Source organism: Longivirga aurantiaca, assembly GCF_042660085.1.
Taxonomy (GTDB): domain Bacteria; phylum Actinomycetota; class Actinomycetes; order S36-B12; family CAIYMF01; genus Longivirga; species Longivirga aurantiaca.
The window spans coordinates 336,703-392,852 of the sequence record NZ_JBHSTI010000002.1; the positions used below are offsets into that span (position 1 = coordinate 336,703).

Below are 56,150 nucleotides of genomic sequence, written 5' to 3' on the forward strand. Positions count from 1 at the left end.
TACAGCGTCGTCCCCTGGAAGCAGCGCCGGGGCTACGCGACCGAGGCGCTGCGCCAGATGCTCGACATCGTCCGGACGGAGGGGCTCCCGTACGTCGAGATCACGACCCAGCCGGACAACATCGGCTCGCAGCGGGTGATCGAGGCCAACGGCGGAGTGTCGCTCGGGGAGTTCGTCGAGCCCGAGCAGTACGGCGGGCACCTGGGCGTGAAGTACCGCATCGACCTCGCCTGACTCACCCGCCGTCCGGCGCCCAGCCCTTCGGCTCGGCGGGGTCGGACGGCGGGTCGGCCAGGGTCCGCTGGAACCAGGCGACGCTGCGCCAGGCGCCGAGCTTGAAGCCGACGTCGCGATAGACGCCGAACTGCGCGAACCCGTGCGCACGGTGCAGCGCGACGCTCGCGTCGTTCGGCAGCGCGATCCCAGCGAAGCACTGCACGTAGCCGAGCCGCTCGACCGTCGGGAGCAGCTCGGCATACAGCGCCGTGCCGATCCCGCGGCCCGTGGCGCCGGCGTCCAGGTAGACCGACACGTCGCACGCCCAGCGGTAGGCCCGGCGCACGCGGTGGTGGGCTGCGTAGGCGAACCCGAGCACGCGCTCCTCCGCGTCCTCCGCGACCAGCCATGGCAGGAGCGGGGCGGCTGCCATACGCGCGGCCATCTCCCGGGCGTCCGGCGCGACCTCTTCGAACGACGCGTACGACGCCTCCACGTGCGGTGCGTAGACCGCGGCGATCCGTTCGGCGTCGCGCGGGGACGCTGCACGGACACGGATGTCGGCCATGGCGCGACCCTAGCCACGGCAGTCGGTCGCGCGACGTGTGCCGCGCGCTCGTCCGTGGTGGGATGAGGTCCCACCCGTGGCCCGTGGCCCGTCGCACCAGGAGCACCCATGCCCGCCAGCCGTGATCTCACCGGGACCGTCGTCGTCATCACCGGGGCCACCGCCGGCATCGGCCGGGAGACGGCGCGCCAGCTCGTGGCCAAGGGGGCCAAGGTCGCGCTCGGCGGTCGTCGCCAGGAGAGGCTCGACGAGCTCGTCGCCGAGCTGGGCGCCGACAACGCCGTCGGCGTCGTCATGGACGTGCGCTCGCCGGAGGACAACGCGCGCCTGGTGGCTGCCGCCGTCGACCGCTGGGGCCGGCTCGACTCGGTGGTGCCGAACGCCGGCGTCGGCATGTACGGCGGGATCCTCGACCAGACCGACGAGGACCTCGCGTTCATGATGGACACGAACTACGCCGGGACCGTGTGGTCCGTGCGTGCAGCCCTCCCGGCGATCCTCGCCACCGGCGACGGCGGCGACGTCGTGATCGTCTCCAGCGTCGCCGGCTTCCGCGGCGGTCCGGACGAGGCGGTGTACGCCGGGACGAAGCACGCGCAGGTGGGTCTCGCCGGATCGCTCGACCGCGAGCTGCGCGAGCGGGGCGTGCGCGTCACCCTCATCTGCCCCGCCGGCACGGCGACCGAGTTCGCCGTCGGAGCGGGTCGCACCGAGGACGACCCGCGGTTCGCCGAATGGCTCACCGCCGAGGACGTCGCATCGGCCGTCGTGCACACGCTCGAGCAGCCCCGCTCCCTGCGCACCGCGATCTGGACCCTGTGGTCGATGGGCCAGGGCAGCTAGCCCCACCCGGGGATTTGCCCCCGATGTCGTTGCTTCCCCACACGTTCGGTCGTGACTTCACGACCGAACCGGGGGCAGATCCGCGGGCTGTCCTTCGCCCACGGCTGATTCCGGCGTGCACCGGGGCGTACGACGTCTACCGTCCCTCTCGTGAGCGAGCAGCCGGTGGTGGTCGAGCGGCGGGTGACCCCGCTCGAGCTCTTCTTCGACCTGGTCTTCGTCTTCTCCCTCACCCAGGTGACGGCGCTGATGGCGGCCGATCCCACCTGGCTGGGGCTCCTGCGCGGGATGGCCGTGCTCACGGTGCTGTGGTGGGCGTGGGTCGCGTACGTCTGGATCGGCACCACGACCGATGCCGAGGACGGCGTCGCGCGCATCGTGATGCTCGCCGCGATGGGCGCGATGTTCCTGACCGCGCTCGCGGCCCCCGGAGCGTTCGGCCAGCTCGGCGACGTCGCCGGGGGCTCGCGCGACCAGGCGCTGCTGTTCGGCGTCACGTACTTCGCCGTGCGCCTCGCCCACGTGGTGCTCTTCCGCGTGATCGGTCGGGACAAGCCCGACGTCGGTGCCGCCGTGGCCCGGCTCGCGCCGGGTCTGCTCCTCGGATCCGCGCTGATCCTCGTCGCGGCCTTCCTCCCGCCCGGGTGGCCGCGCGGCCTGCTCTGGGCGGTCGCGATCGCGGTCGACGTCGGGGCCCCGCTCGTCGCGGGCACGAAGGGGTGGGAGCTCAGCCCCCACCACTTCGCCGAGCGGCACGGCCTCGTGATCATCATCGCGCTGGGCGAGTCGCTGGTGGCCCTCGGCGTCGGCGTCAGCGACCAGCTGTACGACGTGCGCACGATGATCGCGGTGCTCGTGGGGTTCGCCTCGGTGGCGTGCCTCTGGTGGCTCTACTTCGACGTCGTCGCCATCGCGGCCGAGCGCCGGCTCGCGAGCGTCGACGTCGAGCAGCGCAACAGGCTCGCGCGCGACTCGTTCAACTACTTCCACCTGCCGATGGTGGCCGGGATCGTGCTGCTCGCCCTGGGCCTCAAGAAGTCGTTCGTCGACATCGACTCCGAGCTCAAGCTCGTGGCGTCGTTCGCGCTCTTCGGCGGCGTCGCGCTCTACCTGCTCGGCCACCTGCTCTTCCGCAAGCGCAACATGGGCTCCTGGAACCTCCAGCGCACGGTGATCATGCTGCTGCTGCTCGCCTGCGTGCCGCTCGGTGTGGCCGTTCCCGCGTGGGTGAGCCTCGTGACGCTGATGTCGGTGCTGCTGGCGCTCGTCACCTACGAGACGCTGGCCTTCGCTCCGTGGCGCCGGCACCTCCGCGCCGCCCACGAGGACCACCACGCGGGGGAGCACTGACCACAGTCGCGTGTCAGACCGCGTCGGGCTCGATGCTGCCGTGCAGGACGTCGTCGGCGTCGACGATGCGGTAGGCGTAGCCCTGCTCGGCGAGGAACCGCTGGCGGTGCGCGGCGAAGTCGGCGTCAACGGTGTCGCGCGCCACGACGGCGTAGAAGCGCGCGGTGCGGCCGTCGGCCTTCGGGCGCAGCACGCGGCCGAGGCGCTGGGCCTCCTCCTGCCGCGAGCCGAACGAGCCGGAGATCTGGATGGCGACGCCGGCCTCGGGCAGGTCGACCGAGAAGTTGGCGACCTTGGAGACGACGAGCACGCGGACCTCTCCGGAGCGGAAGGCGTCGAAGAGGCGCTCGCGCTCCTTGACCGGCGTCTCGCCCGTGATGACGGGAGCATCGAGCCGCTCGCCCATCTCGTGCAGCTGGTCGAGGTATTGGCCGATCACGAGGACGTGCTCCTCGGCGTGCTTCTCGACCAGCGCCTGGACGATGCGGAACTTGCGGTCGGTCGAGGCCGCGAGGCGGTAGCGCTCCTCGGGCTCGGCGGTCGCGTAGACGAGGCGCTCGCGCTCGTCGAGCGTCACGCGCACCTCGACGCAGTCGGCGGGAGCGATGTAGCCCTGCGCCTCGATGTCCTTCCAGGGCGCGTCGTACCGCTTGGGCCCGATGAGCGAGAAGACGTCGCCCTCTCGGCCGTCCTCGCGCACGAGGGTGGCCGTGAGGCCGAGCCGGCGGCGGGCCTGGATGTCGGCGGTGAACCGGAAGATCGGTGCCGGCAGCAGGTGCACCTCGTCGTACAGGATGAGGCCCCAGTCGCGGGCGTCGAAGAGCTCGAGGTGCTGGTAGACGCCCTTCCGCCGGGTCGTCATCACCTGGTACGTCGCGATGGTCACGGGCCGGATGTCCTTGACCGTGCCGGAGTACTCGCCGATCTCGGACTCGGTGAGGGTCGTGCGCTTGAGCAGCTCGGACTTCCACTGGCGGGCCGAGACGGTGTTGGTGACGAGGATCAGGGTGGTGGCGCCGGCCATCGCCATCGCGGCCGCGCCGACGATCGTCTTGCCCGCGCCGCAGGGGAGCACGACCACGCCCGAGCCGCCGTGCAGGAAGTTCTCGGCGGCCTCGCGCTGGTAGCCGCGCAGGGTCCAGCCGTCCTCGGTGAGCGACATCGGGTGCGCCTCGCCGTCGACGTACCCGGCCAGGTCCTCCGCCGGCCAGCCGAGCTTGAGCAGCACCTGCTTGAGCGACCCGCGCTCGGACGGGTGCACGACGACGGTGTCGGGGTCGATGCGCGCCCCGACGAGCGGCTCGACCTTCTTGCTGCGCAGCACCTCCTCGAGCACGGCCCGGTCGTTCGAGTGCAGCACCAGGCCGTGGGCGGGGTCGTTCTGCAGCTGGAGGCGGCCGTAGCGGCCCATGGTGTCGGCGACGTCGACGAGCAGGGAGTGCGGCACGGGGTAGCGCGAGTAGCGCAGCAGGATGTCGACGACGCCCTCGGCGTCGTGACCGGCCGCGCGCGCGTTCCAGAGGCCGAGCGGCGTGAGGCGGTAGGTGTGCACGTGCTCGGGGGCGCGCTCGAGCTCGGCGAACGGCGCGATCGCGTGACGGCACTCGGCCGACAGCGCATGGTCGATCTCGAGGAGCAGCGTCTTGTCGCTCTGCACGATCAGCGGGCCGTCGGTCATCCGTCGATTCTCCCACCCCGGCCGAGACGCGCAGACCACAGCGTGACGCCCGGAGCGAACACCCCTCGCTGAGCCTGCTCGATCCGTTGCTCCCGGGCCCGGGAAGCAGCGGATTGATCAGTGTCAGCGGGTGGGTGCGGCTAGGTTGCGGGGATGCGGATCTCCACCTTCCTCATGTTCCAGGGCGACGCCGAGGCCTGGCTCGACCTCGCGGTCGGGGCAATCCCCGGGTCGAGCGTCACGACGATCACGCGCTACGGCGCGGAGGGCCCGGGCGTCGAGGGATCCGTCGCCGCCTCGGAGGCGCTGATCGGCGGTCACGCCGTGCGCTGCTACGACAGCTTCGTCGTCCACGACTTCACCTTCACGCCGTCCATCTCGCTGTTCGTCGACCTCGACTCCGAGGAGCAGCACGCGGCCGCCCACGACCTCCTGGTGGACGGCGGCAGCATGCTCATGCCGCCGGGCGACTATGGCTTCAGCCGCTGGTTCTCCTGGATCCAGGACCGCTACGGCGTCTCCTGGCAGCTGAACGTGCCGTGAGCGGGATCGTCAGCGGCGAGCGGCTGGGCGCGGCCTGGGAGGACGCGCGCCTGGCCGCGTCGCGCGGCCGGGTGCAGGTGCGCGCGCTCCGCACCGTGGCCGAGCTGAACGAGGCCCGCGGGGTGTGGGACGCCGTGTGGCCCACGGTCCCCGGCGCCACCGAGATCACCGGCAACCTCATCCGCGCGATCGAGCACGCCGGCGGGTACGTGTCGGGTGCCTACGCAGACGGTGTCATGGTGGGGTCCTGCCTCGCCTTCCTCGGCCGCACCCGTGAGGACGCCGGCTGGCACACCCACCTGCACTCGCACATCGCCGCAGCCACGCCCGGCAACGCCGACCGTGGGGTCGGCACCGCGCTCAAGCTGCACCAGCGGGCATGGGCGCTCGAGCACGACATCGACCGCGTGGTCTGGACCTTCGACCCGCTGGTACGCCGCAACGCGCGGCTCAACCTGGTGAAGCTCGGCGCTGTCGCGGTGGACTACCTCGTGGACTTCTACGGGCGGATGGACGACGCGCTCAACGCCGGCGAGCCCAGCGACCGGCTCCTCGCCCAGTGGGACGTCGCGTCCGACCGCGTGGCCGAGGCTCTCTCAGGAGCCGTAGCGGCCTGGACGCGCGCCGACCTCCTCGCGGCGGGCGCGGCCGAGGCGCTCGTGGTCGGTGACGACGGCGAGCCGCGCGTCATCCCGGCGTCCGTGCGGACCACCCTCGTGGCGCTACCCGGTGACATCGTGGACATCCGCCGCCGCGACGGCGGCCTCGCCCGCGCGTGGCGCCTCGCTGTCCGCGAGGCCCTGGCTCCCGTGGGCGCGGGTGCGGCGTACGTCGTGGGTCTCACGACGGACGGCTTCTACGTGGTGGAGGAACGGGCATGAGGATCGAGAGGGTGGTGGTCCACCGGGCCGCGCTGCCGCTGGTGCGGCCGTTCCGCACGTCGTTCATGGTCGAACTCCACAAGGACGTCGTCCTCGTCGAGCTCACCACGGACGACGGCGTCACCGGCTGGGGCGAGTGCGTGGCGATGACCGCCCCGCTGTACAGCCACGAGTACAACGACGGCGCGATCGAGGTCATGCGCGAGTTCCTGCTCCCGCGGCTCCTCGGCGTCGACCTCGAGCTCGAGGACGTGCCCGCGCTGCTCGGCCCGGTGCGCGGCCACCCGATGGCCAAGGGCGCGCTCGAGCTGGCGGTGGCCGACGCCGCGCTGCGCATGCGGGGCCAGTCGTTCGCGTCGTACCTCGGGAGCGTCCGCGACCAGGTCGACTGCGGCGTCTCGGTAGGCATCCCGGCGGACGACTCCATCGACACGCTCGTGGCCGAGGTCGACGGCTACGTGGCCGAGGGCTACCAGCGCATCAAGCTGAAGATCCAGCCCGGCTGGGACGTCGTCCCCACGCGGGTGATCCGTGAGCGCTACCCGGACGTCCCGCTGCAGGTCGACGCCAACCAGGCATACGGCCGCGCCGACATCGAGCACCTGGCAGGGCTCGACGAGTTCGGGCTGCTCCTGATCGAGCAGCCGCTGCACGAGGACGACGTGCTGGGGCACAAGCTCATGGCCGAGCGCATGCAGACCCCCATGTGCCTGGACGAGTCGGTGCTCTCTGCGGAGAACGCCGAGTTCCTCATCGACTACGGCGCGTGCGAGGTCGTGAACATCAAGGCGGGCCGCGTCGGCGGGTATCTCTCGGCCAAGGCGATCCACGACCTCGCGCTCGCGCGCAGCGTCCCGGTGTGGTGCGGCGGGATGGTGGAGACGGGCATCGGCCGCGCAGCCAACATCGCCCTCGCGTCCCTCCCGGGCTTCACCCTGCCGGGCGACACGAGCGGCAGCGACCGCTTCTTCACGCGCGACGTCACGGAGCCGTTCGTGCTCGTGGACGGCCGGATCGACGTGCCGACAGGCCCCGGGCTCGGAGTCGCGCCGTTGCCCGAGGTGCTCGAGGAGCTGACCGTCGCTCGGCACGTGCTCGCCTGAGATCCCCCGTCCCCCAGCGATTTTGGCTCCTCACCCGTTCGTCCGATAGACGATGCACGACCTGCATCCGTGTATGCGCGAGGCGTAGCCTGGAGCCATTCCAGGAGGTACACGATGCGCCAGGACCAGAGGACCAGGAACGCCGACCGGACCCCCGGGGCGGCGGAGCGGGCGAAGGTGCGCCGGCTCACCGCTGAAGGGCAGCGGCTCCGTGCCTGCGACGCCGCGCGCGACCATCTCGCGCAGCCCGGCGCGGAGCAGGCCACCACGGTCGCCCGGCGTACCGCCTCGACCTGGCGCTGAGCGTCAGGGCGCCTTGTCCGCGACCGCAGCCACGCCGGTGATGCGCGCGACCGTGAACGTGCGCACCTCCGCCGTGCGCAGGTCGTACGCCGTGAGGAAGCCGCCGTCGAGCCGCAACGGCTCGACCACGCGCTCGGTCGCGGTGCCCGTGGAGTCGGCGTACCCGATCCAGATCGCCTTCTGACGGTCGAGGGCACCCCGAAGCTCGGCCATCGTCTCGCTCGTCGTCGACCGAGGGAGCCGTCCGCTGCCGCCGGACTCGGGCATGGCCGGCGGGCGGTGCGCGGCCGCGGTCTCGCCGGCGCGCAGTGCGCGGACGGCGGCTGACAGCAGGGCCTCGGTCGGGGCCGGAGGCTCGCCCGAGAGCCGCGGCGGCCTCGGCCGCGTGGGGGTGCGGCGCGAGTCACGACGGCGTACGACGACGGCGCCCTCCGCGTTCTCGGCGCTCGGTGCGTAGCCGGCCTCGCGCAGACGCTCGAGGACGAGGTCGATGGGGGACGCCGACACGATGACGGTGTCCGCGACGCGCGTGAGGCGCAGCGCGGCGAGCTTGCGGTCGGCGAGTGCTGCGGTGACGGTGGCCGGGTCGTCGCACCGGAGGTACGCCGTGGCCACGCCGACGCGCAGGGCGCCGTGGCGCCGCGCAGCGTCGTTGACGAGGTACTCGAGCGGCTGCGGCACGGGCGTGCGCGATCGCGCCGAGAGCATCGCGAGGATGTCGGTGGCGCTGCGCCCGGCGTCGAGGGCGCGACGGATGGTGGCCTCGGTGAACCGGTAGACGGTGGCTCCGCCGGTCGACTCGACGTCGGCCATCAGCGCGATCTCGCGCGCCAGGGCGCCCTCGAGCGGTCCGGGAGCGACCGCGGTGAGGTCGGCCTGCAGCAGCACGTGGTCGAGGGGCTCGGGCAGCACGGCGTCGACGGCGGCCGCGACCTCCGCGGGCACCGACGCGCGACCCGGCATCCGTGCCGCGGCGCGCGCCTCGTTCGACGCCTCGTCCGGAAGGGTGGACGTGAGCAGCATCCGACCGTGCGTCGACAGCGACCCGAGGCCCGTGATGCCGAGGCGCTCGGCCTCCTCGGGAACCGCCTCGACCACCGCCTGCCACAGGGGCGACGTACGGCGAGGGCGGCGCCAGCGCAGGCGCTCGAGCAGTGCGTGGTGCGACGGCGACTGCCCCGGCTCGAGGGCGACGAGCTCGTCGAGGACGGCGCGGCGGGCCTCGGGCGTGAGCGCGCGGTCGAGGTCGCGCGCCAGGGCGTTGACCCTCCCGCCGCCGTCGTCGCGCCCGGCCACGAGGACCGGTGTGCGGGTCATCAGCAGCCAGGTCTGGGCGAGCAGCGTCCAGCGCTCCGCTGTCGAGCGGGTCAGCCAGGAGTCGTAGGCGGGCGTGGGGCACCACACCTCGTCGAGCTCGCCGTCCGCCGCGAGAAGCCCTGCGGCGTAAGCGGTCTCGATGACGAGCGCGGCGCCTTCCTCGTCGACGTCGAGGCCGAGGGCGGTGCGCGTGAGGTCGCGGACGGCGAGGCCGCCGCTGCGCAGGACGGCGGGGGGCGCCGTGGACCACGCCTCGAGGAGGTCCTCGACCAGGCGCACGAACGAGAACGCCTGCTGGCCGGCCGTGCGGTCGACGAGGTTCGGCGTGCGGTCCGTGTGGTCGACCGACGGCGGGTGCGGCACGAGGTCAGGCACGAGCACGCCGCCGCGCAGGGGCAGTGCCACCTCGCGCGGCACGATCACGGTGTCGGCCGCGATCGGCTCGAGCAGGTGCCGAGCGAGGAGCCACTCGACGGGAGTGCGGGCCGACTCGACCGACACGGGTCGGTCCGCGCCCTCGACGCGGCCGACCGGCGAGGTCCAGAGCAGGCGCTCGAGCGCCTCGCGCGCGCCGTCCGGCGCCTCCGTGAGCGTGCGCTCGACCAGAGCCGGGTCGTCGGCGTACGGCGCGACACCGCGGCGTCCCTCGGCCATCGCGGGTCCGAGGCCGGCGGGGTAGGTGCCGAGCGCCTCGCGGACGGGTCGGACGAGGTGCAGATCGTGGTCGCGCCCCCAGAGCAGTGCGAGGACGCGCAGCCGGTCGACCACTCCGGCGACGAGCGCGGGGTCGACGTCGGGCAGGCCCTCCTGTAGCTGGCGGAGGTCGGCGGGCTCGCCGAGCGCGGCGAGCGCGGTGGTGACCTGCAGCGCGAAGACATCGAGGCGGTCGAGCGCGCGGGCGGCGGACGGGCCCGTCGTCGCGCGGGTCGCCAGCGCGCCGAGATCGGCCGGGACGGGGTGCACGAGGTCGGGGCGGGCGGCCAGCAGCGCGGCGATGGAGTCGTCGCTGCGCTGACGGAGGTCCTCGGCGAGCGAGCGCGGTGCCGGAGCGGCGGCGTCCGGGGCGGCGCCGGCGGCTGTCGGGCGCGCGGAGGCAGAGGCGCTGCGCCGACGCGGCGTCGCACCTCCCGCAGCGTCCGGCCGTCGAGTGGTCATCCGCCCAAACCTACGCGTGTCCCGGTCGAACCAGCGAACCGGCGAAATCGGCGCCATCCGGATCGGGCGATGAAGGGTGACTTCGTTGCGCTCTGAGCAACGAAGGGCCCCTTCATCGCAAACGGGGGAGGCGGGGGCGCATAGGGTCACGGGGTGCGCGTGATCGGGTTCGACCTCGACATGACGATCGTGGACTCGTCCGAGGCGATCGTCGACAGCGTCGCGGCCGTCGGCAGGCGCTGGGACGTGCCCATCGACGAGGGATGGCTGCGCGCGACCCTCGGCCTCCCGCTCGACCTCGTCTTCCCGCAGCTCGTCCCCGAGATCCCGTACGCCGAGGCCCTCGAGGTCTACCGCGCGCGCTACCTGAGCCACGGCCTCGCCATGCACGACGTCCTCCCGGGGGCGCGCGAGTCGCTCGAGACGGTCGTGGCCGACGGGTTCTCGATCCTCGTCGTCAGCGCGAAGAAGGACACGCATGTCCGGGCGGTGCTGCAGTCGGTCGATCTCGACCACCTCGTCGCCGAGGTCGTCGGCGAGCGCTTCGCCGAAGGCAAGTCCGAGTCGCTGCGCGAGTTCGCGGCCGAGGCCTACGTCGGCGACCACCCCGGTGACGTCCGCGGCGCCCTCGGGGCCGGAGCGGTCGCGATCGCGGTCGCGACGGGCCCCACGTCGGCGTCCGAGCTCGCAGCCGCGGGTGCGGACGTCGTGCTCGACGACCTGACCACCTTCGTGCCCTGGTGGCGCGCCTGGCTCGACGGCGCCGATGCGCCTGCGGAGGAGACGGCATGAGGCTGCTCGTGATCGGCGGCACCCGGTTCGTCGGCAGGCACGTCGTCGAGGCGGCGCTGCGGCGCGGCCACGAGGTCACGCTCGTCCACCGCACCGCCACCGATCTGTTCCCCGGTGCCGAGCACGTCCTCGCCGACCGCGACGGCGACCTCGGCGCGCTCGACGGCCGCACGTTCGACGCGACGGCCGACATCTGCGCCTACTTCCCGCGCCAGGTGCGCCACGTCGTCGACACCCTCGGCGAGCGCGCCGGGCGCTACCTGCTCATCTCCTCGACCTCGGTGTACGCCGAGCCCGCGGGCCCGGCGTTCGACGAGTCGTCGCCCACCGTCCTCGCCGCGGGAGACGACGTCGACGTCGTGACCGACTCGACGTACGGGCCGCTCAAGGTGGCCTGCGAGGAGGTGGCGCGCGAGCTGCTCGGCGACCGCGCCACCGTCGTGCGTCCGACGTACGTCGTCGGGCCGTGGGACCACACGCAGCGCTTCACGCACTGGGTGCGCCGGCTGTCCGAGGGCGGCGAGGTGCTCGGGCCGGGCAACCCCGGCGACCCGCTGCAGGTGGTCGACGCGCGCGACCTCGGGCGGTTCGTGGTCGACCTCCTCGAGAAGGACGTCGCCGGCACGTTCCACGCGGTGACGCCGCAGCCGCCGTACACGTTCGGCGACATGCTGGCCGACGTGCTCGCCGTGGTCGCGCCGTCGGGCACCACCATCACGTGGGTCGACCAGGCCTGGCTGCTCGAGCAGGGCGAGTCCGACGCCACGATCCCGCTCTGGGGCGGCGGCGACCCGTGGATCCTCGCGAACGCCGCGAGCCCGGCCGCCTCGGTCGCCGCGGGCATGAAGAACCGGTCGGTGCGCCAGAGCGCCGTCGAGGTGCTCGACCACCTGCGCGCAGGGCCCACGACCGGATCGGACCCCGGCATGACCCGTGAGCGCGAGGCCGAGCTGCTGGCCGCCTGGCACGCCCGCTGACCCGCCGTACCGCCCGCAGCCCGGTTCTCGGTTGGGGTGGTGGCGGGCTGGCCGATAGCCTGAGCGGACGCCATCGAGGCCCGGGGGGCCTCCTGACGACAGACGGGACGTGAGTGCGGTGCCGACCGGCAAGGTCAAGTGGTACGACAGTGAGAAGGGCTTCGGCTTCCTCGCCACCGAGGAGGGCGACGAGGTCTTCGTGCACGCCTCGGCGCTGCCCGCCGGTCTCGAGGCGCTCAAGCCGGGGTCGCGGGTCGAGTTCGGCATCGCCGACGGCAAGCGCGGCCCGCAGGCCCTGTCGATCCGGCTCCTCGACGCCCCGCCCAGCGTGGCCAAGGCTGCTCGCAAGCCCGCCGAGGACATGGCCGTGATCCTCGAGGACCTCATCAAGCTCCTCGACGGCACCTCGAACTCGCTGCGCCGTGGCCGCTACCCCGACGACAAGCACTCGCGGCAGATCGCGATGATGCTGCGCAAGGTCGCCGACGACATCGACGCGTAGCCGTACGCCCCGGAGCGAGACGAGGCCGCCGTCACCCGCGAGGGACGGCGGCCTCGCTGCGGGCGGGCGGGGCCGCCGGAGAGGGCCGCGTGGCACTCGGAGGGCCCCGTGGGCGAGGATGGCCCCGTGACCTCCCTGGATCTTGGCAACGCAGCCGCCGTGCTCGGCAACGCAGCCGCCGTCGACCTCGCCCGCGCAGCGGCGCTCGAGGTCGCCCCGGCCGCGCAGGTCGGCGAGCACGTGGGCGTCGTCGCAGATGCCGACCCCGACATCGCCACCCACCGGTTCGCCTGCCTCAACACCGCCTACGCCGGCTGGCACTGGTCGGTCACCGTCGTGCGCGTGCCCGGCGCGGAGACCGCCACCGTGTCCGAGGTCGTGCTGCTGCCCGGAGACGGCGCGCTGCTTCCCCCGCCCTGGGTGCCGTGGAACGAGAGGGTGCGCCCGGGCGACCTCGGCCCCGGCGACCTGCACCCCACTGCCCCGGACGACCCTCGCCTCGAGCCGGGCTACACCGGCGCGGACTTCCTCGAGGAGCTCGACGACCCGACGTACCCCGGCGTCGTCCTGCGCCCCGAGCAGTGGGAGCTCGGCCTCGGCCGTGAGCGCGTGCTCTCCGTGCTCGGCCGCGATCTCGCCGTCGAGCGCTGGTACGAGGGCGACCACGGCCCCGCGTCGGCCATGGCCAAGGGCGCGCCCGCGTCCTGCACGAGCTGCGGATTCCTGATGCCCATCGGCGGGCTCGTCGGTCAGGCGTTCGGCGTGTGCGCCAACCCCTTCGGTGCGGACGGCTCGGTCGTCTCGCTGGAGTACGGCTGCGGCGCGCACTCCAGCGTGCGCGAGATCGAGGGCACCGGGATCCCGGTCACCGAGATCGTCGTCGACGACTACGGCTTCGTCGAGGTGCACGCACGCGCGATGGTCGCCGACGCGACCGAGGACGAGGTGGTCACCTCGCAGGTCGTCATCGAGGACGGCGATGGCGGGGCAGACGTCGTGCTGCTCGACGACGAGGCGACGGGGGAGGACGTCGCCGACATCGCGCTCGACGACGACGACCTCGAGGCGGTGCACGAGATCGCCGACCCCGAGTCGCTGGTCGACGCGCACGACGACGAGGACGACGATCTCGAGGACGACGCGCAGGCGGAGACGCTCGAGGACGTGCTCGACCTCGACCCGGACGACCTCTAGCCGCTAGGCGTCGGGCGTGGCGGGCGTCGCTGCGCGTCGGTAGGCGTCGCGCCGGCGGCGTACGTACCAGAGCCCGGCCAGGCCGAGCACCGCGCCTGTGAGGCAGACCCAGGTCCACCAGCCGTTGCCGGCGTCGGCGAGCGGTCCGCGGAGGACGAGGCAGAGCACCAGCCCCACCGCCCAGGCCGCGGTGCCCACGGCCACGGCCCCCACGCCGTCGACGTCGAGGGGTGCCACCTCAGGGGTGGTGTCGGCGTCGGTCGGGGTGTCCTCCACGGGTGCAGGCTACCTCCGCGCGGCACGTAGGCTGACCGTCGTGGACCCCCGGACGCGACGCATGGTGACGCTCGGCGTCCTGGCCCTGTCGATCGCGCTCGTCGTGGCCGCAGCCGTGCTCAACCGCTGACCCGTCAGCCCACCTGGAGCAGCAGCACCTTCTGGCCCGGCTTCCAGGCGTCCGTGCTCGTGAACTGCACCGGCACGGTCTCTCCTGCCGGCACGTCGGTCACCCGCGCGGTGGTCGTGGCGATGTGCTCGCCGTCCACGTAGATGTAGAGGATCAGGTCGGCGCTGCGCGTGCCGGTCGAGGTGTTGCGCGCCGTGGTGTCGACACCGATCGCACCGGCGGTGTTGGTGATCCGCCAGGAGCCGAGCCGCCACCCGTCGGCGGAGGTCGTCGTGGTGGCAGGTGCCGGGGGCACGGATCCGGTCGCCGTGGGCGCCGCGGACGAGGTGGTGGGTGTCGGCTTCACCGAGGCCGACGAGTCGCTGGTCGGGGCCGGCGCGCTCGTGCTCGTCGTGGGCGTCGAGGTGCGGGACGGTGACGCCGAGGGTGAGGACCCGCCCGCGAGCCCCCACACAGCGCCGATGGCGAGGCCGGCCAGTGCGGCCAGCACGAGGGAGACGACCACGAGTGCGCCGGCGGGCATCGCGCCCTCGGCACCGTTCGGTCGGCGGATCACGCGCTCACCCTAGGCGGCGCCGTGCGCCGGAGTCACCGCTATCGCCGGGGACCGGCGTCGGCGGGCAGTGGCAGGATCAGGGGGTGACCACGCAGCCCAGCCTCGACAGCACCCGCCTCGGCACCGACGAGTACCTCGCCCATCTCGACGCCGACTTCGAGGCGATGCTCGAGGCGTCGACCGACCTCGGCGCCGAGGTCCCCGGCTGCCCCGGATGGGACGTCGCGGCGCTGCTCTCGCACGTGCTGGGGGTCTATCGCCACAAGCTCGAGACGCTGCGCACCGACGCGAACCCGGGCGACCGGTCCGAGGGCGGCTGGGGCGTCGTCCCCGAGGGCGTCGACGTGCGGGACGAGATCCGCACGACGTACGTCGAGCTCCGCGAGATCCTGTCGGCGCGCGACGCCGACGAGCCGACCTTCGCCTGGTGGCCGTCGGAGCAGACCGTCGGCTTCTGGCACCGGCGGATGGCGCAGGAGACCACTGTGCACCGCTGGGACGCCGAGTCGGCCACCGACGGGCCCGACGGCGCCGGCGACGTGCCGGAGGATCTCGCGGCCGACGGTGTCGACGAGCTGCTCGGCTGGCTGCGCTGGCCGTGGGACGACGTCCCGCAGCCCGGGGCGACAGGGCAGCGGGTGCTGGTGGCGGCCGACGACCACTCATGGACGGTCACGCTCAACGAGACCAGCGTCGAGGTGGTCGGCGGCGCGGGCGAGGCCGACGCGCTGGTGGCAGGCCCGGCGTCCGGCCTGCTGCTCTACCTGTGGGGGAGGCCGGGGGAGCATGGGATCGCGACCACCGGAGACGAGACGGCGATCCGCCTGCTGCGCGAGCGTCTCCTGATGGCGACGTCGTAGGTGGCGGCCCCCTGGCCCGACGTGCGCGCGGAGGTGCGCGCGCTCCTGCTCGACGACTCCCGGCTCGTGCGCGCGGTCGCGGCGGGCCGGCGTCGCGGTGTGCCGCTGGAGTGGAAGCGCGCCGAGCTGCGGCCGGTCGACCTCAAGGCCGGACGCCGGCTGCAGGTGGTGACGTACGACGAGCGTCAGGCGCACACCGCCAACCACGACGCCGACACCGCGCCCGCAGCGGTCGACGCGCTGCTCGACCAGGGCTTCGGCAACTGGCACCTCGAGACGGCCACCGACGTGATGCAGGTGCGCATCACCAAGAAGGGCGACGCGCAGGTGCACCGCGCACCGCGGGTCGACGCGGTCGAGGACGTCCCGGTCGCGCACGACCGCGCCAAGCCCCGGCTGCTCGACGTCGAGCACCCCGACGTCAAGGCCTACCTCATGGCGGTCGGCGTCGCCGACTCCCTCGGCCGCCTCAAGCCGACCAAGCAGGACAAGTACCGCCAGGTCGAGCAGTTCGTGCGGCTGCTCGACAGCGCGGTCGAGGACGCCCGCGTCGCACGAGCCCTGCGCGAGCCGACGCCCGAGAGCCCCTGGCGCGTCGTTGATCTCGGCTGCGGCAACGCCTACCTCACCATCGGGGCCTTCGTGTGGCTGGCGAAGGTGCGGGGCATCCCCGTGGTCGTGCACGGGGTCGACGTCCGCGAGTCGTTCGCCGAGCGCAACTCCTCGCTCGCCGCCCGCCTCGGCTGGAGCGACGGGCTCACCTTCGAGGCCGCGACCATCGCGGACGCCTCCGACGACCCGCGCGCGGACGTCGTCGTCGCGCTGCACGCGTGCGACACCGCCACCGACGACGCGCTCGCCCGCGCTGTGCGGTGGGAGTCGCCGGTGGTGCTGGCCGCGCCGTGCTGCCACCACGACCTGCAGACCCAGGTGACCCGCGCGTCGACCCCGTCACCGTTCGGCCTGCTCACGCGCTACGGCCTGCTGCGCGAGCGGTTCGTCGACGTGCTGACCGACGGCATCCGGGCGTCTCTGCTGCGGATCGTCGGCTACCGCGTCGAGACGGTCGAGTTCGTGAGCGACCAGCACACCCCGCGCAACCTCCTGCTGCGCGCCGTGCGCACGGGCGCCCCGGCCACGGCGACCGACCTCTCCGACTACGACCGTCTCGTCGACGAGTGGGCTGTGCAGCCCGCGCTCGCGACGCGCATCGAGCCGCAGCTGGTCGAGGCTCGCGCCCGGGCCAAGGCCTGATCCTCGTGCGCCGCACGGCATCCCGGGTGCTGCTCGCGCTGCTTGTCACCGTGCTGGCCACCGCTGCGGCTCCGGCGTACGCGGCGGACGACGCCGACGTCGTCTGCCGGATCACCGACGAGCGGCTCGCGGAGATCAGCGGCATCACGTGGTCGGCGAAGCACGACGGCGTGTGGTGGGTGCACGCCGACTCGGGCAACGGGCCGTACGTCTATGCGCTCGACGGCACGACCTGCGACGTTCTGGCCCGCGTGCGGGTGTCGAACATCGATGCGCGCGACCTCGAGGCGATCGGCACGGGGGTCGACCCGCAGGGCCGGAAGGTGCTGTGGCTGGCCGACATCGGCGACAACCGCGACTCGTGGCCCGAGGTGCGGCTGCACGCGATCCTCGAGCCCAGCAGGCTGGTCGACCAGCAGGTGCGGGCGACGACGTACCGCTTCAGCTACCCCGACCAGCCGCACAACGCCGAGGCGATCCTGGTGTCGCCGACCAGCGCCGAGGTCTGGGTCGTCACCAAGCAGCTCGCGCGCGGCGCGGTCTACCGCGTGCCGCTGTCGACGTCCGGCGTGGCGACGGCGAAGCGCGTCGGCGAGGTGGGCGGGCTCGTCACCGACGCCGCGATGGCGCCGGACGGCTCGCGCTTCGTGATCCGCGACTACTTCGCGGCCAAGCTCTTCGACGCGCCGGTGAGCGCCGCATCGTTGAAGGCCGGGACGCCCGTGGCTCTGCCCGACCAGCCGCAGGGCGAGGCGGTCTCGTTCACCCGCGACGGCAGCGCGCTCGTGGCGGCCTCCGAGGGCGACGACCGGTTGCTGCGCGTCCCGGTCGAGGCGGCAGCATCGCCCACGCCGTCCGGTTCCTCGTCCTCCGCCGATCCGTCGCCGACATCGACCTCGTCGCCCGCCGGGCCGTCTGACGACGGACCGGGCGCGCTGCGGCTCGGCCTCGCGGCGTTCGCGGTCCTGCTGGCGGGCGCCGGCGTCGTCGTGGCGTCCCGCCGGATGAGGCACTGACCTCCACGCCCGAGGGCATGCGCTGCGCCATGCTGGGCACGAACGGCTCGTCGGGCCGGTGAGGGGGAGCGGTGAGCAGGTACCAGTGGCGGTTCGTGTGGGCTGCGGTCGCGGCGTACGCCGTGGCCATCGCGATCCAGTGGGTGGGGCGTCCGCAGCTCAGCATGGAGTCCGGGGACACGACGTGGCTGATCCTCCAGTCGATGCTCGGGCAGATCGCGTTCTGGCTCGGCAACCTCTTCGCCGGCGGTGCCGTGCTGCTCGCCGTGCTGCGCTCGGACCGGGCCGACCAGTACGAGCTCGACTCGGACGAGCCGTTCGAGCCCGACGACACCGAGCCTGAGGGCCCCTTCGCCGGGATGATCGACTGACGCGTTCGGCCACCCGTGCGGCGGCCGGTCGGGCATCCTGGGCGCACGGCCGTTACGTCCGATGGGGGATTCGCCATGAGCGTCGACGTCGAGGCACCGACCACCGTTCCGCGCTCAGCCGCGGTGCGACCACGACGTGGCCGGTCGATCGCAGTGGCCGTGGTGGCCGCGCTGGCGCTCGGCCTCCTGGCGTCGGCGTACACCTACCGGCGCGCGGTGACCTCCGAGCGCGACAGCACGTTCATGGCCGTGCTGCAGGCGCAGTCGATGACGGCCTTCACGCAGATGCAGGCGGTGGGGTACGGGCAGGCGCCCGCTGACGCCGTGGTGATGTCCGAGGTCGTGGGCCTCGAGCTGCGCTACTACGAGCAGGGCCGCTCGATCACGGTGACCACGCCGAAGATGCGGCTGGGCTCACCGACGTCGTACGTCGTGCTCGACGCCGAGATGAGCAACGGCGACCTGCCCGGCTGGGTCGGCGACCGGTATACCTACGTGAGCATCCTGATGTTCGGCACCTACACGAACGACGAGAACGGGGCCTCCTCGGACGAGGGCAGCTGCATCCTCCGGGTGGGAAGCCCCTACGAGCCCGTGGCCACGGGCGAGCGCGTCGAGCTGCCCGGCGGCAGGACCGGAATGGCGTGCACTCCCGAGCAGCTCGCGACGTTCCGTATCAGCTAGCGGCCTGCGCGGGGATGCCTCCGACAGGCACTCGCCCGATCGCCACGAGGGCGATGCCCGTGGCCAGCAGCGCCGGCACGATGAGGAACGCGAGGTGGACGCCGATGGCGTCAGCGACGGCCGCGAGCGCGAACGGTGCGATGCCGCTCGCCGCCCCGGCCGCCACGGACGAGAGCCCCGCACCACGGTCGACCTGACCGCCGGACGCCAGCACCGCGCGGCTGATGGCCAGCGGCGACTGGAGGCCGAGCCCGAGACCGGTGATCGCGAAGCCGACGAGCATCGGCACCGGCGAGCTCGAGAGCCAGGCGATGGCGAACCCGAGGATCGACAGCGCCATCGTGCCGATGAGCACGCGGTCGGGCTCGAACCGGCCGACGACGACGCTGCCGCCGACCCGGCCGATCGCCATGCCGCCGACGATGGTGACGATAGAGGCCGCTGCGGCGGCCTCGCCGAGGCCGGCGCGGTCGCGCAGGAGGTCGCTGCCCCAGAGCATGAGCGAGAACTCGGTGCCCGCGCACAGCGCGAAGACGACGAACGCGTACCAGTAGAGCCGGGGCAGGGGAGCGCGCACCGTCGATGACGGTGCCGCGGCGTGGTGGTCGAGCTCGGTGTCGAAGTCCGAGAGGCGGCGTCCGCGCAGGAGCTCGAGCACCGCGAGCCCCAGGCAGGTGACGATCAGGCCCGGGCGCCAGCCCCAGCCGAGCCATACGCCGCCGCCGACAGCGAGCGGACCGAGGAGCCCCATCGTGGCGCCGAGCCCGTGCGCCTCGCTCATCGCGCGCGCGGAGGCGGCGACGTGGTGCGCCGGCAGGAACGCGTTGACGCCCACCATCGCGAACGTGCCGCCGCAGGCCGCGAGGAAGATCCCGAGCAGCGTGAGCGGCAGCGGGTCGAAGCCCGTGTAGATCAGGATGCCGCCGGCCATGAGGGCCGAGCCGAGCCGCAGCATCGCGCCGCGGCCCATCCACCGCACGAAGCGGGTCGCGGTGAGGCCGACGACGACCGATCCCACGGCCATCGCCGTGCCGTGCAGCGATGCCACCGAGCGGGTGTAGCCCTGCTCGTCGCGCAGCAGCGCGACGGTCGGGCCGAACGCGTAGAGGAAGTACCCGAACAGCCCGATGTTGAGGTACGACAGCCACGTCGGGCGGTCGCGCACGATGTCGCGCCGCGCCGTCGAGGCCACCTCAGTCATGCCGCCGCCCGCCGTACGCCCCCGCGCTGACACTGATCAAGCCGCTGCTTCCTGGGGCGGGAAGCGACGGATCGACCAGGCTGAGCGGAGGGGTGGTCACGAGAGGGCGGTCACCACGTGGTCGATCGACCTCGTGAGGCGACGCACGTCCTCGGGGTCGACCGACGGGAACATCGCGACGCGCAGCTGGTTGCGGCCGAGCTTGCGGTAGGGCTCGGTGTCGACGATGCCGTTGGCGCGCAGCACCTTCGCAACGGCGGTGGCGTCGATCGAGTCGTCGAAGTCGATCGTGCCGATGACCTGCGAGCGCAGCGCCGGGTCGGTGACGTAGGGCGTGGCGTAGGCCGACGCCTCGGCCCAATCGTAGAGCGCGTCGCTCGACTCCTTGGTGCGCGCGACGGTCCACGCGAGGCCCCCGTTGGCGTTGAACCAGTCGACCTGCTCGGCCATGAGCAGGATCGTGGCGAGCGCCGGGGTGTTGTACGTCTGGTCGAGGCGGCTGTTGTCGATCGCGGTCTGCAGGTCGAGGAACGCCGGGATGTAGCGGCCGCTCGCCTTGATCTCGGCGGCGCGCTCGACCGCCTTCGGCGACATGAGCGCGATCCAGAGGCCGCCGTCGGAGGCGAAGCACTTCTGCGGGGCGAAGTAGTAGACGTCGGACTCGGCCTGGTCGACGGCGAGGCCGCCGGCGCCGGAGGTCGCGTCGAAGAGCATGAGCGCGTCGGCGTCCGCACCTGCGACGCGGGTGGGTGTGATCGCGACACCGGTCGAGGTCTCGTTGTGCGGGGTGGCGTACACGTCGACGCCGGCCTCGGCGGAGAAGCTCGGTGCGCTGCCGGGGTCGGACGTGACGACGGTGGGCTCGCCGAGGAAGGGTGCGTCCTTCACGGCGGAGGCGAACTTCGAGCCGAACTCGCCGAACGTGAGGAACTGCGCGCGGTCGCGCACGAGGCCGAAGGCCGCGACCTCCCAGAACGCGGTCGAGCCGCCGTTGCCCAGCACGACCTCGTAGCCCTCGGGGAGGGAGAACAGGTCGGCGAGGCCCGCGCGCAGGCGGCCGACCTGGGACTTCACGGCCTTCTGCCGGTGCGAGGTGCCGAGGTACGAGGGCGCGATCGCGGCGAGCGCGGCCACCTGCTCCGGGCGCACCTTGCTCGGGCCAGCGCCGAAGCGGCCGTCGAGCGGGAGGAGGTCGGCGGGGATCGTGATCTGCGGGGTCTCGGTCACGGTGAGGCCTTCGTCTCGGGTGCGGCGCCCGCGCAGTGCGGTGCGCGGCGGTACGCCAAGCGTAGGAAGGCTGGGTCGGCGCCCGTCGCCGGGTTCCAGCCCGTGAGACGCCGACCACGTCCCACGAGCAGCGAGGCCCGGACCGTGACGGTCCGGGCCTCGTGGTGGCTGCTGCGCTCAGGCGGTCGGGTGGTAGCCGCTCGGGGCGACCATCTCGGCGTCCCAGCCGGGCACCGACTCGGGCTTGCGGGGCGCGGGGCCGACGTACCTCGCGCTCGGGCGGATCAGGCGGCCGGTGCGCTTCTGCTCGAGGATGTGCGCGCTCCAGCCCGCGAGGCGGGCGCAGGTGAACATCGAGGTGAACATGTGCGCGGGCACCTGGGCGAAGTCCAGGACGATCGCGGCCCAGAACTCCACGTTGGTCTCGAGCACGCGGTCGGGCCGGCGCTCGCGCAGCTCGGCGAGCGCGGCCTGCTCGAGGGCCACGGCGACCTCGTAGCGCGGGGCGTCGAGCTCGCGCGCCGTACGGCGCAGCACGCGGGCGCGCGGGTCCTCGGCGCGGTAGACGCGGTGGCCGAAGCCCATGAGGCGGTCGCCCTTGTCGAGGACGCCGCGCACGTAGTGGCGGGCGTCGCCGTCCTGCTCGACGCCCTCGATCATGGTGAGCACGCGGGCGGGTGCACCGCCGTGCAGCGGGCCCGACATGGCGCCGACCGCCCCCGACAGGGCTGCCGCGACGTCGGCGCCGGTGGAGGCGATGACGCGGGCGGTGAAGGTCGAGGCGTTCATGCCGTGCTCGGCCGCGGAGACGAAGTAGGCGTCGACCGCCTGCACGTGCTTGGGGTCGGGCTCGCCGCGCCAGCGGATGAGCATGCGCTCGACGACGGTCTCGGCCTCGTCGATGCGCGACTGCGGCACCATCGGCTTGCCGATGCCGCGTGCGCTCTGCGCGACGAACGACATCGCCATGACCGAGGCGCGGGCGAGCTCGTCGCGGGCCTTGTCGTCGTCGATGTCGAGCAGCGGCTCGAGGCCCCACGCCGGGGCGAGCATCGCGAGCGCCGACTGGACGTCGACGCGCACGTCACCGGAGTGGACCGGGATCGGGAACGGCTCGGCCGGCGGGAGGCCGGGGTTGAACTCGTTGTCGACCAGCAGGCCCCAGACATTGCCGTACGAGACGCGGCCGACGAGATCCTCGATGTCGACGCCGCGGTAGCGCAGCGCGCTGCCTTCCTTGTCCGGCTCGGCGATCTCGGTCTCGAAGGCGATGACGCCCTCGAGCCCGGGGACGAAGTCCGACATGCGCGTGCTCCCGTTCGTCGTGGCGCGCGAGGGGCACGCCGGTGTGCTGGCCGCTCCTGTGGGAGCGGCCGAGGAGGTGTCACCTCCGACGGCGCCGGGACCCGGTGGGATCCCCGCCGACGCTGCCCATCCTGGCAAACGGGGGTCCGCGGCGGGAGCGGAGGGCTGGATCCGTGGCATCCGGGCTGTGTGACGTGCGGCGCGGTGCCGCAGGTACGGCGTACCGCGCGGGCCGAGGCGGGGCGCGGGAGGATGGGGCCGTGAGCGACTTCGCGGCCGGGCCGCAGCACGACCTCGCGGGGATGCGGCTGCACTACGACCAGGGGCGGCTCGTCGAGGGCGACCTCGCGCCGACCCCGGGGGAGCAGTTCGCCCGGTGGCTGGCCGACGCCGTCGCCGCGGAGGTGGTCGAGCCGAACGCCATGGTGCTCGCGACGTCGGACGCCGACGGAGTGCCGAGCGGTCGCACCGTGCTGCTCAAGGCAGCGGACCCGCGCGGCTTCGTCTTCTACTCCAACCACCAGTCGCAGAAGGGGCGGGCGCTCGCCGCCAACCCGCGCGCCTCGCTGGTGTTCCCCTGGTACGCGCTCACGCGGCAGGTGGTCGTGGTCGGCGAGGTCGAGCAGGTGTCGCGCGAGGAGGCGCAGGCGTACTTCTCGTCGCGGCCGTACGGCTCCCGCCTCGGTGCCTGGGCGTCGGCGCAGTCGACCGTGATCGCCTCGCGCGACGTGCTCAAGGCGCGGTACGCCGAGCTCTCGGCGGTGTTCCCCGACACGGGGTCGGCCTCGGACGTGCCGCTGCCTGACGCGTGGGGCGGGTACGTCGTACGCCCGGTGTCGGTCGAGTTCTGGCAGGGCCGGCCCTCGCGCCTGCACGACCGCCTGCGCTTCGTGCGCCTCGACGAGTCCGCGCCGTCCGCCCTCGACGACCCCACCGCCTGGCGCACCGAACGCCTCAGCCCCTGACCCACTGCACTTCTCCGCCCTGAGGGCCGATCACGGCAGTTCGACTGCACCTTCTGACCCTTGCTCGTGATCTTCGACGTCGAGATCACGTCGTACGCCGGGGAGCCCGCTGGTCCGGCGGCACGTAGGGTCGGCGCTCGTGGCCCGCCTCTTCGCCGATCTCTCGCCCCTGCGGGCATCGGCCGACTACCGGCGGATCATCCTCGCGCACGGCGTCAGCAACATCGGGCAGCAGATGACGGCGGTCGCGGTCGGCATCCAGGTCTACGCGCTCACGCAGTCGTCGTTGGCCGTCGGGCTCGTCGGCCTGTTCCAGCTCGTGCCGCTCATCGGCTTCGGCCTCTACGGCGGCGCGATGTCCGACACGCACGACCGCCGCACGCTCGGGCTCGTCGCCGCGCTCGGCCTCATGGGCTGCGCCGGCATCCTGGTCGCGCAGTCGGCGCTCGGCCTCGGATCGGTCGCCGTGCTGTACGCCGTCGTCGCGATCCAGTCGGCGTTCTTCGCGATCGGGAACCCCGCACGCCAGGCGATCATCCCGCGGCTGATCGCGCCCGAGATGCTGCCGGCCGCGAACGCGCTCGGCATGCTCGCGTGGGGCCTCGGCTTCACCGTCGGGCCGCTCGTCGGCGGGTTCGTCATCGCAGCCACCGGCGGTGTCGCGTGGGCGTACGCCGCCGACCTCGTGCTGTTCACCGGCGTCGTCTACGCGATGTGGCGGCTGCGCCCCGTGCCTCCCGAGGCGGCTGCGGAGGACCGGCGTACCGGCTGGGCCGCGGTGGGCGAGGGCCTGCGCTTCCTGCGCGGCAAGCACAACCTGCAGATGTCGTTCTACGTCGACATCGCGGCGATGGTGTTCGGCATGCCGCGCGCCCTCTTCCCGGCGATCGCGGCGGCGATGTACGCCGACGACCCGAAGATGGCCGCGACGGCGGCAGGCATCCTGTACGCCGCGCCCGCCGCCGGTGCGCTCGTCTCCGGCGTGCTGTCCGGTCCGCTCGGGCGGGTGCGGCGGCACGGGCTCGCGATCGTGCTGTCGGTGTTCGCCTGGGGTCTCGCGATCGCGGTGTTCGGGCTCGTCAGCTGGCTGCCGCTCGCGGCGCTCATGCTCGCGCTGGCCGGAGCCGCCGACAACGTGAGCGCGGTGTTCCGGTCGACCATGCTGCAGTCGGCGACGCCGGACGAGTTCCGCGGACGCCTGCAGGGCGTGTTCACCGTCGTGGTCGCCGGTGGTCCGCGGCTCGGCGACGTCGAGTCCGGTGCTGTCGCCGCCCTGGCGGGCGAGCAGTTCTCGGTGGTGAGCGGCGGTGTCGCGTGCATCGCCATCACCGCGGCGCTCGTCGCGAAGTACCCCGGGTTCCTGGCGTACGACGCCGAGAACCCCGTGCCCTGACGCCGTCGGATCCGCTCTGCGGGACGGTCTCGGGTCAGAAAGCGCAGTCCAACTGCCGTGATCGACCCTCAGGGCCCACAGAGAATCGACCCTCAGGGCCCACAGAGAGAGGACGGAGCGCGCCCGTCAAGGGCGCGATCTGTCCTGAGCGGGTGGGATCGGGCCCTCAGGGGCGGTGGGTGAGCCAGGTGTGGAGGAGCTCGGCGGTGACGGCGTCGAGGTCGAGGCCGCGGCGTGCGGCCTCCTTCTCGGCGGCCTTGGCGAGCTTCTTCGGCAGCTTCACCTTGACCGTGGCGAGCGAGCCGGTCAGGAGGGCGGCGTCGGCCTTGGCGCGCTTCTTGGCCGCCTTGTCGGCGTTCTCCGCCGCTGCCGCAGCCGGGGCGTCGGTACGGCGCAGATGGTCCGAGGTGGTGCCGGAGAACCCGGTGCGCTTGCGCTTGTTCTTCACAGGAACCGCCGGCGGGGTCTGGTAGCGCTTGGACTTCTTCGGCGTCGCGGGGACGGCCGGCTCGGCCGCGATCTCGGCGGCCGCAGCGCTCGGGTCCGGCTCGGCCGGTACGGGTGTCGGCTTGGTGGCCTTCGCGGACCTGGCAGCGGCCGAGGCGGGCGCCGCACCTGCTCCGGCGGCCTTCGCCGGGGCGCGCTTCGCAGGAGCAGGGGTCTCTGCCGTGGCCGGCTCGGCGGTGCGGGGCGTGCGCGGGCGGCGCACGGGCTGCGGTGCCGCGGGGTGGACGTCGGCGTCCTCGGCCTTGCGCAGCGCCGGGCGGGGGGTGGGGTTGGTCATGAGGAGTCCGTCCCTGTCGAGGTGAGGGTCGTGGGCAGGTGCCCGAGCTCGGCCACGCCGCGCCCCGCCTCGGCCAGCAGCAGGTCGAGCAGGTCGTCGAACGCGTCCGCCGCCTCGCGGGCGCCGGAGGACCGCCAGGCCTGCACCGGCACGCACGCGCCCTGGGCCTGCTGCAGCGCCGTCCGGTCGGGCACCGTCACCGGCAGGAGCAGCGTCGGGTAGTGCTCGGCGAGCTCGGCGAGGCGGTACGCGTGCTCGCTCGTCTGCGGCCGCGCGCGGTTGACGACGACCCCGGCGGCACGCAGCACGAGGTTGTTCGAGCCGCGCACCACCTCGATCGCCTCGAGCGCCGCCGCGGCACCGGGCAGGGCGAAGAACGACGGCTCGGTCACGACGAGCGCGAGCCGTACGGCGGCGAGCGCGTTGCGGGTGAGCTCGCCGAGCGACGGCGGGCAGTCGACGAGCACGACGTCGTACCGGTCGACCACGCCCTCGAGGGCGATCCGCAGCCGCAGCGCCGAGTCACGGCCCTCGGGCACGGCGCGGTGCTCCAGCGCGCGCTCGGAGGGCAGCACGTCGACGCCCGCGCCCCAGGACGACGGCACGATCGCGTCGGCGGCCACGCCGGGCCGGGCGTCGGCCAGCACGTCGTTGGTCGTGTACGCCGTGGACGCGGGATCGAGCGCGGCGGTCGCGTTGGCCTGCGGGTCGAGGTCGACCACCAGCACCCGGAGACCGCGCTCCCAGGCCGCGCCGGCCAGGCCGAGCAGGGTCGTGGTCTTGCCGACCCCGCCCTTCTGGGCGACGACGGCGCAGGTCAGGGGTGCGCGTGTGCTGCTGGCAGCCATGGCACCTCCCCGGACTCGTCGTCGCCCGGCATCGTCCCACGTCAGGGGGTTCCTCGGCATCCACGCCGCACGCGCCGCGGCTACTCCTCCTTGAGCGCGGCGTACCGGCGCAGCGACTCCTCGCGCTCCTCGGCGTGCTCGACGATCCGCGGCGGGTAGTCGGGCGCGAGGAGCGGCGCGTCCCACGGCTCGTGCGCGTCCTTCCCGGCGAGGCCCCGCAGCTCGGGCACGTAGCGGCGCACGTAGTCGCCATCGGGGTCGAAGCGCAGGCCCTGCGTGACCGGGTTGAAGATGCGGAAGTAGGGCGAGGCGTCGGTGCCGCTGCCCGCGACCCACTGCCACCCCTGCTGGTTGCTCGCGAGGTCGCCGTCGCGCAGGTGCTGCAGGAACCAGCGGGCGCCGCGCTGCCACGGCACGTGCAGGTCCTTGACCAGGAAGCTCGCCACGACCATGCGCACGCGGTTGTGCATCCAGCCCTCGGCGAGCAGCTGGCGCATGCCGGCGTCGACGAACGGGTAGCCGGTGCGGCCCTCGGTCCAGGCCAGGAATCGCTCGTCGGCGAGCGGCCCGGAGTCGTGCTGCATCCGCGCGAACCTCGGGTCGAGCCACGTGCGGGCGGACTCGGGCGCGGTGCAGAGGACGTCCGCGTAGAACTCGCGCCAGGCGATCTCCTTGCGGAACACCTCGTGCCCCCGCGAGTCGTCGAGGTCCGCGAGCAGGGTGCGCGGGTGGATCTCGCCCCACTTGAGGTGCGTCGACAGGCCCGATGTCCCCGCGAGGTCGGCCCGGTCGCGGAGGTCGGCGTACGACGCGAGCCCGTCCGCCCGGAAGGCCTCCCAGCGGTCGTGCGCGGCCTCCTCCCCGGACGGCGGCAGAACGGTGATGCCGAGGTCGGGCTCGTCGGGGATCCCGTCGGTCGCGAGCGGGCCCGTGCCGTCCCGTCGCCAGGCCGGCCAGCGCTCGGGGTCGGGCGCGGGCGCGCGCCACCCGTGCGCGAGCCAGGCACGGAAGAACGGGGTGTAGACGCGGTAGGGCGTGCCGTCGCCCTTGCGCACCCGCCCCGGTGCCACGGCGTACGGCGACCCGGTGGCGACCAGCTCGCGACCGGCGCCGGCGAGGGCCGACGCGACCGAGGCGTCCCGCCGGACGCCGTACGGCGCGAAGTCGGCGGCGACGTGCACGGTGCGGGCCCCTGCCGCGGCGGCGACCTCGGGCACGACGTCGAGCGGGTCGCCGTGGCGCACCACCAGCCGGCCGTCCAGCGACTCGTCCAGCGCGTTCAACGACCGCACGAGGCAGGCGCGGCGCACGGCGCCGGCCGGGTCCCACAGGGTGCGGTCGAGCACGAACAGCGCCACGACCTCGTCGTCGCCGTCGGTGCGCGCCGCCTCGAGGGCCGCGAGCAGCGCCGGGTTGTCGTGCCGGCGCAGGTCTCGTCGGAACCACAGGACGCTCGGCATGCTGCCGAGGCTAGGTGCGCCGCGAGCCGGGCGCAGGTCGGGACGTGACCAGGACGACTCGGGGTTAGGTGAGGGAACGCTGCGACCCGACGGGCAGTAGGACAAGATGGGCGACGAGTTGATCTGCCCGGGCACCACCAGCGAAGGACTCAGCCGGCCGTGAGCGACCTCATCGACACCACGGAGATGTATCTCCGCACCATCTTCGAGCTCGAGGAAGAGGGCATCGTCCCGCTGCGGGCGCGCATCGCCGAGCGGCTCGGCCAGTCCGGCCCGACGGTCTCGCAGACCGTGGCGCGCATGGAGCGCGACGGCCTGCTCTCCGTCGAGGGTGACCGCCACCTCGAGCTGAGCGACGCCGGCCGCGCGATGGCGACCCGCGTCATGCGCAAGCACCGCCTCGCGGAGTGCCTGCTCGTCGAGGTCATCGGCCTCGACTGGGAGGACGTGCACGCCGAGGCCTGCCGTTGGGAGCACGTGATGAGCGAGCGCGTCGAGCGCCGCATCCTCGAGCTGCTCAAGAACCCGACCGTGTCGCCGTACGGCAACCCGATCCCGGGGCTCGAGGAGCTCGACCGCGACGCCGCCGCCTCCGACCTCTCCGGCCTCATGACCCTCGACAAGGTGGTGGGCGAGAGCTCGACCCGCGTCACGGTCGCGCGCATCGGCGAGCCGATCCAGAACGACGCCGCCCTCATGGCCTCGCTGCACCGCGCGGGTGTCGTGCCGGCCGCGACCGTGAAGGTCGTGTCGTCCCCGGGCGGGGTCCTCGTGGGCAGTGCCGGCGAGTACGCCGAGCTCGACTCGGCGACGGCGTCGCACGTCTTCGTCACCAAGGGCTAGCAGCCCCGCCGCGCCTCCCAGCGACGCCCGCCCGACCTCCGTCGGGCGGGCGTCGGAGCGTCGGGGCCGCCACCCGTACGGCGCAGCCCCCGGCCGCCGACGCCCGCTGCCACACCCCGGGCTGGGCCGTTCGGGGGATGACCGGTCCGGTTCGGGCCCGATCCGGTCACGATGCGTCACCGGGCGCTGCTCCGGATGGGCCGTTCCGCCTACCGGTTTTCGGACGCCAGCCGGACGCGGGGCCGGCGTCCGCCCTGGTCTGCTTCGCCCGTGCCCGGGCAGGTCCGGGCCGTGGGAAGGGAGCGGGGATGTTCCACGAGCACGAGAGGGCACGAGCAGCCACGGTCGACCTGACGGATGCGGTGGCGCCCGCCCCGCAGTGGAGTGCCGGTCGGGCCCGATCACGCCGGGCGGCGCTGGAGCTCGCGGCGATCACGGCCCTCGCCTGGGTGGCCGTCGTGGTGCTGAACGACCCGTCGCGCGAGGCGTGGACGCAGAACGACCACCGGTGGCTGGTGCCGGTGCTCGTCCTGCTGGCGGTCGCGGGCAACCGCGTGCGGGCGCGTCTCGGCCGCTCGCGCGGGGAGCGCACGGTCGTCTTCGACGCCACCGGCGCCGCGCTGATCGGGGCCGTGCTGCTGCTTCCTCCGCTGTGGTTCCCGGTGGTCGCGCTGGCCTCGGCCTGGCGGCCGGACCGGCGTCGGCTCACCCTGAACACCGCCATCCGCGTCACCGCCATGTCGGTCGCGATGCTGGCGTACGAGCTCGCGACGTTCATGCTGGACGAGGCCGGCCTCCTCGTCGACACCGTCCGCGTCGCCGGGCTCCTCGCGGCGGGGGCGGCGTACCTCGCGACCGAGGCCGTGGTGCACCGGCGCCACCTCGACGAGGGCGACGGACTCGGCGACGAGATCCCGGGCCTCGGTGCGGAGCTCGTCCGACGCGACTCGCCCGGAGTGGCGCTCGGCCTGCTGGTCGTCGCGCTGCTCGCCGTCTCGCCCGTCACCGCGGTGCTGCTGGTCCCGCTCGCCTGGCTGGTCGTCCAGATGCTCCGGGCGCAGGAGCAGCTGCTGCTCGCGGGCACCGACTACAAGACCGGCCTGCTCACGTACGAGTCGTTCCGGCGGTGCGCCGCGGCCGAGATCGCCCGCGCCCGCCGCCAGGCCCGGCCGCTCGTCGCGGTGATGGTCGACCTCGACGGCATGAAGAGCGTCAACACGCTGCACGGCCACCTCACCGGCGAGATCGTCCTGGCCTCGATCGGCGCTGTCCTGCGCGGCGCCATGCGTGCTGAGGACGTCGTCGCCCGCTTCGGCGGGGACGAGTTCTGCCTCCTGCTGCCCGACACCGACCTCGAGGGCGCGCTCGTGCTCGTGGAGCGGCTGCGCGTGGTGGTCGCCACGACGGCGCTCACCCCGGGCGACGAGCCGCTCTACCGGACGGCGTCGTTCGGCCTCACCGGCCTGCGGATCGTGGACGACGTCGACTCGCTGCTCGGGCGCGCGGACTCGGCCCTGAGCCGGGCCAAGGAGGCCGGCAAGGACCGCCTGGCCTACGAGCTCTGAGCCGTCCCACGCATCCCGGTATGTCCCGTTTCGTGCTGCATCGGGACCAGTCGTTGACACCCGATCGGTGGCCTTTCCGTGATGAACCCGTGACATCGGGGGTGGCTGTGGCCTAGGTTCGTCACGGCCCGTCACCCGACGGGCGCCGAGGGTGGACGCCGAGTCCTGCCAGCCACCCACGGTCATGACCTCGCTGGCAGGAGCGGGGGACCCAGGATTTCCGGGCCTCGCCGCACGGCGAGCCCTCGGGGTGAAGCCGGTCCCCGGACCGGCCGGGTCAATCCACGACCCGAACCCGACAGCTCACCTCGCAGGCGTCGTGGAGGACTCATGGCGTCTGCTCGCGCACGCCTGGGCGCGGCCGTCTCGGCTGCCCTGGCGATCACGTTGCTGCCCGCGTTCACCGCGTCCGCCTCGGCGGCCGTGGCCGACGACACCGGTACGTCGACCTCGACGATCACCGGCACCTCGGTGGTCACCTCGACCTTGACGACCAGCAGCCTCTCGACCTCGACCACCGCGGTGAGCACCACTGCCCCCGCGTCGTTCTCCCTGCCGGTCTCGCGGACCGGGTACGTCACCCTGAGCGCGGCGGCCAAGGCCGACCCGGTCGTGCGCGGCAAGGCCGTGGCCCAGACCGCCGCCCGCTTCGCCGGCGTCCCGTACGTCGCTGGCGGCACGAGCCCCGCCGTCGGCTTCGACTGCTCCGGCTACACGCGCTACGTGTACTCGCGCCTCGGTATCTCGCTGCCGCGCGTCTCGCGCGACCAGTACGCCGCAGCGACGCCGATCCCGCGGAGCACGGCAGTCAAGGGCGACCTCGTGTTCTTCTACAGCACGAGCGGCCGGATCTACCACGTGGCGATCTACGCGGGGAACGGCTACATCTGGCACTCGCCGTACCCCGGGAAGCGTGTGATGCTGGAGCGCATCTGGACCTCGTCCTGGAAGGTCGCGCGCGTCCGCGCCTGACCCTCCCCCTGATCGACGAAGGCGGCCTGCCATCCCCCGTGCGGGCCGCCTTCGTCCTGTCCGGGCAGGGGGTGCGGCGCATTGACGCGTTCATGCGCCAGCATGGTCGCCTGTGACGACCTGGCGGGACGCGCTGCACGGGCTTGCTGCTGACGACGTGGCCCAGCTCGACCACGCCCTCGGGTTCCGGCTCGGCCGGGAGGACCTCGTGCGGTCGCTCATCGACCCGCGCGGCCACCTGTTCCAGCGCCTCGAGTACGTCGGCGACTCGATCCTCGACGCGGTGGTGGTGAGCGAGCTCGTGCGGCTCGAGCCGTGGGACGAGCCCTCGCTGGCGCTGATCAACGGCGAGCAGCAGGCGATGGTCTCCGACCATGCCCTCGGGCGCGTCGCTGCGCGCCGGGGGCTGCCTCGCGTCCGCACGTTCCAGGCGTCGCGGCACCGGCTCGCCGACCGCATCGAGGCTGCGATCGGCGCGATCTGGGCCGACCGCGGTATCGAGGATGCGGCCACAGCGGCGTACGACCTCGTCGTGCGACCAGCGCTCGACGGGCTCCCTCGCCGCGTCGACCTGCCGGTGGCGGCGCGGGCCGAGCGGTACGAGGCGGCGTCGCGGCAGCTCGGGCACGAGCCGGTCGAGCCGGTGTGGTTCGGCGCCGCTGCGGAGCCCGGGCCCACCCGCCGTCGCCTCGCGGTCGTGGGCGACTCGGTCATCGAGGCCGCGATGTCGACCGCCCAGTACGTCGAGGAGCCCGAGGCCAGCGAGGCGGTGCTGAGCGAGGAGCGCAGGGGTGCGACGTCGAACGCGACCGTGTCCCGCCTGGCCCACGACCTGCGGCTCGAGCGCCGCCACGACGACCGGACCGACCGACGGGCGATGGCCGACGAGGTGCAGGCGCTGGTCGGCGCGGTGGCACTGGACGGCGGGATCCGCGCGGGGCTCCTCGTGGCGTCAGGCGTGCTCGGCCGCACGTTCGCGCCCGGACCTCTAGCCTTCTCGACGTGACCGTTCCCCAGAGCCCCGAGTCCCTCGCCGTCCTCGCCGACGGCTCCCTCTCCGGCCGGACGGCCCTCGTCACCGGCGGTGGCAGCGGCATCGGACGAGCGAGCGCCCTGCTCCTCGCCCGGATGGGCGCGCGCGTCTGCGTGGTGGGGCGCACGGCCGACAAGCTCGACGAGACGGTGGCGCTCTCGACGGCGGCCGGGCACCCCGAGCCGATGAGCACCGCGGTCTGCGACGTCCGCGAGCCCGAGCAGGTCGACGTCGTGCTCGACGCCGTCCTCGCCGACCTCGGACGCATCGACATCCTGCTGAACAACGCGGGGGGCCAGTTCGTGTCTCCGGCAGAGTCGTTGTCGCACAAGGGGTTCCGCGCGGTGACGCGGCTCAACCTCGATGCCACGTGGTACATGACGGCCCGTGTGGCCGAGCGCTCGATGCTGCCGAACGGCTACGGCAAGGTCATCAGCATCACGATGTCCCCGCACCGGGGCACGCCGGGGATGGCGCACTCCTCGGCCGCGCGCGCGGCGGTGGAGTCGCTCACCCGCACCCTCTCGGTCGAGTGGGGTCCGCGCGGCGTCCGTGTCGTGGCGATCGCCCCGGGCTTCGTGCACACCGACGCGATCGCGAAGTACGGCATCGACACCTCGGTGCTCTCGAGCATCGTGCCGCTGCCGCGCATGCAGAGCGCCGACGAGGTGGCCGCGCTGGTCGGCTTCCTCGCCTCGCCCGCCGGCGACTACATCACCGGCACGACGATCACCGCCGACGGCGGTCTCGACAACGCCGGACCCGGCATCCTCGGCTGATTCGGAGCTTTCAGCCGCGGTCGAGGGCGAGGCGCAGGGGTACGTCGGCGAAGCCGTGCTGGTCGGGTGCCACGGCGAGCACCTGGTGCAGCTGGATCATGTTGCGGTGGAAGCCCATCTGCGACGCCGCGAGGTACAGCTTCCACACCCGGGCCTTGCCCATCCCTACCTCGGCGACCGCCTCGTCCCAATGCTCCTCGAGGTTCCGGAGCCAGTCGGCGAGGGTCAATGCGTAGTGCTCGCGCAGGTTCTCCTCGTGCCGCACCTCGAACCCCTGGTCCTCCATGGCCGACACGATGCGCCCGATGGGCACGACCTCGCCGTCCGGGAACACGTACCGGTTGATGAAGCCGTTCTTGTAGTGCGTCCGCGAGCCCGTGTCGGTGCGCGTGATGCAGTGGTTGAGCAGCCGGCCGGTCGGGTTGAGCCGTGACCTCAGGAAGCCGAAGTACGCCGGGTAGTGGGCAAGGCCGATGTGCTCGGTGAGCCCGATCGAGGAGATCGCGTCGAAGCCGGTCTCCGGCACGTCGCGGTAGTCCTGGTGCCGCACCTCGGCGAGGTGCCCGAGGCCGTCGGCCTGGATCGCCTCGCGCGCCCACTGCGCCTGCTGCTCGGACAGCGTGACGCCGATCGCCTTGACGCCGTAGTGCTTCGTGGCATGCCGCACGAGGCCGCCCCATCCGCAGCCCACGTCGAGCAGCCGGTCGCCGCGCTGCAGCCCGAGCTTGCGGCAGACGAGGTCGAACTTCTCCTCCTGCGCCTCCTCGAGCGTCGCGTCGGCCTTCGGGTAGACGGCGCACGTGTAGGCCATCGACGGGCCGAGCACCCATCGGTAGAACGTGTTGCTCACGTCGTAGTGGTGGCTGATGGCGTCGGCGTCGCGCCGCTTGGAGTGCCGCGACCCCCCGAGCCGCACCTCCTCCGGCGGCGGCGGCTCGCGGCGGAGCGCGAAGGGAGCGAGCGCGCGGTACAGCCGCAGCTTCTCGGAGCCGGTCGGCTCCGTCACACCGAGCCGGGCCAGCCGGTCGAGCGCCGTGAACAGGTCGCCGTGCACCTCGAGCTCGCCGGCGACGTATGCGCGGGCGAGGCCGAGCTGTCCTGGGGCCGACATGAGGAGCGCCACCGCGCGCGGCGATCGGATGTCCAGGCGCACGTCGCAGTCGATCGGTCCGTGCCTGCTGCCGTCGTACGCCGTCAGCGCGACGTCGACGTCGTCCCCCACCACCAGCGACACCATGTCTGCCAGCTTCATCGCCATCGCTCGCCCCTTCGCCCGCGCTCCTTCGCGCGATCTAGCCCCGACCCACGGTCTTGGTCCACATGTCCGGGAGCCTGCCTCCCGGGTCGTACGTCGCGCGGAGCCCGGAGTAGGCGTCCCCGCCGTAGATCCGCGCAAACTCCTCGGGCGGGTAGAACGCCGTCGAGTAGAGCGACTTCTTCCCGCCCAGCTCGGTGACGACCCGCTCGATCCGCCGGTTGACCCGGCCCTCGGCCGGCGTGACGCCCTCGGGAAGCGGAACGGTCGACCAGAAGCCGACGTTGACATACGTGACCGACGGGTCGAGCTCGTAGAGCGACCACGTCGCACCGGGATCGCGCTGGCGCAGCGGACACACCCACACCGGCTCGATGCCCACCTCGCGGTGGAAGAAGTCGAGGAACTCCGACAGCGCCCCGACCGGCACCTCGACGTCCTGCACCACCTGCTCGCGCGCGGGGCGACGCCGCGCGGAGTCGAGCCGCGCGGAGAACGACGTACGCCGGTCGAGCGCCACGAGCTTCCAGTAGACGTCCGAACGCAGCTTGGACGTGGGCCACAGGCGGCGCACGAGGGGCTTCTGCACCCCGAACGCCCGGGAGCACCAGAACCAGTCGGTGTCCCAGCGCCACAGGTAGTCGTGCGTGGTCAGCAGATCGGTGCGGCGCTGCTGGATCGAGCGGTAGTAGATGTGCTCGCCGGTGTAGTCGCTCGGGGCGCGGCTCGCGGTCTCGGCGTACGTCGCCAGCGTCAGGTACGACTCGGTCGCCGAGAACACCGTGCCGTCGACGTAGTCGACCCTGGTGCCGTCGTACGAGCCGGACGCCGTGATGTCGGAGATGGCCGTCGCGAGCGATGCGGCGTCGCCGCAGGGCACGTGCCGCAGCGCCATGAACGGCGTGACGGGCTCGAGCTCGATCCGCAGGCGCAGCGCGTAGCCGAGCGAGCCGTACGAGTTCGGGAAGCCGTGGAACAGCGCGGAGTGCTCGTTGTCGAGGGTCGCGGTCACGACGCGCCCGTCGCCGGTGAGCACGTCGAGGTCGAGCACCGACTCGTGCGGGCAGCCGTTGCGCCACGACGCGCTCTCGATCCCGAGCCCGGTGACCGCGCCGCCGAGCGTGATCGTGCGCAGCTGCGGCACGCACAGCGGCACGAGGCCGTGCGGCAGGGTCGCCGCCACCAGCTCCTCGTACGTCGTCATGCCGAGGACATCGGCCGTGCGCGCCTCGACGTCGACCTCCAGCACTCCGCGGAAGGCCGCGACGTCGAGCCCCGGCGTGCCGGTCGCCGATCGGGCGCGGAAGAGGTTGGACGTGGTCTTGGCCAGCCGCACGGGCGCCCCGGCCGGGAGCGCGCGGTACTGCCCCACCAGTGCGTCGACGGCCCGGTCGTACGCGCTGCGGGTCACGGTCGGTGTGACGGTGAGAGCCACGCCTCAGAACCTAGCCCCGAGCCCACGCCGCGGGGCAGGGTTTGTGCCGAGATCGGACACCGCCGCAGACGACGGCCCGCCGCCCCGGTGGAGGGCGACGGGTCCGGTGATCGGGACGAGGCTGGGATCAGACGCGGCGCAGGAGGCTGAGGCCGGTGCCCTCGCCGACGCAGGTCTGCAGGACCAGGTCGGCGTTGGTGCTCGGCATGGCCCCGCTCTGGCGGCCGAGGCGCATGTGGTCGTAGACCCGGTACGTGCCCTGCGCGACGCCGGAGGTGACGACCACGGTCGTGCCGGTCTTCACGAAGGCGAGCCACTGGTAGCCGCAGTAGTTGTGCGCGGCGAGCCACAGCGGGCTGCTGGACCAGAGGACGAGCTGGCACTTGTCGATGGCGGCCTGCGACCCGGGGGCGTTGACGTAGCCCTTGATGTAGATCGTCTTAGGCGCCGATGCGGCGGCCCGGGCTGCCGTGGCCTTCTTCTCGGCGGCTGCCTTCTTCGCAGCTGCAGCAGCCTTGGCTGCGGCGGCCTTCGCGGCGGCTGCCTTCTTCGCGGCCGCTGCCCTGGCTGCCGCCTCGTCCGCTGCTGCCTGCTCGGCGGTCTGCGCCAGGCCGGCTGCGACCGCGGAGTGGACGAGGGAGGCGGCCGGGGAGACGACGGCGGCGGCGGTGACCGGGCCGCCGGTCGAGGCGACGACCGCGTCGTCCTGGCCGGCGAAGGCGGCGACCGTGGTGCCGGTGAGCACGAACAGCGCCGTGGCCGTGGCGAGGGCTGCCGATCGGCGGAGGTGCCGCGTGCGTGTCATGGTCAAGGCATCGGACCATCGGCCGAGCGACTGAACGCCGTTGCTCCATAGGGGTGAACACCAAGAATCACCGTTCGGCCGCTCAAGTCGGCCGACGCCGGGGCCGACGGCCGGCGCCGCAGCGGGAACCACCGACTCCAGGCTCTGCAGCGGTGCTCGCGCGTAGCGTGGGGTCGTGCCCGCCCGGACTGCGTACGCGGCCGTCGTGCTCGACGGCGGCCGCAGCCGACGCATGGGCGGGGTCGACAAGCCCGGGTTGCGCATCGCCGGCCGGACGCTGCGCGCGCGCGTCGTGGCGGCGGTGTCCGACGCGACGGTGGTGGTGCTCGTGGGGCCGCCGACCCCCGAGGACGCCGAGCTGCCGCCCAACGCCGTACGCGTGCGCGAGGACCCTCCCCTCGGCGGTCCGCTCGCGGCGCTCGCCGCGGCGCTGCCGCTCGTGGACACCGACCTCGTGGTGGTGCTGGCCGCCGACCTGGTCGAGGCCGCGGCGCTGCCGGCCGCACTGCTCGCCGCGCTCGCCGGCGATGCGACCGCCGAGGCGGTCGTCGCCGTCGACCCGGACGGCCGCCGGCAGTGGCTGGCGGCGGCCTACCGGACCTCCGCCGTGCGCCGGTCGCTCGACGCGCTGCTGGTGCTGGACGGCGTCCAGGACCACCGTTTCGGCGACCTCGTCGACCTGCTCCGCGTGGTGGACCTGCCGCGGACCGACGTGGAGGACATCGACACCCCGGACGACCTCGCCCGGGTGAGGGAGCGTCACCCCGAGTGAAGGAGCACACCGTGCTGGACGACTGGACCCGCGAGCTGGCTGCTGCGCTCGGTGTCGAGATGACGGCCGAGGTCGACACCGTCCTCGACCTCGCCGGCGACGCGGCCCGCGCCGTGCTGCGCCCGGCGGCGCCGGTCACGACCTACCTCGTCGGCTTCGCCGCCGCACGCAACGGCGGAGACGCGGCTGCGGTCGCCGACGCGGTGGCCACGGCACGGGCGCTCGCGGCGGCCTGGGCCGAGCGGCAGCAGTCCTAGACTCGCCGCCTGCGGACCGATCGCGGCGACCAGGAGGTGGCGGTGTGAGCACGGCCGACCTCGGGCACGGCGACGAGCCCCGCGCCCGCACGGGGGCCACCGCGAGCGTGCGCGTGCTGCGGGTGGGCGGCGCCGCCGCCGGGCCGAGACCCGACTGGGTCGTCGTCGAGGAGCCGTTGCAGGTGCACCTGCGCCATCGCGGCGTCACGGCCCTCCTCGGCTCGACGATGCGCACCCCGGGTCACGACCGCGAGCTGGGCGTCGGACTGGCGGTGGCCGAGGGCGTCGTGCGCCGCCGGGAGGACGTGCTCGAGGTGCGGCACTGCGCCGGCGACATGATCCGCTCGGACAACGACGTGATGCTGGTGATCGCCGACGACGTGGGGATCGACGGCGCACGGCTCGGCCGGGTGTCGCACCCGTCGAGCGCCTGCGGCATGTGCGGTCGGGACCACATCGACGACCTCCTCGCGATGGTGCCGCCCGTCGGCCGCGACGTCGCCGTCAGCGCCGAGGTCCTGCTCTCGCTCCCCGAGGCGATGTCCGAGCGGCAGACCGTGTTCCGCAAGACCGGCGGGCTGCACGCCGTCGCGCTCGCCACGGCCGACGGCTCGGTGCTGCTCGTCCGGGAGGACGTGGGACGGCACAACGCCGTCGACAAGGCGGTGGGTGCCGGGCTGCTCGACGGCGTGGTGGCCGACGTGCTCGTGGTGAGCGGACGTGCGGGCTTCGAGGTGGTGCAGAAGACCGCGATGGCGGGCATCCCCGTGCTCGTCGCGGTGTCGGCGCCGACGTCGCTCGCGGTCGACGCCGCCCGCGACGCCGGCCTCACCCTGGCGGCCTTCGTGCGCGGCGACCGGATGACCGTCTACTCGGGCGAGCACCGGATCACGGGGGTCGCCTGAGGCTCAGCCCTGCGCCGCGATCGCCCTGCCGACCGCACGCATCGCGCCGAGCACGTCGTCGCGCTTCGGGTCGTGGGCCGACGGCGTCCAGGACGCGACCACGGCGTACGCCGTCACCAGCTCGCCGGACGCGACGATCCCGACGTCCGCGCGCACCCCGGAGTCGGTGCCGGTCTTGCCGAGCAGCCGGATCCCGCGGTCCTCCTCGACGTGCGCGAGCGGGTCGAGGCCGAGGTCGCCGGGCACCATCGAGAGGTCGACGCCCGAGGCCAGCCAGCGCCTCAGCACCGCCCACTCGAGCGAGTCCTCGGTGGCGAGCAGGGCCGCGAACCGCGCCAGGTCGAGGGCGCACCCCTGCGACAGCGTGGGCGGGTCGTCGGTGGTGCGGACGTCGCGGACCTGGTCGTGCAGGCGCAGCGTCCCGAGGCCGAGCGACGGCCCGACCTCGGCGACAGCATCGAGCCCGACGTGCCTCAGCAGGACGTTCGTGGCCAGGTTGTCCGAGACGCTCGCCACGAGGAGCGCGACGTCCTCCAGCGGCAGCGCGTCGGTGCGCAGGTGCTGCCACAGGCCGGAGTCCGCGACGGAGTCCGCCGGGCCGCGGCGCAGCGGCGTGGAGGGGTCGAGCCGGCCGTCGGCCAGGCGGCGTGCGGTCTCGAGCAGCAGGAGCAGCTTGCCCACGCTCGCTGTCGGCAGCACGCGGTCCGGGTGGCGGACGGCGAGGAGCCGTCCGGTGGCGGCGTCGAGCACCACGGCCGACCACGCGACGTCGGCCACCGCGTCCAGCGGGGTCAGGAGATCGTCCACGCCGAGAGCCTTGCACGTGCGTGAGCCGGACCGCTGAGGGCGGCTCGGGGACGGTGCTCGCTGGAGCGGGGGAGGGGGCGGGTCCTCCCCGGAAAGGGCAGGGCGTTCCCATTCCCGGGGCGAACCCTCCCCCTCCCCCTCCTCCTTTCGCAGCGGCCCTGAGGCCTTCCCGACGAGGGCCCGGATGGCCCGGTCTCCAGTGCGAGCCGCCCGTCCTCCCTCCCCAGGGACGAGGCAGCTCGGCCGGCCGACGAGCGGGGCGTGGGGAGGTGCGGCGTTGGGCGCGCTTGGTGCGCCGGGCGCACGTACGCTCGGGCACGGCAGAGGATGACGGGCGGCCGGGGAGAGTGCAGCGATGACAGGTCGGCGGACGGTCGGCGCCGTCGACAACATCTGGCTGCGGATGGACCGCCCCGCCAACCTCATGGTGATCGACTCCGTGATGTGGCTCGACGAGCCGCTCGACCTCGAGCGCTTCCGAGCCGTCGTGCAGCGCCGGATCGTCGACCGGTTCCCTGTGTTCTCCCAGCGGATCGCGCCGGACACCCTCCCGCTGCTCGCACCGCAGTGGGAGGACGACCCCGAGTTCGACCTCGACCGGCACCTGTTCATGGCGGTGCTGCCGGAGCCCGCGGGGGAGGCGGAGCTGAAGGCGTTCGTCGAGTCGGTGATGCACGTGCCCCTCGACCGTGCTCACCCGCTCTGGCAGATACACATCATCGAGGGGTACGGCGGCGGCGCGGCGGTGGTGAGCAGGTTCCACCACGCGATCGCGGACGGCATCGCGCTCGCGCAGGTGCTCCTGTCGCTCACCGACGAGGAGCCGGACGGAGACCTCGTGGACGTCAGCCCGGAGCCGCCGCCCAACGCGGGCTGGACGCTGTCCGTCCCCGGCCTCGGCACGGCGCGGAACGCGATCAACGAGGCGTCGAAGCTCGTGCGACCGTCGGTCGTGCGCGACGCGTTCACCCTGGTGTCGCAGACGGCGCACATCGCCGACAAGCTGCTGCTCGGGTCGAACCCGCCCGGGCCGCTCCTCGGGCAGCCGGGGCTCGCCAAGCGGGCGGTGTGGTCGCGTCCGCACCCCATCGCGCAGATCAAGGCCATCGGGCGCTCGAGCGGCGCCACGGTGAACGACGTGCTCGTGGCCGCAGTGACCGGCGCGCTGGCGTCGTACGTGCTCGACGAGGGTGGGGTCCCCGAGGACCTGACCACGATGGTCCCGGTGAACCTGCGGCCGATCGACAAGCCGCTGCCGCGCGAGCTCGGCAACAAGTTCGCCCTCGCCATGCTGCCGATGCCGTTGGCCGAGAGGTCGCCGCGCGACCGGCTCACGGCCGCCAAGCAGCGGATGGACCGGATCAAGGAGTCGCCCGAGGCGCTCATCACCTTCGGCCTCATCAATGCGATCGGATTGACGCACCCCAAGGTGGAGGACCTGCTCGTCGACTTCTTCTCGAGCAAGGCGATCGGCGTCACGACCAACGTGATGGGCCCGCTGCAGGACCGCTACCTCGCGGGCAGCCGCATCGCCGGCGTCCTCGGGTGGGTGCCGGGCTCGGGCCACCAGACCGTCGGCGTCTGCATCTTCAGCTACAACCAGACCGTGCGCGTCGGGTTCAAGGTCGACGCGACCGTCGTGCCGGACGCCGACCGGCTCGTCGACGCTTTCGACGCCGAGCTCGACGACCTCCTGGCCATCTCCACCGCAGCGCACCGAGGAGCGTGACGCCGTGGCGACCGACAACGCCGTGAAGACCGTCCGGATCGAGGCCCCGGCGCAGGACGCGCTGGCCACGATCCGCGCCGTCGAGGGCCAGGTCGTCTGGGTGCACGAGATCAAGGCCGCGCAGGTGCTCACCCGCGACGACGAGGGTCTGCCGATCACCGCGGCCTTCGCGGCGTCGACGCCGGTGGGCACCGACGAGTACACGCTCGCGTACACGCACCGTGCCGACGGCATGGACTGGACCCTCGTGCAGGGCAAGCTGCAGACGGGGCAGGAGGCGCACTACACCGTGGTGCCCGCCGGCGCGGACGCCTGCGACGTGACCTTCGACCTGACCGTGAGCCACAACCTGCCCATCCCGGGGTTCCTGCGGCGCAAGGTCATCGGCGACCTCGTCACGAGCACGCTCACCGGTCTGCGGCGTCACCTCGAGGGCTGACCTTCACCGGATCGCGGCCGCGGCCGCGCAGGTCCTGCTCGAGCCGTGAGAGCGCGGTCTGCACCTCTGCGAGGCGGGTGAGCATCTCGGCGTCGTCCGCCTGCTCGCGCTTGTCCTCCTCCTCGCGCGCCTTCTCCATCGAGCTGATCACGACGCCGATGAGGAGGTTGAAGACGATGAACGCCGCCAGCAGCACGTACGAGACGAAGAACGGGATGGCGAACATGCTGACAGGCTCGGCCTCGGCGAGGTACGTCGGGAAGTTCTCGAGCGTCAGCAGCACGAAGAGCGTGAGCATCGACCGGCCGATGGTCCCCCACGTCTCGGGGAGCGCCGCGCCGAACAGCGACCAGCCGATCATGCCGTAGACGAACAGCAGCAGGACCGTGAGCACCACCATGCTCGCGACGGCGGGGATCGACTTGATGACCGTGAGCACGAGCATGCGGGCGTCGGGGAGGAAGCGCACCAGGCGCACGATCCGCGCGAGGCGCAGGAGCCGGAGCAGCTGGGCCTGCTCGCGCACGCCCGGGAGCAGGACAGCCCCGATCACCACGAGGTCGAAGACGTTCCAGCCGTTGCGCAGGAAGTCCTGTGGCCGGCGGCCGTACGACGCGATGCGGAGGCCGAGCTCGACGACGAAGACCACGAAGAAGAGCTCGTTGAGCAGCACGAGCACGCCGCCGTACGAGTCCATGACCTCCGGGTAGGTCTCGAGCCCGAGGACGACGGCGTTCGCCACGATGACCGCAGCGATCGCGAGGTTGAAGCGGGACGAGTCGACGAGCCGGGCGATACGCCCGGCCCGTCGACTGTCACCTCCCGACGCGGAGGAGGAGGTCACCCGCGCCCCTGGGGGGTCGATTCCGCCGGATCGGCGGTGGGCGCGGTGCCGACTGCGTCGGGGTGGTCGGCGGACGGGCTCCCGGACCCGTCCGCCGACCTTTCCGCGAGATCGACAGGGGCGGCGTCGATCTCGGCGGCGGGGGGGTCCTGGCCGCGCGTGGCGCGCAGGCTGAGGACGATGGAGCCGGTGATGATCGACGTGACCACCACGAGCGAGACCCAGGTCGGGATCTTCACGATGTCCACGACCAGGAACATCTTGATGCCGACCCAGATGAGGACGAACGACAGGCCGGCCTTCAGGTACACGAACCGGTGCATGAGGTCGGCGAGCAGGAAGTACATCGCCCGAAGGCCGAGGATCGCGAAGGCGTTCGAGGCGAAGACGAGGAACGGCTCGCTCGTCACGGCGAAGACCGCGGGGATCGAGTCGACCGCGAAGATGATGTCGGTGACCTCGATCATCACGAGCACGAGCAGCAGCGGAGTGGCGAGACGCTTGCCGTTCTTGCGGATCCACAGCTTCTGGCCGTGGTACTCGTCGGTCGACGGCACGCGCCGGCGCCACCACGCGACGATCTTGGACGTCGACGGGTCGATGTGCGCGTCGCGCGTGCGCCACATCTTCCAGCCCGTCCAGACCAGGAAGAGCGCGAAGATGTACAGCACCCAGGCGAACGACGCGATGAGGGCGGAGCCGGCGGCGATGAAGATCGCGCGGAACACGAGGGCGCCGACGACACCGAGGAAGAGCACGCGGTGCTGGTACTGCCTCGGGACGGCGAAGTAGCTGAAGATGATCGCCCAGACGAACACGTTGTCGACGGCGAGCGACTTCTCGATCACGTACCCGGCGAAGTACTGCTGGCCGAACTCCGCGCCGTACACGGCCCAGATGACGCCGCCGGCGACGACGCCGATCGCGACCCAGATCCCTGTCCAGGTGGCGGCCTCGCGCACGGGGATCTCGTGGGCGTCGCGGTGCAGGAAGAGGTCGACGGCGAGCATCGCGAGAATCGCGACGAGCACGGCGCCCCAGGCGAGAAGGGACACGTCCACAGGAGAAACCTCCAGGTCGTACGGCATCCCGGAAGAAATGCCGTCGCAGGCCTGGTCTCCTTCACCCGGCGAGCCGGGCGGCGTCCCGGGCGGCACACGGGCCGCCGTACTGACGAGACGCTCTTGGTGAAGTACTCCCCACCGCGAACGCTAATACACGAACTGCATTTCCTGCAAATCGCACCAGGTGGGGGTCGAACCGCATCGCTGGGGACGCGTTCGGACCTCCAGCCCGAGACCCCCGCCGATTTGGTAGTGGAAAGTCGCGGCAGGGCGCGACTTTCCACTACCAAGTCGGGGTGCGGCCGGATTCGCCTGTGGTTGCTGTGGATATCGCCTGTCGGTGGTCGGTGCATTGTCGGAGGTGGTCGGCATGATGGGGTCATGTCGCAGGCCACCATCGTCGATCCGGCGGTGGAGCTCGCGCGCCTGGTCGCGGGTGCGCGGGGCCTGCTTGCGGAGGCGTCGGCGCTGGCCGGTTCCGGTGCCGTGTCTGAGGTGCAGCTGGCGGGTCTGCCGGAGCTGACGGCGGAGCTGTTCGCGGCCCGGGACGCCGCCCACGCCCTGGGCGTGGTTGCGGTCGATCGCCTGGACGCGTCGGGGGTGCTGGCGTCGGCGGGGTTCGGGTCGACGACGGCGTTCCTGACCCAGCGCACCGGCATGGCCCCCGGCAGGGCCAGCAGCGTCGTCTCCGGCGCCCGCACGCTGCGGTCGTACGCCGCGACGCGCGTCGCGCTGGTCGCGGGCCGGGTCACCCCGGACCTGGCCGCTGCCCTGGTGCGCGGGTCGGAGGCTGCGATCGCGGACAGGACCGCCGACGACCGGGTGCAGTGGCGGGCGTTCTGCGAGGACTACCTCCTCCCCATCGCCGAGCAGGGCTCGGTCGAGGAGGTCGTGGGCGCTGCCGCGGTCCTCAAGGAGATCCTGGATCCGGAGGCCGCGGCCCGCCGGGCCGAGGAGGCGATGGCTCAGCAGTTCTTGACGGTGACCCGGGTGGGGGACCAGTTCGTGATCAAGGGTGCGTTGACCCTGGAGGACGGCGCGGCGCTCAAGGTGCTGCTGGACCGGATGCGCGACGCGAAGTTCCGGTCGGGCTCGCTCACCCCTGAGGAGCAGCCCACCGGGGATGCCGCGGTCGACGAGCGCCGGCGCCGGATCGCCGCGGCGCACCAGGACGCCCTGTCGTTGAACCACCTCGTGCAGCTGTGGCTGACCAGCGGCATGGTCGGCCGCGCCCACGGGGTCCGACCGCACGTCACCATCACCACGTCGGTCGACGACCTCGACGCGGGGTTCCCGGGCGAGATGACCGTCCCCGGGATGTCGTCCCCGGTGCTGGTCAACGCCGAGACGGTGAAGCGGATGCTGTGCGACGCGTCGGTGACCGAGCTCGGCGTCATCGGGTCCGTCGCGGACCGGCACGCGCACCACCACGACGGCGTCCCCTGCCACGGCGCTGCCCACCGGGGGCGACACGGGCACGTGCACGGCGTCGGCGGCTGCGAGCTCAACGCGGACTCGGCGCGGTTGCTGCGCCGCCGCCACCACGTCTGGGACGAGGGACGCCGGTACCGCACCGTGCCGCCCCGCCTGCGTCGGGCGCTGGACCTGCGGGACCGGCACTGCGCCTTCCCCGGCTGCCGGATCGCGGTCGGGTGGTGCGAGGCCCACCACATCACCGAGTGGGAGCACGGCGGCGCGACCGACCTCGACAACCTCACGCTGCTATGCGCGAAGCACCACCACGCGGTGCACGAGGGCGGCTGGACCATCGTGAAGAACCCCGGCATCGATCCGGGCTGCCCGACCTGGCTCACCGTCGAACCGCCCGACCCCAGCCCCGTCCGAACCCGGCCCTGAAGAAGGGCCGGCGCGCGAGGGATCCACCAGCACCACCCCGAGACCGCACCACCCGACAGGGAGCGGTCCCTTCGGCATGTCCAGGCACGGGTGGCACCGCGAGAAGCAACAGGCAGTCGGCGTCACCGCGGATGGCCGATTCGGTAGTGGAATCTCGCGCTCTGCCCCGACTTTCCACTACCAAATCGCGCCCCGACGTGCCGTTCGCGTTCGCTTGGTTCGTGGCCAACCGGCATCATCGCCGCGTGCCGACGATCAGGCAACTACTGATGAACGACCTCTGCGTCGATCTCGGCTTCTGCTTGCCTCCGGAGGCGACCCGGCGCCTGCCTGGCTAGTCCAACCCAGACCCGCCGCGTTCGCCGACGCCATCTTCGAGGCCGAGGGCTCACCGGGCCCGAGCGTGACCTGCATCGGTACCGAGAGGTTCGCAGGCGGGCGGCTGAGGTCCTGAGCATGGACACGCCCTGGGCGATTGGCGCCGCTGTCGCTCGTTTCGCGCTGTGCGTGTCTCTTGGGCGCGTGGCGCGGAGGGGGGATGGTCCGCGAGGTCCCCAGGCCGCCCATCACGCGTCAGGCGAGTCGGGCCAGCAGGAGCTTGGCGACGATCTCGGTCATGATCTCGGTCGTGCCGCCGCCGATGCCGAGGATCCGGCTGTCGCGGTAGTGGCGCTCGACCTCGCACTCGCGCATGTAGCCCATGCCGCCGTGCAGCTGCACGGCCGCGTCGACCACGCGGTCGCAGGCGGCGACTGCGGTGTTCTTGGCCATCGCGACGCGCATGAGGACGTCGTCGCCGGCGAGCCAGTCGTCGGTGACGGCACGGGTGTACGTGCGGGCGACGTCGACGTCGCGGGCCATCTCGGCCAGCCGGTGCGCCACCACCTGTCGGCTGGCGAGGGGACGGCCGAAGGTTTCCCGCTGGCGCGTCCACGCGATGCTGAGGTCGAGGCAGCGCTGCGCGGTGGCGTACGCCTGGACGGCGATCGACAGCCGCTCGGCCGCGAACTGGCCGACGATCTGCAGGAAGCCGGTGCCTTCCGCGCCGACGAGGTTGGCGCGCGGCACGCGCACCTCGTCGAAGGTGATCCCGGCGGTGTCCGAGCAGAGCCACCCCATCTTCGCGAGGGGTGCCGACACGGTGACGCCGGGTGCGGAGCTGTCGATCACGAGCAGGGAGATCCCGCCGGCGCCGTCACCGCCCGTGCGGACCGCGGTCGTGATGAAGTCCGCGCGGGTGCCGGACGTGATGTAGAGCTTCGCGCCGCTCACGACGTAGTCGTCGCCGTCGACGACTGCCCGCGTGCGGATGCCGGCCACGTCGGAGCCGCCGTCCGGCTCCGTGATCGCCAGCGACACGATGCGCTCGCCGGCGAGCACCGGGCGCGCCACGCGGTCGACCAACGCCGGGTCGCCCGCGGTCACGAGGTGCGGGAGCCCGATGCCGTGGGTGAACAGCGCGGCCACGAGGCCGGACGACGCGCCCGACAGGATCAGCTCCTCGGCCACGACGAACGCGTCGATCGGCGTGCCGCCGCTGCCACCGACCGACTCCGGGAACCCGATGCCGAGCAGCCCCGCCTCGGCGGTCTTCCGGTGCAGCTCGCGCGGCACCGATCCGGCCGCCTCCCACTCCGCGAGGTGCGGCAGCACCTCGCGCTCGCTGAAGCGCCGTACCGTCTCGCGCAGGAGCCGTCGTTCCTCGGTGTCCCAGCTGTCCATGGGCGGTGCCTCTCCCTCATCTGCCGAGCGGGAGGCTCACGCTAGCTGCCGTTGGGGCAGTTGACTTCTCGGGTCTCAGTCGTCGAGGCCGCGGGCCACGAGCGCATCGCCCAGGGCGGTCGCCATCCGCAGCGAGCGGACGACGAGCGCGACCGTGTACGCCTGCGGCGCGAACACCACCCCGCGCGCCCGCTGGGCGTCGCGGACGTCGTACGCCGCCCCCACGACCACGGGCACCGACCGCATCCCCAGCGCGAGCATGAGGCCGACGCGGTCGGGGTCGACGCCGAGACGCCGCAACGGCCCGCACGCGGTGACCACCGCGTCGGCCATGGCGGTCGTCCGCGTCGTCAGCGTCACGAGGGCGGCGGCCAGGACGAGCACGAGCACGGTGCCGACGACGACGGCGGCACGGGACCAGCCCGCCGCCCACACCTGGAACCCGCCGATGAACAGCAGCACCCACAGCATCGGCCGCACCTGGCGCCAGACCAGCGCCAGCGGGAAGCCAGCGACCCCGTACCCGACGAGCACCACGACGCCGACGGCCGCGATCTGCCACGGCGTGTGCAGCCAGATGGTGAGGACGGAGAGCGCGAGCAGCACCAGCAGCTTCACCCCTGCGCGGGTCCGGTGCAGCACGGAGTCGCCGGGGACGTAGAGCGAGAGGTCCCTCATGCCAGGAGCCGGCGGTAGAAGTCGACCGCGGCAGCAGGGGAGCCGTCGCACACGATCCGGCCCTCGTCGAAGACCAGGACCCGGTCGTACTCCGCCAGCAGCTCGAGGTGGTGGGTCACGAGCACCACCTGCTGCGGCAGCGACTCGAGCAGGGCTCCGATGCGGTGGGCGTTGCGGAGGTCGAGCAGCGTCGTCGGCTCGTCGAGCACGAGCACCGACGGCTCGGTGACGAGCACCGAGCAGAGGGCGAGCAGCTGCTTCTCGCCGCCCGAGAGCGAGTGGGCGGGGGAGTCTGCGAGCTCGGCGAGCCCGAAGTCGCCCAGAGCCTTCGTGACCAGCGCGGCCACCTCGGCGGCTGAGTGCCCGCGCCGCTTCAGCCCGAAGGCGACGTCCTCCTGCACGGTCGGCATCACGATCTGCGCGTCCGGATCGGTGAACACGAAGCCCACCCGCCGGCGGACCTGCTTGCCGTCCTTGTTCGCATCCAGCCCGTCGACGGTCACGCTGCCGCGGTCGGGCAGCACGAGGCCGTTGAGCAGACGCGCGAACGTCGACTTGCCCGAGCCGTTCGCGCCGATGACGCCGATGCGCTGCTCGGCCAGGCGCACGCTGACGTCGTCGAGCACGGTCCGTCGGGCCGGGCCGGTCCCGAAGGCGTGCGTCACGCCGGTCAGCTCGATCACCGGCATCGCTCGACCACCATCGCGACACCCTGACCGCCTCCGGCCGCGATCGCGGCGAGCCCGTACCGCCCGCCGTCGCGCAGCACCAGCTGGCTGAAGAGGCGGACGACGAGCACCGCGCCGGATGCGCCCCACGGGTGCCCGAGCGCGAGCGCACCGCCCTCGGCGCAGACGCGCACCGGGTCGAGCCCGAGCGCGTCGCAGCAGGCGAGCACCTGCCCGGCGAACGCCTCGTTGATCTCGATGACGTCGAGGTCGTCGAAGCCGATGCCCGCCGCGATCACGGCACGCTCGACCGCCGGTACGAGGCCGATGCCGGGGCGTCGGGGGTCGACGCCCGCGGTCGCAGCCGCCAGCACGCGCAGGCCCGGGATCCCCAGCGCCTCATGGGTTTCCGCGTCTACCACCGCCACCGCGGCGGCACCGTCGCTGATGCCGCACGAGTTGCCCGCCGTCACGGTACCGCCCTCGCGGAACGCGGGCCGCAGCCGGGCAAGCCGTTCGATGGTGAGCCCCTGGCGGGGGCGGTCGTCGTGCAGGACGTCGCCGACGGCGACGAGCTCTGCGTCGTACGATCCCGAGGCGATCGCCGCGGCCGCCCGGGCGTGCGACCGCGCGGCGTACTCGTCCTGACGCCCGCGGGTGATGCCGTGCTCCGCGGCGAGGAGGTCGTTCGAGACTCCCATGTCGGGGTCGAGCTCGGCGGTCGGTGCGAAGGGCGCGCGCTCGTAGCGCACAGGCTCCTCGCCCTCGTGCGGCGGCCACATCCGCCAGGGTGCCGTCGACACCGACTCGACGCCGCCTGCGAGCACCGCGCCGCGGTCGGCGCGCAGGGACGACGCCGCGACGGCGATGGCCGCGAGCCCGCTCGCGCACTGGCGGTCGACCGTGAGCGCAGGCACCGAGACCTCGAAGCCGGCGGCCAGCGTCGCCACGCGGGCGACGTCGCCGCCCGGGCCCATGCAGTTGCCGAGGACGACCTCGTGGGGCTCGAGCCCGTGCTCGTCCAGCATCGGGCGCAGCCCGCGGAGCACGGTCGCTCCGAGGTCGGCAGCGGTCACCTCGGCGAGGGAGCGGCCGGAGGTGCCGATCGGGGTCCGCAGCGCGCCGACGATCACCGGGTGGCCGGTCACGGCGCGACCTCCACGCCATCGCCCGCAGCGATGCGCGCTGTCACTGCTGCCCGGTCGACCTTGCCGGCCGCGGTCAGCGGGAACGGCGTGAGCACGAACCAGCGGCGCGGCCGGTGCGACGCGGCGAGCTGTGCGCGCGACGTGGTGCGCAGCGGTTCGACGTCGTCCCTGTGCTCGAGCGCGGCGGCCACGACTGCTCCCAGCCGGGGATGCGGGATCCCGACGACGGCGAGCGCCCCGGTGGCACCTGCCCGCAGGCAGCCTTCCACGTCGGCGACGTGCACGGTCGCACCGCCGGTGAGCACCACGTCGTCGCGCCCGTGCACCTGCAGCCGTCCGTCGGCGAGGCTGCCGCGGTCGCCCACCGTCGCGAACCGGTCCGCGCCCTGCAGGAAGGGTCCGTCGCCGTCGACGTACCCCGACGAGACGTACGCCGAGCGCACCCACACCACGCCGTCACGCACCTCGAGCTCGACGCCGGGGAAGGCGGTGAGGTCGTCCTCGTGCGTGCCCCACGCGACGAACGACAGCTCGGCCGCGCCGTAGTAGTGGCTCACCCGCAGGCCGGCGGCGGATGCCCTGTCGTGCAGCGCGATGCCGAGGCGGTCGCCCGCGACGACCGCGTGGACGCCGTCGAAGCGTTCCCCGGTGTCGAGCACGTCGTGCAGCGCCGACGGGGTCAGGAACCAGTGGGTGGCCGCGTGCGGCTCGTCCACGACGTCTGCGCCCAGGAACCGCGCGTGCACCGCTGCGAACAGGTTCATCGTGCCGGTCACAGGGGCCGGGATCCAGGCGCGCGAGGTGCGCGCGAGACCGGTGAGGGACTCGACGGGCGCGAACGAGTCGACCCACGACCAGGTGCTGCGGCGCACGATCCGGGGCGTGCCCGACGTGCCCGAGGTGCGCAGGAGCACGTCGTCGCCGGCCTCGTGCGCCGTGACGAAGGCCGCGACCGGGTCGGCCTCGGCGAGGAGGTCCCGTGCGCGGTCAGGCCGTGACGTCGACGGGTTCATCGGCTGTCCGGCGCGGCGGGAGGAGGTCGGGCAGCGCCGAGTGCACGCCGCGCGCGACGAGCGCTGCCACCACCATCTTCACGAGGTCGCCGGGGATGTAGATGGCGAGGAGCGCCAGTGCGGCCGCCGGTGCGTTGCCGCCCAGGGTCATCAGGCTGATCCAGCCGCCCAGGTAGAGCACGAGCGAGCCCACGACGTTGAAGGGGATGCCGTAGCGCACCTGGTACGGCGCCCCGCGGCGCTCGGTCAGCAGTCCGACGACCAGGGCCGCGAACGGGAAGGCCCAGAGGAACCCGGCGTACGGCGTGGTGAACACGCCGAAGCCGCCGCGGCCTCCGGAGAGGAGGGGGAGCCCGATCGCCACGAGGGCGAGGAACAGCGCGACCGACAGGAAGCCACGGCGCGCGCCGAGCACGGCGCCCGCGAGCACGACGCCCATCGACTGCAGCGTGATCGGGGCAGGGAACCCGGGGACGAACACTGCGGGCACCAGGCCGAGGGCTGCGATGACGCCGGCGAAGACGGCGACGAGGGCGAGGTCGCGCGCGGGGCGTCGGGCAGGAGCGGTCACAGGATCCTCCGGGGCGGACGGGGTCGGGCAGAGGCAGGCTACGGCCGCCGTGATCCCCGGCGGGAGCCGCCTGCGGCTCGCCGGGTGGAGCGGTCGCTACGGAGAAGGTTCCGGGACCGGTGTCGAAGACCCGTCCCAGGTTCTCCTCAGGTGCTGCCGCCGCCCGCCGATGGGGCGACAAGGACCGGTCTGGCCGGCCCGCATCACGGCATCGGTGCACGGAGGCACCCCGCATGACGACTCTCACCCTGGATCGCGACGAGCGTGGACGGCGCCGCGGCGATCGCCGGCCAGATGCTGGCGCTGCCCGTTGCCGACGTGGCGCTGCCGGGCGGCGGCGTCGTGAGCGCTGACGCCTGATCCCACCGCGCAGCCACGGCCGCGACATCCTTGCCCCTCGGGTCACTGCGCCGGAGGATGAGCCTCTCCGGTCATGGCGGCCGGTGCAGGAGGCTGGGCGATGACGACGCAGTGGTCGGCCGAGGCGGCTGCGCGCGTGATCGCCGAGCACTCCGGCGTTCGCGGCCCCTTGCTGCCGGTGCTGCACGCGCTGCAGGAGGAGTTCGGCTACGTCGACCCCGCCGCGGTGCCGCTCGTCGCGAAGGCCCTGAACCTGTCGCGCGCCGACGTGCACGGCGTCCTCACGTTCTACTCCGACTTCCGTACGACACCCCCGGGGCGCCGCCGCGTCGGGGTGTGCCGGGGTGAGGCCTGCCAGTCAGTCGGCGGCCGGTCGCTCGCCGAGCACGCCACGTCGTCCCTCGGCATCCCGATGGGGGGGACGACTCCGGACGGCGGGGTGAGCCTCGACCAGGTGTTCTGCCTCGGGCTCTGCTCGGTCGCGCCGGCCGTCCTCGTGGACGGCCGAGGCGTCGGCCGCGTGGATGCCGCGACGTTCGACGGGCTGGTGTCGTCGTGACCACCACCGTCTACGTGCCCGGCGACTCCGCGGCCCGCGCCGTCGGAGCTGATGCCGTCGTGGTCGCGCTCGAGTCCGAGGCTGTGCTGCGCGGGCTCGACCTGCGCATCGTGCGCAACGGATCGCGCGGGCTGCACTGGCTCGAGCCGCTGGTCGAGGTGTCGACGCCGTCGGGACGGGTCGCCTACGGGCCCGTGACGGCAACCGACGTCGCGGGCCTGCTCGACGCCGGGATGCTCGACGGGGCGACCCATCCGCTGGGCCACGGCCCCACCGACTCCCTCGACTGGCTGGCCCGGCAGCAGCGCGTCACGTTCGCACGGGTCGGCGTGGTCGACCCGCTGTCGGCGTCGGACTACGAGGCGCACGGGGGCCTCGCGGGTCTGCGCGCGGCGCTGGCGATGGCTCCCTCCGACGTGGTGGCCGCGGTGACCGACAGCGGCCTGCGCGGCCGTGGCGGCGCAGGCTTCCCCGCAGGCATCAAGTGGCGCACGGTGGCCGACGCCCGGTCGACGGTGAAGTTCGTCGTCGCCAACGCCGACGAGGGCGACAGCGGCACCTTCGCCGACCGCATGCTCATGGAGGGCGATCCCTTCACCCTCATCGAGGGCATGGCTATCGCGGCGTACGCCGTCGGCGCGGGCGAGGGCTTCGTCTACATCCGGTCGGAGTACCCGGACGCCGTCCGCGTGATGCGCCGTGCGATCGAGGCAGCGACGGACGCGGGCTGGCTGGGCGCCGACGTTCTCGGCAGCGGCTTCTCGTTCGACCTGCAGGTGCGCGTGGGCGCCGGCGCCTACATCTGCGGCGAGGAGACCGCGATGCTCGACAGCATCGAGGGCAAGCGCGGCATGGTGCGGGCGAAGCCGCCGCTGCCCGCGCTGTCCGGGCTGTTCGGCCGACCGACCGTCATCAACAACGTGCTCACGCTCGCGACCGTGCCGATGGTGCTGGCGCAGGGGGCCGGGGCCTACGCGTCTCTGGGGATCGGGCGCTCCCGTGGCACCCAGGTCTTCCAGCTCGCCGGCAACGTCGCGCAGGGCGGCATCGTCGAGACGGCGTTCGGGCTGTCGCTGCGCGACCTCGTCGAGGGCTACGGCGGCGGCACGGCGTCCGGTCGCGCGGTGAAGGCGGTGCAGGTGGGCGGGCCGCTCGGCGCGTACGTGCCGGCATCCGGCCTCGACGTCGCGATGGGGTACGAGGAGCTCGCCGCCACGGGCGCGATGCTCGGGCACGGCGGTGTCGTGGTGTTCGACGACACCGCCGACATGGGGCAGCAGGCCCGGTTCGCGATGGAGTTCTGCGCCGAGGAGTCGTGCGGCAAGTGCACACCGTGCCGCGTCGGCGCGGTGCGCGGGGTCGAGGTGATCGACCGCATCCTCGTCGGCCCGCCCGAGTCGCGGCGTGACGAGCTGGCCGTCCTCGAGGACCTCTGCGAGCTCATGGCCGACGGCTCGCTGTGCGCGATGGGCGGGCTGACGCCCAACCCCGTGCGCAGCGTGATCCGGCACTTCCCTGCCGAGCTCGGCCTCGAACCGCTGGTCGAGGCGCCCACCCTGGGGGAGAGTGGGCAGCGATGAGCATCATCGATCTCGGCACCCCGGCCGTCCCGGGCGAGCGCACGGTCGACGTCGTCGTTGACGGCGTCCCGGTCTTCGTCGCGCCCGGCACGTCGGTCATGCGCGCAGCGGCCGAGGCCGGCGTGGCGATCCCCAAGCTCTGCGCCACCGACTCGCTGGACGCGTTCGGCTCGTGCCGCCTCTGCCTCGTCGAGGTCGAGGGCAGGCCCGGCACCCCGGCGTCGTGCACCACGCCCTGCACCCCGGGCATGCGCGTGCAGACGCAGACGCCGAAGGTCGAGAAGCTGCGCCGCGGGGTCATGGAGCTCTACATCTCCGACCACCCGCTCGACTGCCTCACCTGCCCGGCGAACGGTGACTGCGAGCTGCAGGACATGGCCGGCGTCGTCGGTCTGCGCGAGGTCCGCTACGGCATGGACGGCGCCAACCACCTCGACGCCCCCACCGACGACAGCAACCCGTACTTCTCGTTCGACGCGAGCAAGTGCATCGCCTGCTCGCGGTGCGTGCGCGCCTGCGGCGAGACGCAGGGCACCTTCGCCCTCACGATCGAGGGGCGCGGGTTCGCGTCGAAGGTGTCGGCGAGCGCCGCCGAGCCGTTCATGTCGAGCGAGTGCGTCTCGTGCGGCGCGTGCGTGCAGGCGTGCCCGACGTCGACACTGCAGGAGAAGACGGTCATCGACCTGGGCACGCCGACCCGCAGCGTGAAGACGACGTGCGCCTACTGCGGCGTCGGCTGCTCGTTCGTCGCCGAGCTGCGCGGCGACCAGCTCGTGCGCATGGTTCCCGACAAGGACGGCGGCGCGAACGCCGGCCACAGCTGCGTCAAGGGCCGCTTCGCCTGGGGCTACGCCACGCACCGAGACCGCCAGCTCGAGCCGATGGTGCGGGGCTCGATCGCCGACGAGTGGCGCGTCGTCTCGTGGGACGAGGCGATCGCCTACGCCGCCGAGCGGTTTCTGGCGATCCAGCGCGACCACGGGGTCGGCGCGATCGGCGGAATCACCTCGTCGCGCTGCACCAACGAGGAGGTGTACGTCGTCCAGAAGATGATCCGGGCGGCGTTCGGCAACAACAACGTCGACACCTGCGCCCGCGTCTGCCACTCGCCCACGGGATACGGGCTCAAGCAGACCTTCGGCACCTCGGCCGGGACGCAGGACTTCGAGTCGGTCGCGCACTCCGACGTCATCGTGGTGATCGGCGCGAACCCCACCGACGGGCACCCGGTGTTCGCGTCGCGGATGAAGAAGCGACTGCGTGCCGGGGCGAAGCTCATCGTGATCGACCCGAGGCGCATCGACCTCGTGCGGTCCCCGCACGTGGAGGCGGCGTACCACCTGCAGCTGCAGCCGGGCACGAACGTCGCGATCGTCAACGCGATCGCGCACGTGGTGGTGACCGAGGGCCTGGTCGACCGGGACTTCGTCGCCGCCCGCTGCGAGGACGACTCGTTCGCGCAGTGGGAGACGTTCATCGCGCAGCCCGAGAACAGCCCGGAGGCGCTCGAGGCCGTCACCGGCGTGCCCGCTGCCGACGTGCGTGCCGCGGCACGGCTCTTCGCGACCGGGGGCAACGCCGCGATCTACTACGGCCTCGGCGTCACCGAGCACAGCCAGGGCTCGACCATGGTGATGGGCATGGCCAACCTCGCGATGGCTACGGGCAACATCGGCCGCACAGGCGTGGGCGTCAACCCGCTGCGCGGGCAGAACAACGTGCAGGGCTCGTGCGACATGGGCTCGTTCCCGCACGAGCTCCCCGGCTACCGGCACGTGAGCGACCCGGCCGTGCGCGGGATCTTCGAGGCCGTATGGGGCCGCGCGATCGACCCCGAGCCGGGCCTGCGCATCCCCAACATGCTCGACGCCGCCATCGCCGGCCGCTACCTCGGCATGTTCATCCAGGGCGAGGACATCGCGCAGAGCGACCCCAACGTGCAGCACGTGAAGGCGGCGCTCGGGTCGCTGGAGCTGCTCGTGGTGCAGGATCTCTTCCTCAACGAGACAGCGAAGTTCGCCCATGTCTTCCTGCCGGGCACCTCGTTCCTCGAGAAGGACGGCACGTTCACCAACGCCGAGCGGCGGATCAACCGGGTGCGCCCGGTGATGGCGTCGGCGACCGGCAAGCAGGAGTGGGAGGTCGCCTGCGAGCTCGCGACCGCCATGGGCTACCCGATGTCGTACGTGCAGTCGGCCGAGATCATGGACGAGATCGCAGCCACCACACCGACTTTCGCGGGTGTTTCGTTCGATCGGCTCGACGCCGAGGGCAGCGTGCAGTGGCCGTGCAACGACGCCGCTCCGCACGGCACGCCGATCATGCACGTCGACGGGTTCGTGCGCGGCAAGGGCCACTTCGTGGAGACGCCGTACGTGCCGACCGACGAGCGCACCAACCGGAAGTTCCCGCTGATCCTCACGACCGGCCGGATCCTGTCGCAGTACAACGTGGGCGCGCAGACGCGGCGTACCGAGAACGTCCGCTGGCACAGCGAGGACGTCGTCGAGGTGCACCCGCACGACGCCGAGACCCGCGGCATCGCCACCGGCCAGGCCGTCACGATCACGAGCCGCGTGGGCGAGACGGTGCTGCGCGCGAGGGTGACCGACCGCGTGCCGCAGGGAGTCGTCTACACGACGTTCCACTTCCCGGGCAGCGGCGCGAACGTGGTCACCACCGAGTACAGCGACTGGGCGACCAACTGCCCCGAGTACAAGGTGACGGCCGTCGAGCTG

At 72.9% G+C, this 56,150-nt stretch carries 55 protein-coding genes and 1 riboswitch (2 of these 56 only partly in view); of the genes, 32 read left to right on the forward strand and 23 right to left on the reverse strand.

The genetic code is table 11. The features are described 5' to 3' along the window. Positions 1-234, forward strand: partial view of a GNAT family N-acetyltransferase gene (locus tag ACFQGU_RS01825; protein WP_386763642.1) — the end only. It extends 321 nt beyond the left edge of the window; the window shows 234 of its 555 coding nt (coding positions 322-555); its start codon lies beyond the left edge, outside the window; its stop codon occupies positions 232-234. A gap of 1 nt (position 235) precedes the next feature. On the opposite strand, the gene ACFQGU_RS01830 is transcribed toward ACFQGU_RS01825, so the two are convergent. Next, positions 236-784: a GNAT family N-acetyltransferase gene (locus tag ACFQGU_RS01830; protein WP_386763643.1), complete on the reverse strand. Its 549-nt coding sequence runs from the start codon at positions 782-784 to the stop codon at positions 236-238. Positions 785-892: 108 nt separating this feature from the next. Between ACFQGU_RS01830 and ACFQGU_RS01835 the strand changes: the two genes are divergently transcribed. Next, a complete protein-coding gene (locus tag ACFQGU_RS01835; protein ID WP_386763644.1) occupies positions 893-1,627 on the forward strand; it encodes an SDR family oxidoreductase in 735 nt (244 codons plus the stop codon). A gap of 150 nt (positions 1,628-1,777) precedes the next feature. Beyond that, entirely contained in the window at positions 1,778-2,977 is a 1,200-nt protein-coding gene (locus tag ACFQGU_RS01840) for a low temperature requirement protein A (protein WP_386763645.1), read from the forward strand. A 13-nt stretch (positions 2,978-2,990) separates the two neighbouring features. Here the strand turns inward: ACFQGU_RS01840 and ACFQGU_RS01845 are convergent, their stop codons facing one another. Beyond that, positions 2,991-4,655 carry a DNA repair helicase XPB gene (locus ACFQGU_RS01845; protein ID WP_386763646.1) on the reverse strand — a complete coding sequence of 555 codons (1,665 nt, stop codon included), beginning with the start codon at positions 4,653-4,655 and terminating at the stop codon, positions 2,991-2,993. A gap of 153 nt (positions 4,656-4,808) precedes the next feature. Here ACFQGU_RS01845 and ACFQGU_RS01850 point away from each other — a divergent pair, with 153 nt between their 5' ends. The 4 genes from ACFQGU_RS01850 (at position 4,809) to ACFQGU_RS01865 (ending at position 7,485) form a co-directional block, all read left to right on the forward strand. After that, positions 4,809-5,198, forward strand: coding sequence for a VOC family protein (locus tag ACFQGU_RS01850; protein ID WP_386763647.1), 390 nt, complete (start codon positions 4,809-4,811; stop codon positions 5,196-5,198). Then, positions 5,195-6,079: a GNAT family N-acetyltransferase gene (locus tag ACFQGU_RS01855; protein WP_386763648.1), complete on the forward strand. Its 885-nt coding sequence runs from the start codon at positions 5,195-5,197 to the stop codon at positions 6,077-6,079. Before ACFQGU_RS01850 ends, ACFQGU_RS01855 begins: the two co-directional genes overlap by 4 nt. Next, positions 6,076-7,182, forward strand: a complete 1,107-nt coding sequence (gene menC, locus ACFQGU_RS01860; RefSeq protein WP_386763649.1) for an o-succinylbenzoate synthase — start codon at positions 6,076-6,078, stop codon at positions 7,180-7,182. Before ACFQGU_RS01855 ends, menC begins: the two co-directional genes overlap by 4 nt. A 114-nt stretch (positions 7,183-7,296) precedes the next feature. Then, positions 7,297-7,485, forward strand: coding sequence for a hypothetical protein (locus tag ACFQGU_RS01865; RefSeq protein ID WP_386763650.1), 189 nt, complete (start codon positions 7,297-7,299; stop codon positions 7,483-7,485). Between the two features lie 3 nt (positions 7,486-7,488). Here ACFQGU_RS01865 and ACFQGU_RS01870 read toward each other — a convergent pair whose 3' ends face one another. Beyond that, positions 7,489-9,957 carry a helicase-associated domain-containing protein gene (locus tag ACFQGU_RS01870; protein ID WP_386763651.1) on the reverse strand — a complete coding sequence of 823 codons (2,469 nt, stop codon included), beginning with the start codon at positions 9,955-9,957 and terminating at the stop codon, positions 7,489-7,491. 153 nt (positions 9,958-10,110) lie between these two features. On the opposite strand from ACFQGU_RS01870, the gene ACFQGU_RS01875 reads away from it, so the two are divergent. The 4 genes from ACFQGU_RS01875 (at position 10,111) to ACFQGU_RS01890 (ending at position 13,422) form a co-directional block, all read left to right on the forward strand. After that, a complete protein-coding gene (locus ACFQGU_RS01875; protein WP_386763652.1) occupies positions 10,111-10,749 on the forward strand; it encodes an HAD family hydrolase in 639 nt (212 codons plus the stop codon). After that, a complete protein-coding gene (locus ACFQGU_RS01880; RefSeq protein WP_386763653.1) occupies positions 10,746-11,726 on the forward strand; it encodes an NAD-dependent epimerase/dehydratase family protein in 981 nt (326 codons plus the stop codon). The genes ACFQGU_RS01875 and ACFQGU_RS01880 overlap by 4 nt, the downstream gene beginning before the upstream one ends. A 118-nt stretch (positions 11,727-11,844) precedes the next feature. Further along, positions 11,845-12,228 (forward strand): cold-shock protein, encoded by a 384-nt coding sequence (locus ACFQGU_RS01885; protein ID WP_386763945.1) that lies wholly within the window; start codon positions 11,845-11,847, stop codon positions 12,226-12,228. 126 nt (positions 12,229-12,354) lie between these two features. After that, positions 12,355-13,422, forward strand: coding sequence for a DUF3027 domain-containing protein (locus ACFQGU_RS01890; protein WP_386763654.1), 1,068 nt, complete (start codon positions 12,355-12,357; stop codon positions 13,420-13,422). Between the two features lie 3 nt (positions 13,423-13,425). On the opposite strand, the gene ACFQGU_RS01895 is transcribed toward ACFQGU_RS01890, so the two are convergent. Continuing rightward, positions 13,426-13,698, reverse strand: a complete 273-nt coding sequence (locus tag ACFQGU_RS01895) for a DUF2530 domain-containing protein (RefSeq protein ID WP_386763655.1) — start codon at positions 13,696-13,698, stop codon at positions 13,426-13,428. A 134-nt stretch (positions 13,699-13,832) separates the two neighbouring features. Next, entirely contained in the window at positions 13,833-14,384 is a 552-nt protein-coding gene (locus tag ACFQGU_RS01900) for a hypothetical protein (RefSeq protein WP_386763656.1), read from the reverse strand. 83 nt (positions 14,385-14,467) lie between these two features. On the opposite strand from ACFQGU_RS01900, the gene ACFQGU_RS01905 reads away from it, so the two are divergent. The 5 genes from ACFQGU_RS01905 (at position 14,468) to ACFQGU_RS01925 (ending at position 18,569) form a co-directional block, all read left to right on the forward strand. Then, complete coding sequence (locus ACFQGU_RS01905) at positions 14,468-15,244, forward strand: maleylpyruvate isomerase family mycothiol-dependent enzyme (RefSeq protein WP_386763657.1); 777 nt, start codon at positions 14,468-14,470, stop codon at positions 15,242-15,244. Beyond that, complete coding sequence (locus tag ACFQGU_RS01910; RefSeq protein WP_386763658.1) at positions 15,245-16,498, forward strand: SAM-dependent methyltransferase; 1,254 nt, start codon at positions 15,245-15,247, stop codon at positions 16,496-16,498. Positions 16,499-16,503: 5 nt separating this feature from the next. Next, positions 16,504-17,514 (forward strand): WD40 repeat domain-containing protein, encoded by a 1,011-nt coding sequence (locus ACFQGU_RS01915; protein ID WP_386763659.1) that lies wholly within the window; start codon positions 16,504-16,506, stop codon positions 17,512-17,514. A 71-nt stretch (positions 17,515-17,585) separates the two neighbouring features. Next, on the forward strand, positions 17,586-17,885 hold the full coding sequence (locus ACFQGU_RS01920; RefSeq protein WP_386763660.1) for a hypothetical protein: 300 nt from the start codon (positions 17,586-17,588) through the stop codon (positions 17,883-17,885). A gap of 75 nt (positions 17,886-17,960) precedes the next feature. Continuing rightward, positions 17,961-18,569 carry a hypothetical protein gene (locus ACFQGU_RS01925; protein ID WP_386763661.1) on the forward strand — a complete coding sequence of 203 codons (609 nt, stop codon included), beginning with the start codon at positions 17,961-17,963 and terminating at the stop codon, positions 18,567-18,569. Here the strand turns inward: ACFQGU_RS01925 and ACFQGU_RS01930 are convergent. From ACFQGU_RS01930 to ACFQGU_RS01940, 3 genes are all read right to left on the reverse strand, one after another. Beyond that, complete coding sequence (locus ACFQGU_RS01930) at positions 18,562-19,770, reverse strand: MFS transporter (RefSeq protein ID WP_386763662.1); 1,209 nt, start codon at positions 19,768-19,770, stop codon at positions 18,562-18,564. The genes ACFQGU_RS01925 and ACFQGU_RS01930 overlap by 8 nt on opposite strands. 96 nt (positions 19,771-19,866) lie before the next feature. Next, the gene (gene serC, locus ACFQGU_RS01935; RefSeq protein WP_386763663.1) at positions 19,867-20,997 is read right to left on the reverse strand and encodes a phosphoserine transaminase; all 1,131 of its coding nucleotides are present in this window, start codon (positions 20,995-20,997) and stop codon (positions 19,867-19,869) included. 177 nt (positions 20,998-21,174) lie between these two features. Beyond that, positions 21,175-22,302 (reverse strand): citrate synthase 2, encoded by a 1,128-nt coding sequence (locus ACFQGU_RS01940; protein ID WP_386763664.1) that lies wholly within the window; start codon positions 22,300-22,302, stop codon positions 21,175-21,177. A gap of 260 nt (positions 22,303-22,562) precedes the next feature. On the opposite strand from ACFQGU_RS01940, the gene pdxH reads away from it, so the two are divergent. Both pdxH and ACFQGU_RS01950 read left to right on the forward strand, forming a co-directional pair. Then, the gene (pdxH, locus tag ACFQGU_RS01945) at positions 22,563-23,267 is read left to right on the forward strand and encodes a pyridoxamine 5'-phosphate oxidase (protein ID WP_386763665.1); all 705 of its coding nucleotides are present in this window, start codon (positions 22,563-22,565) and stop codon (positions 23,265-23,267) included. Positions 23,268-23,406: 139 nt separating this feature from the next. Next, positions 23,407-24,660, forward strand: a complete 1,254-nt coding sequence (locus tag ACFQGU_RS01950) for an MFS transporter (RefSeq protein WP_386763666.1) — start codon at positions 23,407-23,409, stop codon at positions 24,658-24,660. 166 nt (positions 24,661-24,826) lie between these two features. Here ACFQGU_RS01950 and ACFQGU_RS01955 read toward each other — a convergent pair whose 3' ends face one another. The 3 genes from ACFQGU_RS01955 to ACFQGU_RS01965 form a co-directional block, all read right to left on the reverse strand. Continuing rightward, positions 24,827-25,444, reverse strand: a complete 618-nt coding sequence (locus ACFQGU_RS01955; protein ID WP_386763667.1) for a hypothetical protein — start codon at positions 25,442-25,444, stop codon at positions 24,827-24,829. After that, positions 25,441-26,292: a ParA family protein gene (locus ACFQGU_RS01960; RefSeq protein ID WP_386763668.1), complete on the reverse strand. Its 852-nt coding sequence runs from the start codon at positions 26,290-26,292 to the stop codon at positions 25,441-25,443. Before ACFQGU_RS01960 ends, ACFQGU_RS01955 begins: the two co-directional genes overlap by 4 nt. An 80-nt stretch (positions 26,293-26,372) precedes the next feature. Then, positions 26,373-27,752, reverse strand: a complete 1,380-nt coding sequence (locus ACFQGU_RS01965) for a cryptochrome/photolyase family protein (protein WP_386763669.1) — start codon at positions 27,750-27,752, stop codon at positions 26,373-26,375. 159 nt (positions 27,753-27,911) lie between these two features. Here ACFQGU_RS01965 and ACFQGU_RS01970 point away from each other — a divergent pair, with 159 nt between their 5' ends. The 5 genes from ACFQGU_RS01970 (at position 27,912) to ACFQGU_RS01990 (ending at position 32,944) form a co-directional block, all read left to right on the forward strand. Beyond that, positions 27,912-28,595 (forward strand): metal-dependent transcriptional regulator, encoded by a 684-nt coding sequence (locus ACFQGU_RS01970; RefSeq protein WP_386763670.1) that lies wholly within the window; start codon positions 27,912-27,914, stop codon positions 28,593-28,595. A 308-nt stretch (positions 28,596-28,903) separates the two neighbouring features. Further along, the gene (locus ACFQGU_RS01975) at positions 28,904-30,160 is read left to right on the forward strand and encodes a sensor domain-containing diguanylate cyclase (RefSeq protein WP_386763671.1); all 1,257 of its coding nucleotides are present in this window, start codon (positions 28,904-28,906) and stop codon (positions 30,158-30,160) included. Between the two features lie 146 nt (positions 30,161-30,306). Then, positions 30,307-30,492, forward strand: a riboswitch (cyclic di-AMP (ydaO/yuaA leader). Further along, complete coding sequence (locus ACFQGU_RS01980) at positions 30,491-31,132, forward strand: C40 family peptidase (protein WP_386763672.1); 642 nt, start codon at positions 30,491-30,493, stop codon at positions 31,130-31,132. (Overlaps the previous riboswitch by 2 nt.) A gap of 112 nt (positions 31,133-31,244) precedes the next feature. Continuing rightward, positions 31,245-32,138 carry a ribonuclease III domain-containing protein gene (locus tag ACFQGU_RS01985; protein WP_386763673.1) on the forward strand — a complete coding sequence of 298 codons (894 nt, stop codon included), beginning with the start codon at positions 31,245-31,247 and terminating at the stop codon, positions 32,136-32,138. Beyond that, on the forward strand, positions 32,135-32,944 hold the full coding sequence (locus ACFQGU_RS01990; protein ID WP_386763674.1) for an SDR family oxidoreductase: 810 nt from the start codon (positions 32,135-32,137) through the stop codon (positions 32,942-32,944). The genes ACFQGU_RS01985 and ACFQGU_RS01990 overlap by 4 nt, the downstream gene beginning before the upstream one ends. 10 nt (positions 32,945-32,954) lie before the next feature. On the opposite strand, the gene ACFQGU_RS01995 is transcribed toward ACFQGU_RS01990, so the two are convergent. From ACFQGU_RS01995 to ACFQGU_RS02005, 3 genes are all read right to left on the reverse strand, one after another. Continuing rightward, on the reverse strand, positions 32,955-34,196 hold the full coding sequence (locus tag ACFQGU_RS01995; protein ID WP_386763946.1) for a class I SAM-dependent methyltransferase: 1,242 nt from the start codon (positions 34,194-34,196) through the stop codon (positions 32,955-32,957). 40 nt (positions 34,197-34,236) lie between these two features. Continuing rightward, positions 34,237-35,634, reverse strand: coding sequence for an FAD-binding oxidoreductase (locus tag ACFQGU_RS02000; protein WP_386763675.1), 1,398 nt, complete (start codon positions 35,632-35,634; stop codon positions 34,237-34,239). A gap of 127 nt (positions 35,635-35,761) precedes the next feature. Next, positions 35,762-36,439 carry a hypothetical protein gene (locus ACFQGU_RS02005; RefSeq protein ID WP_386763676.1) on the reverse strand — a complete coding sequence of 226 codons (678 nt, stop codon included), beginning with the start codon at positions 36,437-36,439 and terminating at the stop codon, positions 35,762-35,764. A 175-nt stretch (positions 36,440-36,614) separates the two neighbouring features. Between ACFQGU_RS02005 and mobA the strand changes: the two genes are divergently transcribed. From mobA to fdhD, 3 genes are read left to right on the forward strand one after another with little or no spacing between them, the layout of a single operon-like run. Next, positions 36,615-37,211 (forward strand): molybdenum cofactor guanylyltransferase, encoded by a 597-nt coding sequence (mobA, locus tag ACFQGU_RS02010; RefSeq protein ID WP_386763677.1) that lies wholly within the window; start codon positions 36,615-36,617, stop codon positions 37,209-37,211. An 11-nt stretch (positions 37,212-37,222) separates the two neighbouring features. Then, positions 37,223-37,468, forward strand: a complete 246-nt coding sequence (locus tag ACFQGU_RS02015) for a DUF6457 domain-containing protein (RefSeq protein ID WP_386763678.1) — start codon at positions 37,223-37,225, stop codon at positions 37,466-37,468. 44 nt (positions 37,469-37,512) lie between these two features. After that, positions 37,513-38,373 (forward strand): formate dehydrogenase accessory sulfurtransferase FdhD, encoded by an 861-nt coding sequence (gene fdhD / locus ACFQGU_RS02020; protein ID WP_386763679.1) that lies wholly within the window; start codon positions 37,513-37,515, stop codon positions 38,371-38,373. A gap of 3 nt (positions 38,374-38,376) precedes the next feature. On the opposite strand, the gene ACFQGU_RS02025 is transcribed toward fdhD, so the two are convergent. Continuing rightward, on the reverse strand, positions 38,377-39,180 hold the full coding sequence (locus tag ACFQGU_RS02025; protein ID WP_386763680.1) for a serine hydrolase: 804 nt from the start codon (positions 39,178-39,180) through the stop codon (positions 38,377-38,379). Positions 39,181-39,535: 355 nt separating this feature from the next. Here ACFQGU_RS02025 and ACFQGU_RS02030 point away from each other — a divergent pair, with 355 nt between their 5' ends. Together ACFQGU_RS02030 and ACFQGU_RS02035 are read left to right on the forward strand one after the other, a co-directional pair. Then, the gene (locus tag ACFQGU_RS02030) at positions 39,536-40,909 is read left to right on the forward strand and encodes a wax ester/triacylglycerol synthase family O-acyltransferase (RefSeq protein ID WP_386763681.1); all 1,374 of its coding nucleotides are present in this window, start codon (positions 39,536-39,538) and stop codon (positions 40,907-40,909) included. Between the two features lie 4 nt (positions 40,910-40,913). Next, complete coding sequence (locus tag ACFQGU_RS02035; RefSeq protein ID WP_386763682.1) at positions 40,914-41,348, forward strand: SRPBCC family protein; 435 nt, start codon at positions 40,914-40,916, stop codon at positions 41,346-41,348. On the opposite strand, the gene ACFQGU_RS02040 is transcribed toward ACFQGU_RS02035, so the two are convergent. After that, positions 41,317-42,192 carry an ion transporter gene (locus tag ACFQGU_RS02040; RefSeq protein ID WP_386763683.1) on the reverse strand — a complete coding sequence of 292 codons (876 nt, stop codon included), beginning with the start codon at positions 42,190-42,192 and terminating at the stop codon, positions 41,317-41,319. The two genes, ACFQGU_RS02035 and ACFQGU_RS02040, sit on opposite strands and share 32 nt — an antisense overlap. Further along, positions 42,189-43,253 (reverse strand): TerC family protein, encoded by a 1,065-nt coding sequence (locus ACFQGU_RS02045; RefSeq protein WP_386763684.1) that lies wholly within the window; start codon positions 43,251-43,253, stop codon positions 42,189-42,191. Before ACFQGU_RS02045 ends, ACFQGU_RS02040 begins: the two co-directional genes overlap by 4 nt. A gap of 384 nt (positions 43,254-43,637) precedes the next feature. Here ACFQGU_RS02045 and ACFQGU_RS02050 point away from each other — a divergent pair, with 384 nt between their 5' ends. Further along, on the forward strand, positions 43,638-45,113 hold the full coding sequence (locus ACFQGU_RS02050) for an HNH endonuclease signature motif containing protein (protein WP_386763685.1): 1,476 nt from the start codon (positions 43,638-43,640) through the stop codon (positions 45,111-45,113). 573 nt (positions 45,114-45,686) lie between these two features. Here the strand turns inward: ACFQGU_RS02050 and ACFQGU_RS02055 are convergent. The 6 genes from ACFQGU_RS02055 to ACFQGU_RS02080 form a co-directional block, all read right to left on the reverse strand. Further along, positions 45,687-46,835 carry an acyl-CoA dehydrogenase family protein gene (locus tag ACFQGU_RS02055; RefSeq protein WP_386763686.1) on the reverse strand — a complete coding sequence of 383 codons (1,149 nt, stop codon included), beginning with the start codon at positions 46,833-46,835 and terminating at the stop codon, positions 45,687-45,689. A gap of 75 nt (positions 46,836-46,910) precedes the next feature. Continuing rightward, entirely contained in the window at positions 46,911-47,513 is a 603-nt protein-coding gene (locus ACFQGU_RS02060; protein ID WP_386763687.1) for a CbiQ family ECF transporter T component, read from the reverse strand. Next, entirely contained in the window at positions 47,510-48,202 is a 693-nt protein-coding gene (locus ACFQGU_RS02065; protein ID WP_386763688.1) for an energy-coupling factor ABC transporter ATP-binding protein, read from the reverse strand. The genes ACFQGU_RS02060 and ACFQGU_RS02065 overlap by 4 nt, the downstream gene beginning before the upstream one ends. Beyond that, on the reverse strand, positions 48,193-49,329 hold the full coding sequence (locus ACFQGU_RS02070) for a thiolase family protein (protein WP_386763689.1): 1,137 nt from the start codon (positions 49,327-49,329) through the stop codon (positions 48,193-48,195). The genes ACFQGU_RS02065 and ACFQGU_RS02070 overlap by 10 nt, the downstream gene beginning before the upstream one ends. Beyond that, entirely contained in the window at positions 49,326-50,342 is a 1,017-nt protein-coding gene (locus ACFQGU_RS02075) for an o-succinylbenzoate--CoA ligase (protein WP_386763690.1), read from the reverse strand. Before ACFQGU_RS02075 ends, ACFQGU_RS02070 begins: the two co-directional genes overlap by 4 nt. Continuing rightward, entirely contained in the window at positions 50,317-50,913 is a 597-nt protein-coding gene (locus ACFQGU_RS02080) for a biotin transporter BioY (RefSeq protein ID WP_386763691.1), read from the reverse strand. Before ACFQGU_RS02080 ends, ACFQGU_RS02075 begins: the two co-directional genes overlap by 26 nt. 460 nt (positions 50,914-51,373) lie before the next feature. On the opposite strand from ACFQGU_RS02080, the gene ACFQGU_RS02085 reads away from it, so the two are divergent. The 3 genes in view from ACFQGU_RS02085 to fdhF are tightly spaced (each overlapping or abutting the next) and all read left to right on the forward strand, a layout consistent with a single transcriptional unit that may run on beyond the window. Beyond that, positions 51,374-51,832: an NAD(P)H-dependent oxidoreductase subunit E gene (locus ACFQGU_RS02085; protein ID WP_386763692.1), complete on the forward strand. Its 459-nt coding sequence runs from the start codon at positions 51,374-51,376 to the stop codon at positions 51,830-51,832. Next, entirely contained in the window at positions 51,829-53,412 is a 1,584-nt protein-coding gene (locus ACFQGU_RS02090; RefSeq protein ID WP_386763693.1) for a formate dehydrogenase beta subunit, read from the forward strand. Before ACFQGU_RS02085 ends, ACFQGU_RS02090 begins: the two co-directional genes overlap by 4 nt. Continuing rightward, positions 53,409-56,150, forward strand: partial view of a formate dehydrogenase subunit alpha gene (fdhF, locus tag ACFQGU_RS02095; protein WP_386763694.1) — the 5' portion only. The gene runs 75 nt beyond the window's last position; the window shows 2,742 of its 2,817 coding nt (coding positions 1-2,742); its start codon is at positions 53,409-53,411; the stop codon falls past the right edge of the window. The genes ACFQGU_RS02090 and fdhF overlap by 4 nt, the downstream gene beginning before the upstream one ends.

Excerpts from the sequence above, each read along its gene's own strand:
- ACFQGU_RS01830 (WP_386763643.1), bottom strand. The coding sequence starts at position 784 with ATGGCCGACATCCGTGTCCGTGCAGCGTCCCCGCGCGACGCCGAACGG.
- ACFQGU_RS01835 (WP_386763644.1), top strand. The coding sequence starts at position 893 with ATGCCCGCCAGCCGTGATCTCACCGGGACCGTCGTCGTCATCACCGGG.
- ACFQGU_RS01845 (WP_386763646.1), bottom strand. The coding sequence starts at position 4,655 with ATGACCGACGGCCCGCTGATCGTGCAGAGCGACAAGACGCTGCTCCTC.
- ACFQGU_RS01850 (WP_386763647.1), top strand. The coding sequence starts at position 4,809 with ATGCGGATCTCCACCTTCCTCATGTTCCAGGGCGACGCCGAGGCCTGG.
- menC (WP_386763649.1), top strand. The coding sequence starts at position 6,076 with ATGAGGATCGAGAGGGTGGTGGTCCACCGGGCCGCGCTGCCGCTGGTG.
- ACFQGU_RS01865 (WP_386763650.1), top strand. The coding sequence starts at position 7,297 with ATGCGCCAGGACCAGAGGACCAGGAACGCCGACCGGACCCCCGGGGCG.
- ACFQGU_RS01870 (WP_386763651.1), bottom strand. The coding sequence starts at position 9,957 with ATGACCACTCGACGGCCGGACGCTGCGGGAGGTGCGACGCCGCGTCGG.
- ACFQGU_RS01880 (WP_386763653.1), top strand. The coding sequence starts at position 10,746 with ATGAGGCTGCTCGTGATCGGCGGCACCCGGTTCGTCGGCAGGCACGTC.
- ACFQGU_RS01925 (WP_386763661.1), top strand. The coding sequence starts at position 17,961 with ATGAGCGTCGACGTCGAGGCACCGACCACCGTTCCGCGCTCAGCCGCG.
- ACFQGU_RS01930 (WP_386763662.1), bottom strand. The coding sequence starts at position 19,770 with ATGACTGAGGTGGCCTCGACGGCGCGGCGCGACATCGTGCGCGACCGC.
- ACFQGU_RS01940 (WP_386763664.1), bottom strand. The coding sequence starts at position 22,302 with ATGTCGGACTTCGTCCCCGGGCTCGAGGGCGTCATCGCCTTCGAGACC.
- ACFQGU_RS01955 (WP_386763667.1), bottom strand. The coding sequence starts at position 25,444 with ATGACCAACCCCACCCCCCGCCCGGCGCTGCGCAAGGCCGAGGACGCC.
- ACFQGU_RS01960 (WP_386763668.1), bottom strand. The coding sequence starts at position 26,292 with ATGGCTGCCAGCAGCACACGCGCACCCCTGACCTGCGCCGTCGTCGCC.
- ACFQGU_RS01965 (WP_386763669.1), bottom strand. The coding sequence starts at position 27,752 with ATGCCGAGCGTCCTGTGGTTCCGACGAGACCTGCGCCGGCACGACAAC.
- ACFQGU_RS01975 (WP_386763671.1), top strand. The coding sequence starts at position 28,904 with ATGTTCCACGAGCACGAGAGGGCACGAGCAGCCACGGTCGACCTGACG.
- ACFQGU_RS01980 (WP_386763672.1), top strand. The coding sequence starts at position 30,491 with ATGGCGTCTGCTCGCGCACGCCTGGGCGCGGCCGTCTCGGCTGCCCTG.
- ACFQGU_RS01995 (WP_386763946.1), bottom strand. The coding sequence starts at position 34,196 with ATGAAGCTGGCAGACATGGTGTCGCTGGTGGTGGGGGACGACGTCGAC.
- ACFQGU_RS02005 (WP_386763676.1), bottom strand. The coding sequence starts at position 36,439 with ATGACACGCACGCGGCACCTCCGCCGATCGGCAGCCCTCGCCACGGCC.
- ACFQGU_RS02030 (WP_386763681.1), top strand. The coding sequence starts at position 39,536 with ATGACAGGTCGGCGGACGGTCGGCGCCGTCGACAACATCTGGCTGCGG.
- ACFQGU_RS02050 (WP_386763685.1), top strand. The coding sequence starts at position 43,638 with ATGTCGCAGGCCACCATCGTCGATCCGGCGGTGGAGCTCGCGCGCCTG.
- ACFQGU_RS02055 (WP_386763686.1), bottom strand. The coding sequence starts at position 46,835 with ATGGACAGCTGGGACACCGAGGAACGACGGCTCCTGCGCGAGACGGTA.
- ACFQGU_RS02060 (WP_386763687.1), bottom strand. The coding sequence starts at position 47,513 with ATGAGGGACCTCTCGCTCTACGTCCCCGGCGACTCCGTGCTGCACCGG.
- ACFQGU_RS02065 (WP_386763688.1), bottom strand. The coding sequence starts at position 48,202 with ATGCCGGTGATCGAGCTGACCGGCGTGACGCACGCCTTCGGGACCGGC.
- ACFQGU_RS02075 (WP_386763690.1), bottom strand. The coding sequence starts at position 50,342 with ATGAACCCGTCGACGTCACGGCCTGACCGCGCACGGGACCTCCTCGCC.
- ACFQGU_RS02085 (WP_386763692.1), top strand. The coding sequence starts at position 51,374 with ATGACGACGCAGTGGTCGGCCGAGGCGGCTGCGCGCGTGATCGCCGAG.